The following is a 57,671-nucleotide window of genomic DNA, read 5'->3' as shown; positions in this document are numbered from 1 at the left end:
TTTTCGTCTATTTTTAATGGATTTAATCCGTGCTTTATCCTTTCACCATTTATATAACGTAACATTTCATCTTCATTTGGGGTGGCTTTATAGGAATCTTCATCTAATACTATCTTTTCTATATGTGCTTTTGCAATAGATTTATCTATTACACCAATGTTGTGATTATGAAGTTCTACTAGATAATAATCTTTAGTTTCACCTATTACACTATAGATAGTATCTTTATCAGGGGTATCTAAAAAAGAAAAGGATAGATTTTTTTTAAAATTAGATTCTTTTACTATTTTAACCTTTTCTATTTTTCCCTTATTGTATATGGAAGAAGTCATTGGCTTTAATTGGGCCTTTTCCTTTGTATTACATGATGTAATAAGGAAAAGTGATATTATAATAAAAATGAACTTACGCATGTTTTTCACCTCAAATATATTTTTACCATTAGACTGTTAAAAAATTAAAATTTTTTATATTTATGAGAATGTATTTTAGGCATATGAAAGAAATAAATTAGTCATTTCACTGGTTATTTGAATTATTTTCTTCGTTATGGAATCGCTTACATATGTTCAATATGTTCGCTCACCATGCCTTGAAAATAATCCAAATCCCTCAGAGAACTGACTAGTTTATTTCTTTCATATGCCTTAGGAAAAAAAATCATTTTATGAGTATAAAAATATTTTATATGGCCACAATATTAACACAGGATAATATTGTTTAAAAGTTCATATGGACTTTTAAACACACCTTATTCCCACCCACAACTCATCATGGGAAAGGGGCAGCGAAAGCTGCCCCTTTTCTATGTTAGGTATATTCCAAAAATAAATTAGTCAGTTCACTGGTTATTGGAATTATTTTCTTCCTTATGGAGTCCTTTAAATATGTTTAATGTACTCCATCATCATGCCTTGAAAATAATCTAAATTTCTCAGAGTCTTGACTAGTTTATTTTTCATATGCCTTAAAAAATAAAGGAGAAGACATGAATATATTGGTGTAAATAATTACAAAGTTAAGAGTACATGATTACATAAAAAATATTCTACTAGTAAAATTTTACTTAGGCAAGAAAAGATGTTAAAATATGTTAAGAGTGTAGTAAATTGTAGAATTATAAAATATCATGCATAAAAAACTCAATATTGCATACTTTTGTGAAGGAAAACTTATCAAGGTTAAGGACCTAAAGTCATGTGCCTAAGGGATGTGTACTCTAAGATTAGCAGATTGCCAAAGGATTATTAAGAACAATAAGTTATGAGTTTATGAAGTGCTGTATGGCTTAATGTTGGATAAATTAAAAAAGGCATCTATGGAATCGTAGATGCCTTTTTTAATTTATAGATTGGAGGCGATATTATAAAAAAAATAAAGTTTATAAATAAGATTCGAGTACAAATAACATGTGCCATGATTTGTTGTGCACTAATTATGGGAGTATTAGTAAGTAGCATTAGTTTATTCACAAATTTTAACCTTTTAAAAAAAGAAGTTATTAGGAAATTGACCCTACTTCCACAGACTTATTCCAATGACTTTAATTCTGATTTTCAAATGATTGAAAGTTCTGTAAATACGCTACATCATTATGTTGCTGCAACTTATGATTTGGAAAAGATGAATAGAAATCCTAAAGCTTATATAAAGGAATATGAATCAATGATGGATGCTGTTATAAAAAAGGTTGCAGAAGAAGCAAATACAGAACAGGGATTATATACAACCAATCAAATAGAAGCTGTATATTTTACGTTTAATCCACAATTGACAAAAGATGTACATGAGATTTGGTATGTGGATATGTCAGGAAATGGCAAAATGATTAAATTAGATCCAGATCCAGATCCGGATTCTGAAGATTCTTATATAGAATATTTTTATCCTGATAATAAGGAGATGAAGTGGTATTATGATCCTATAAAAATGAGAAAAGGTGTGTGGAGCGAACCCTATGATGAAGGTGATTTAGGTATAAAAGTAATTTCTTATACAGAACCAATATATATTGAAAATGTTGTCGTCGGTGTAGTTGGTATGGACATTAATATAGAGGTTATGAAAAATACCATCAAAAAATTAAAGATATATGATACTGGATATGCTTTTTTAATGAATAAAGAATATGAGTTTGTAATCCATCCAATCTTTAACGGCGAGGAGGATTTGAACTCAATACATAATGGAAGATTGAAATATATTAGTGAAGAAATGGATAAAAATACTTCAGGCGTTATTAATTATGAATATGACGGAAAAGTAAAAATGTTAGGTTATTCCCATTTAAATAGTGGATGGATATTAGGTTTTACAGTTCCCATAGTAGAAGTCTATTCATCACTAAGAATACAATTGATTATGACATTAATGGCATTATTCATATCCATGGGTATTACCTTTTTAATAGCCTTATATCTTGGGAAATCCATATCTGAGCCTATAGTCAAAATAACCCAATTAATTAAGAGGACAAGTCGTTTTAACTTTATGAATAACCATTGTTTAGAGCCATTAATGGGAAATAAAAATGAAATTGGTATAATGGCAAAAGAAATGTTTAACATGAGAAAAGTTCTAAAAGAAACAGGTGTACATAAAGCTGCCATATGGCAAAGACAATCATTACAAGAAAAATTCCCACTTGCTAACAGAGTAAACATGGAGACAATATATGTGCCTTCAAAAACAGTTAGTGGAGACTTTTATAGGATGCAAAAAATTGATGACAATATGGTTGTAGGAGTAATCTATGATGTAAGTGGGAAAGGTGTTACAGCTGCACTTAACACTTCTGCATTTAGTGTTTTATTCCATGAATCGGTAGTAACTAGTCAAAATCCTATCAATATAATTCATGATTTAAACAATAAAGTAGCTAACTTCTTTGATGAAACGTATATTGCAGCTTGTTGTTTTAGTTTTGATTTTAAAAGAAATATTGCAAAAATTGCTGGAGCTGGACTAAATGAATTTATATATGGCAATGAAGAATATTATGAAAAAAAATATATAAAAGGTCCATTTTTAGGTATGTTTGAAGATAGTATATTTGATCAAGAAACAATCCATTTTCAATCAAATGATAGATTTTATTTCTTTACTGATGGATTGGAATCTGTATTTGATGATGAAACAATAAAAGAAAAATATTTAAAAAAAGAATCAATAGGGGAATTTAAAAAAAATCTAAAGAATATTTTGATCAATAAGTCAACAGATATGCAGGGAATAGATGATGATTGTACACTACTTATATTTGAAATTAAATGAGGTGATAGGTATTGTGAAAATCAAAAGGGATGAATATATTTTATATGGATTAGAAAAGTACAAAGAAGTTATTGATAAAATTATTGCTGATATACAAGCTTTTCATGAGGATTTTAATATTAGAGTAATGCTTACTGAAGCTTTAACAAATGCTTTTAAGCATGGAAATAATAGTAGTTCAGATAAACCTATATATTTAAGATATATATATAACGGAAAAATTATTAAATTTGAGATAGAAGATTCTGGAACAGGAGTGGGAAATATAACCATTTTAGATGAGATGTCAGATGAAAATTTATTGAGAGATTCTGGGAGAGGATTATTTTTAATAAAGTCCATGACGGATAAAATGGAATTTGTTGGAAACACCTTGATTATACAAACAAAAATTAATACTATAAAAAATAAATGCTAGAATGGAGTATAAAATATGAAAATAAGCTTGAAAACAAAACTCATTTCAATGTTTTTAATATTTATATCAATTCCACTGATTGTCCAAGGAGTTATTTCTTATAATATGGCTTCAAGTTCAATTCAGAATATAACTGAAGAAGAGATGAAAGAAATTGCTATGGAAACAGCAAATGCTATAGATTTAACTATAGACTCAGCAAATAGGTATATTCAAGTTATAAGCTATAACGAAAATTTAGCTAGACGTGTTACTGGAGATAGTACAGTGGATTCTAAGGTATTTGAGTATCTGTCAAAAGCCCAGAAAGAAAATAGTGATCAGATAGAAATGTTAATTATTACAGATAAATCAGGTAAAGGGATTATAAGTAATAAAAATGAAAAATTGGAAGTGGATTTAAGTGATCGTGTTTATGTTAAAAAAGCTCTAAAGGGCTCTGGGTCTCAGAGTGACATAATAATATCGAAGATTACTAATGAACCTGTAATAGCTATTGCATATCCTATTATAATTGACAATAATATTGTAGGGACAATAATTGGAAGCATTAAAATTGAAAATATATATGAATATGTATCTGAAATAAAGATTGGTGAAAACGGGCATGCATATATGATTGATAAAAATGGATTATTTGTTTATCATCCTAAAGATGAAAAAATTCTAAAGGAAAATCTAAGTGATACGGACAATATTGAATTAAAAGAATTAGCACAAAAAATTAAGTCTGGTGAGCCTGGTGAAGGATATTATACAGATGAAGGCTCTTATAAATTCATAAGATTTGTTCCAGTAAATAATTGGGTTTTGGCAGTAGTAGCCAACTATGACGATTATATGTCTGGAGCAATAGAAATTAAGAAGGATACAATCATAATCACCCTATTATCTTTAGTTATTTCCATTATTTTAGCATATTTTCTAACAACAAAAAATATAATAAATCCAATAAAAGAATTGGAAAAATTAATGGTAAAAGCAGGAAATGGTGATTTAGTAGTGAGAGCTAAAATAACTACAAAGGATGAAATACAGACATTAGGGGAATTTTTTAATGATATGTTAGAACATCAATCAGATATAATAAGGCATGTTAGAAAGGGTGCAGAAGAACTAGCAGTAGCATCTGAGGAAATATCTGCCTCTTCAGAAGAAATAAGTTTATCAACAGAAGAAATTGCTACAAGTATTCAAGATGTTGCAAATAATGCAGAGAGGCAAAATAATTCAATCATTGAAACTTCTGAAGTTTTAGTGGAGCTTTCGAGTTTAATTCAGATAGCCAAAAATAAAGCTATTAAGGCAAAAAATAACGCTGAACATACTATGGATGTTGCAAAATTAGGAAGAGTAAGAGTAAACAGAACAGCTGAGGCTATTAAAAATATTAATAAAGTATCAAATGAAACAGCAGATATACTAAAGATAGTAAATGAACTTTCAGTAAAGGTAAGTGGAATCATTAGCACTATTAATGAAATTTCAGCACAAACTAATTTATTAGCATTAAATGCTGCAATTGAGGCAGCACGTGCAGGTGAGCATGGAAAAGGGTTTACGGTGGTAGCTGATGAAGTTCGAAAGCTTTCAGATCAAACCAATGTTGGTGCAAATGAGATAGGGTCATTAGTAAATGAAATGGTAGCACAAATAGATAAAGCTGTAGACTCAATGGAGTTAGGTAAGCAGGTAGTAGAAAATGGAGTAAGTGTGGCAAATGAAACGGATGAAGCATTTATTAGTATAATAAATGCAGTAGAACAAATAGGAAAAGATATAAATCAAATAGTAGATGTTACAAAAGATGAAGTGGCAAGCTCTGATGAAATCATCAAGTTGATTGATTCTGTGGCAACTGTTACTGAAAGTACAACAGCCAATAGTCAGGATGTTGCTGCAGGAGCCGAAGAGCAAGCTTCCATGATACAAAATCTTGCGGCTACTTCAGAAGAAACAAGTGCTATGGCAAATAGTTTAAATAGCCTTGTAGAAAAATTTAAAATTTGAGGTGAAAATCAATGAGTGAGACAAATGTATTGATACCAAAAAATTTTGAAGTAGAAGAAGCTTCTGAGTTTAGAGAAATATTGAATGATTTAATGAGGAAAGGTGAAAAAAAGTTTTATTTACAATTTTCAACTAGGAATGTGGTTGGGATGTTTTGTTATACATAAAAAAATAATGAAATATATGAAGGGATTTGAAATAAAACGTCAAATTATATAAGAGTAAAGTTAAATGTTTGTAAATAAGAAAGTTAATATGTTTACAAAGTATGAATAAATCGCTAGAATGTGGATGGCATACGATTTTTACAAAAGGAGTAGGTTATGGAACAAAAAAGCAAAATTATAAGTATATTAATAATATTTCTCTTTGTAAATATGGGAGGAGTATTAGGCCTATTTCTAGGCAATTCATTATTATTTAATGACTCTAATGCTCAAGAAGAAATTGTGGAAATAGTAGAAGATGTAGAAGAAGTTAAGGTAGAAGAAAAAATACAAGAAAAAATACAAGAAGAAATACAAGAAGAAGTAGTAGTCATAAGAGAAGAAGACGTGATAAAAGATAGAAAAAGAACTACGGTTGAAGGTGCTTTTGGAAACTGGAAGAATATAATTGAATATGTTAATAGTAAGAGCATATCCTTTGATGAAGGAGCAAAATACATAGGTGAAATAGCATCAGATAGGTATTTGAGTTTTCTTCCAGATGGTTATACAATACTTAGGCTGAATCATATTAAAAAGAATCCTAAAAAGGGAATATTAAAAGAAGTAAAATATGAAAATATAAATTATAGGGACGAAAAGGTAGCCTATGTAAATGTAGTAGAAGGATATGATAGCCTAAGTTATGCCTATGTACTAAAATTTGTGAAGGAAGATGGTTGGAATTTTGCAGGGCAAATAGAGCTTAAGGAAATGGCAATTGAGGAGTAATTAATGAAAAGAATTGGAATAATCGTATTAATATTTATAGTCTTAATTTCCAATGGTTTTGCCTATGGAAATGAAGATACTATTAGGATTGAAATTAAAGATGAGTATAATGAAGTAGAAAAGATAATAGGTAAAGATGTGAATTTAGATAGGATATATATTCCAATAGAAATTGAAAAGGGACAGATGGCAAAATTTAAAATAAACTTTAATAAAAGCATAGACCCTCAGAACTTATATTTTAATAAGGAAGATATGGTAGATAATCCTAATTTTTATGTACATATAAGACCAGATGAAGGTATGGTCATAATAGAGGCCTATGAAGTTGAAAAGGATTATGATTTAGTAATTGAGTATGAGGAATATTTCAAGAATAAATTAGGAAAAGAACCATTAGATGATAAAGGTCATATCCTAGAGCTTATTAAATATTATGAAGAAAAGAATTTTAAAGATTTCACAAAGAAACTAAAGGACCTACAATTAGATAGTAAAGACGAGGAAGATTTAAAATTAAAGTATATAGTAGAATATTATACTGGTAGGTTTTTTTATGAAATGAAAGATTATGAAAGGGCCATTGAAAACTTTAAAACAGGTTATATTATTGAAAATAGAAATATTTATTATAATATAATGGCTAACAAGGAACTTGGCAACATGGATAAGGTTTTAGAAGACTTTAAGAAAAGTCTTAGGGGAGATAAAAAAAGTGGCCTTTATATATGGGCTAAAAAAGAAATTAAAAATCTTCCCCAAATATATGAAGAAAAATTAATTGTTAAAGAAATAGATAAAAAACCTATGGAAAAAAAGAAATTTTCCTATAGAAGTTTTATATTAATGAATTCTGGTATATTTATATTATTTTTAGTAATTTATCATAATATAAAGAAATCTTAAAAAGCTGTGTCCTAGGACACAGCTTTTGGTGTTTAGGCAAATTCAAAATAAATTAGCCATTGTGCTGCTTAGTTGAAGTATTTTTCCATATGGCTAATAAAAGGATTTTGGTACTTATCATAATATTTGTAAAAATTGTGAAAAGATAAACGTAAAACAAAAGGAAGATAGATTATGATATAATTAAATAATCTTAATGGTTGTTGAAATTAAGGAGGCAAGCCAGTGAAAGTCAAGGATTATATAGATAAAGGAATTTGTTTAAACGAGCAAAATTTAAATGAAAATGTAATAAATATTTTTAAGGGAAGCGAAGAAGAATTTATTACTGTAACAGATGAAGAAAAGAAAGTGTTAGGTGTAATATTAAAAAATACCATATATGATATGTTAACAGATAATACACTTTCATTTGGCAGAATTGAAGATTGCATAATTTCTGATTTTAAAACTATTCAGGAAGATGATCCAGTAGAGAAAGCGATAAAGTATTTAAAAAATCCCATAATAGTAGTAGATAGATCTCAAAAGTATAGAGGGAAAATAAACACGAAAAATATTACAGAGGATTATTTAAGAACTCAACAATATTTGACTAATGAATTTAATGCCATAATAGATTCTACTTATAATGGAATATTGGCCATAAATAGGGACAAAGAAATTGTAGTTTGCAACGATTCGGCAGAAAATATACTAGGATTAGAAGGACAAAAAAATATAGGAAGAAACATACAAGAAGTACTACAAGAGTGTAGATTAGTAAAGGTTTTAGAAAGTGGAAAAGGGGCTTTAGGTAGGGAAAAGATCCTTAATGATAGGAATTTGAGTATAAACACTACTCCTGTTGTTAAGGAAGGAGTAGTTGTAGGAGCTGTTGCAATTTTTCAAGATATAAGTAATTTAAGGAAAGTTAAAAAGGCTTTAGAAGCAGAAAAGAATGCGACAGAAGTTCTTAGAAGTATTATAAATAATGCCTATGATGGTATTGTGGTAGTAAACAAGGATGGATACATTACCATGATGAATGAGCCTTATGCTCAATTTTTAGGAGTTGAGAGAAAAAAGGTAATAGGCAAACATGTTACAGATATAATAGAAGGCACCAGGGTCCATATAGTGGCAAAAACAGGTAAAGAAGAATTTGGCCAAATCCAAAAAATCAGGGATAAAAATGTGGTAGTTATGAGAACTCCTATACTAAAAGAGTCAAAGGTAATAGGTGCCATAGGAAAAATCCTTTTTAAAGATTTAAATGAGATAAATGTATTAGCCAGTAAGATCAGCCAGATAGAAAGGGAATTAAAATACTATAAAAATGCATTAAAGGAAGTTAGTGAAACAAAATATAGTTTTGACAATATTATAGGTAAAAGTAATAAGCTTACAGAAACCAAATATCTCGCCCAAAAGGCTAGCCATACCAGCTCTAATGTATTAATAAGGGGAGAAAGTGGTACGGGAAAGGAATTATTTGCCCATGCTATCCATAAATCTAGTAAGAGGAATATGGGACCTTTTATAAAAGTAAATTGTGCTGCCATACCTGATGAACTTTTAGAATCAGAGCTATTTGGATATGAGGAAGGGGCATTTACTGGAGCCAAAAAGGGTGGTAAAATAGGTAAATTCGAATTAGCCAATGGAGGAAGTATATTTTTAGATGAAATAGGAGATATGCCACAAAGTATGCAGGCTAAACTTCTTCGGGTTCTTCAAGAAAAGGAAGTGGAACGAGTTGGAGGTACTAAGAGTATTAAATTAGATGTAAGAATTGTAGCTGCAACTAATAGGGATTTAGAAGAAATGGTAAAGAATAATCAATTTAGAGAAGATTTATATTATAGGTTAAATGTTATGAGTATAAATGTTCCTCCTTTAAGGGATAGGATTGAAGATTTAGATCATCTGGTTAAATACCTTCTACTTAAATTATCTAAAAGAGTAGGAAACTATGTGTCTGGAATTTCTAATGAAGCTATGAAATGGTTAAACACATATTCTTGGCCTGGGAATGTTAGAGAATTAGAAAATGTATTAGAAAGGGCCATAAATCTAGTAGATTATGGAAAGAAGATTGGTATAGAAAATTTGCCAATGCATATTACTAATATGGATAGTGGTTCTAATATAATTAAAGATGATAAACCCCTTAGAAAGATTTTAGATGAAGCTGAAAAGGAAGCCATATTAAAGTGTCTAAAAAAAGTAGGGGGGAATAGGACTAAAGCAGCCAAAATACTGGATATAAGTAGATCGAGTCTTTATGAAAAATTATGGAGATATGGAATAAATTAGAAAAAAACATGTATAACAGAAGGAATTGGACTTTAAGTGTAGAATCTCTTTAATATGAGAAGAGAACTCCTCTTTTTAAGTTCGAATTGCAAAATTGGGCCTTCAATTGGCCCAAATTTTTTTGCTCAATAAAAGGTAGTTACAGATGGATCAATTTCATATATAACATCTTTTCTTTCAACAATTAATTTTATCTTCTTAGATAAATCCTCATCAGATTTAATATTAGTGAGTAATTCCTTTGTTGGATTTATGGCTATGGGATTACCAACCATTTTAAACATGGAATAATCTCCATTTGTATCTCCATAGGAATAACTTTTAGATAAATCTATGTTATATTTTTTGGTGAAATCTAAAATTGCATTCCTTTTATTATCCGCATCCCACATTTGATTTATTTCACCTGTGAAATTACCCTTATGATCAACTACATAGTTTGTTCCCCTATAATCTGTGGCATAATACTTTTGAGCCATTTTAGAAACTAAATATTCAGGACTTCCTGATATAAATATTATTTTATGACCTTCCTTCCTATGCCAATCAATACGAGATCTAGTATATCTATATACCCTATCTCCCTTTAACTTTATTACCTGATTAGATATAAACTCCATATGATCTTGGTTTAAACCTTTCATGGAAGTTAAGTATATATTGGCGATTTCTAGGAGATAATCATCGTAGTTTCCTTGTCTTTTATCCCAATTAGAGTAGGTTTCTTTAGCATGGGTGTGCCATAGGGAAGCATCTATTACTTCATATTTTAATAATTTTTTAAAGTGTTCTACCATTAATGAATCTCTATATAATGTGCCATCTATGTCTAAAAAAGCTCCAACATTCATAACATTCCTCCTTGTTGATTTCATTTATTCAAATAATTTAAAGATCATTTTTAAAACTATAAGAACTCATTTGGTTTAATTTCATAATATGCTATAGGGTATAAATTTAATACATTTTTTCATAAATTTATGGGAAGAAAAGGTCCTTTTATTAATGTTACCCAAAATTCACAATAATTAAATTCATTTTGTGAAAAATATATAGATTTTGTATTCATAAACTTGCTTTATTTGAGCCTACTTCAGGAAAATATATTGAAAATTTTTTCCATTGAAGTCCTTGTCACAAGCGAAAGTGTGAATCTTAGTAGATAGGTTCATGGCTCATGTTCAAATAGCATAGGATGTTGTGACGTTCCTCAATTTCAAAAATTTTCAATATATTTTCCCTTGTAGGCAAGTTACTGTATAAAGAAAACTTAGTGCTACGAAATTTATACCACTAAAATTATTTGATTATATCTATAAAATTTTTAATGATTTTAGCTGTGATTCCCCAAATTATATGTTCGTTATACTTATAGAAGTAAACAGGGTATGTGCCAACTCTCCAATTGTAATCCCTTCCTCCTGAGATGAGATGGTGGGGGAATTGTTCATCTGTGTAAACTTTTATGTGGGTATTATAAGTATCTGGATTCTTATCTAGGAAAAACTTTAATGGAACACTAAATATACTAGATACTTCATCCTTGCTATAGGAAATATGTTCAATATTTTCATTGATTTTACCACAAAATGGGTAAATAGTTAAATTATAAGGAAGAACTAATGTGTCTAACTTTCCAATTAAATCTATAGAATCCATAGGAATATTTAGTTCTTCTCTTGTTTCTCTAAGGGCACATTCCTTATAAGACTCATTTTTTTCAACCTTTCCACCAGGGAAACATATTTCATTGGGCTGTACTTTTAAGTTACTAGATCTTACTTCAAAGAGGACATGGAGCCTGTTATCCACTTCTATAAGGGGGATTAAAACAGAAAATTCCCTATGAATGCCCTCTATTTTAGGGGGGCTGTTTTCAACCCTATTAATTATTTCATTTAAATCCATATTGTCACCTTCTTCATGTATAAAAATGTCATGTTCATGTTAATAATATCATAAAAAGTGTATAGAGGAGGATAAAAATATGGACAATTTAAGTGTGCTTAGTATACATGTGGATCATCGCACAGATTCAGCACCAAGGGTACAGGAAATTTTAACTGAAAATGGAGATATGATTGTAGGTAGGTTTGGTATTCATGATCCTGAGGAGGTTAACCATGGTTTGATAACCTTAAATCTAAGGGGAGATATGAATAGAATAAATACTATGATGAATGAATTAAGTGGTTTAGATGGTATAAAAACTAATCATATGAATGTTTAATAATAAAGGGGAAGTAACTATATATAGTTACTTCCCCTTTATTATTACCTAAAAAAATTACTTATTATAATTTGCTTTTTTCCTTTATAATCCTGTAAAGGGATTCATTCAATCGTTCTTCAGATATGATTCCCTTTTCTAGGCCTTCTTTTATGGCATTTAAAGCTAAATTTTTTTTATTGATGGTATGACATACTAAAAACATATCTATGCCACTATTAAAGGATCTTACAATGGCCCTTTTATATTCATCATCATTAGAAGCATAGCCTATCATTTCCGTATCATCTGTTATGGCTATTCCACTGAAGTTAAGTTTATCTCTTAGGATATTATTAACTATAATACTAGATTGGCTTGCAGGTAAATTACTAGAATCTATATTAGGAAGACTTATATGACCAACCATTATTACATTTAATCCCTTGTCTATTAAATTTTTAAATGGAAGAATATCCTTTTTAAATAATTCCTTTTCATCATAATATACATATGGCAAATTCTTATGGGAGTCCACTAGGGTGTTTCCATGGCCTGGAAAGTGCTTTCCTACAGGGATGATACCTTCATCAATTAAACCTCTGTAAAAGGCCTCACCGTGCCTAGAAACAATAGAAGAAGAGCCTCCAAAGGTCCTATTATATAGTAATGTATTTTTAGTATTACTAACCATATCTAAAACGGGTGCAAAATCCATATTTATTCCCACTTCTTTAAGAGCAAAACCTATTTTTGATCCAGTTTTATAAGTTTCATCAGTATTATCTAGAATACCCAATTGCCTATGGGATTTAAATTTAACATTAGGAATTCTAGAAACAGTGCCACCTTCTTCATCTATGGAGAAAAAGAGGGGAAGGGTATTTGTATTAGCTTCTTTTAATATATTAACACTATTTTTTAGTTGAGTAGCAGTATCCACGTTTCTTTGGAAAAATATAATTCCCCCTATATTATCCTTTTCTACAAAGGATAATATTTCCTCACTAGGAGATAGACCATCATATCCAAATATAAATAACTGACCAATTTTTTCGTCCATAGTCATTTTATTTAATATTTCCAAGTTAGGATCTGTTTTAACATGCTCCTGTTTTTCTCGTTTATTATCTATAATAATTTTATCTTCAGATTTAAAAGTACAACTAATTAGTGCCATGCTCACTACCAATAAAAATATTATTTTTCTCATGATAAATCTCCTTTTAACATATTATCCTATTTACCAGAAGTAGGTCCATATAAATAAAAACAATAGACTAGTAGTAATAGTTTACCACTAGTCCATTGTTTTAACAATTTAAATTATTTTCTTATTCATTTGCCTCTAAAAGAGATGTCTTAGATCCTTGGCAATATAAAACAGGAACCACAAACATGAATCCAACACCAGGTTGATGGATTTGATCAAGTAAATGACTAACCTCTTTAACTGCCTTATCAAGAGTCTCCTTTTCCTTAATAACACTAATTATAGTTTTATTATAAGGTTTGTGTCCATCTACTAATTTTCTTATACTAGAAAAGATGGGAACATCAATTTCATGTTCTAATAATACCTTTCCCATGCCCACGCTATCTATTGTGGTAGCACCAACTCCCAGGTCATAAAAAATATTATGAACCTTATTTAACTTACTTACATCATTAAGTATTAAAAAAAGTGCATACATGGTAATCACCCCTTTTTCATATGTTAGCTTCTTTAGCTTTAATTATAGCATTTTTTGTGGCTAATGGTCCTATAATTTCCGTGATTATAGTAGTAGCTAATAAAATAGTTATTACTAAAGAACCCAAAGGAGAACCATCAAACTCCCTACTAACAACTATTGCAAGTCCTACTGCAACCCCAACTTGTGATAATAAACCATAACCAATATATTTTTTTACCACATTAGAAGCATTAGATAATGTACCTCCAAGGCAAGCACCACCTATTTTACCTATCATTCTAAATACTAAATAAGCTACTCCTAAGTATCCTATACTAGGAATTAAAGAAATATTAAGTCTTGCACCAGCTAAGGTGAAGAATATGGCCACTATTGGAGGAGCAAACCCTTCAATAGATTCAAAAGCACGTCTACTATTAGTAGTAATATTAGTTAGCATAATACCTAAAGACATACAAGATAGTAGTGGTGATAAATGATACCTAGTGGCAATGCCAACCATTAATAAAAGGCACCCTACAATAAATGGTAATAATTCTGTACTTCTTTTAGATATTTTAATAAGAAATGCTAAAGCTATTCCTAAAACTCCGCCCACTAGTATAGATAAGGAAATCTCCATTAGAGGGTGTACTAATACCTTGTATAGGGTTAAGGATTCATGATTAATAAATACCTTTGCCACAGATGAGGCAACGGCATAAATCATAAGACAGATGGCATCATCAATGGCTACCACTCCTAAAAGTGTACTAGTAAGTGGACCCCTTGCATTATACTCTTTAAGAACCATTACTGTGGCAGCAGGTGCTGTAGCAGATGAAACAGCTCCTAAAATTAAGGCTACAGGAATATCCCTTGTTATGAAATATGCCATACTTCCAACTAATAAAAATGCACCAAAGGCTTCGCAAAATGCTATTATAAAAATTGATTTTCCTAGCTTTTTTATTACGGATAAGTTAAGTTCACTACCGATATTAAAGGCTATAATTCCTAGAGCAAAATCACTTATGAAAGATAATTTATCTATTACTTCTCCAGTTACAATCTTAAAACCAGAAGTACCAAGTAAAAGCCCAGCAATAATATAGCCTGCTACAGCGGGAACTTTAAACTTATTCATTAGCTTACCTAATAGAATTCCAAAAATAATTGCTAAACCAGATACCATAAATAAGTTCATAATACATGCCTCCTTAATCAGATTTAAAATAACAAATACTATACTACTCCTCTTGGTAGCGTATGTAAAATGTCATTTTTCCTAATAGGAACATAAAAAAAACTAATTAAATTTGAATTTCTAAAATTTCTTCACAATTCTTACTCAATCTCACTATTTCATCATTTTGCTAACTAAAACATAATATTGAGTAAAAAAATAAAAAAAATAAGCATTAGGAAATTCCTAATGCTTATTAAATAACTAGTTTGCTTTTTTTGAAACACCCTTATTAGCGTATTTCTTTAATTTAACCTGTGGCTCCGCTGGTAATCCAAATAATGGAACAAGTCTGTCTAATCCTGTTAAAGTTAAAACAAGGATTGAAATTACAGCTACCATAGCCATGAAGTTATATCTAATAATATCTATTGGTGCAAATTCATATAATGGATAAACTGCAGATGCAATACCTACATAGAATCCAATGTATACGTGCCATGGAATTAACTGAGATCCAAATACACCAAGTGCATCTCCAAAAGTAGCATTTCTAAGTCTTAATTTGTACATATCTTCTTCACTAGCTTCAACGTTATCATCTGTTAAAGATTTTAAGATAGGTCCAATAGTTACTATTTGAGCCATTTCATCTGCTAAAGCTGCATTTCCTAAAATAGATAATATACCATTTGCAAACATAAGCTGTCTTACACTTCTTACAGATCTAGAGATTCCGTTAGATAATGGTTGGAATGCTTTGATTTTAGCCATGATACCACCAAATGCTGCTACCCACATCATCATAACAATTACCCAACTACCAGCACCTTCAAAACCTGCATACATTAAATCTAAGAATTCAGATACATTTCCTATAGTTCCAGCCATTAAACCGAATACTAAAGAAGAAATAATTCCAAGTCCTAGACAAGCAAGAGTTGGTAAACCTTTGATTGCTACTACTAAAACTAATAGTAGTGGAATGATCATATAAGTTGGAACACCATCTTGTACTTGGTTAAGTAGAGTTACTGCAGAAGCTCTCTTTTCTGCTAGTACTTCCCACACTTCTTGTGGAATTTCTTTGATTGCATCAGCTGCATTAGCTGTAGTATCAGGTAGTCCCATAGCTATACTAGCACCGAATATTAAGCATCCAGCTACTACTAAACATAATAAGGACCATACCCCTTGATGCTTGATTCTGTGGATAACTTCAACACGTTGGATACCTGAACTTACAACTGTAGTATCAGAAATAAGTCCAATATTATCACCAAAACAAGCTCCACCAGCAATAGATGCTACAGTAAGTAAAACGTTACCATCAACTATGTGGTTTAACCATAAGAAGATTGGAGCACACGCTGCGAAGGTTCCCCACGAAGTACCCGTAGCAACAGATAATATAGAAGTTACTATAAAACCAGTTACTGCTACTGTTTTTGCAGTCATACCTAAACCTAATGCAAGGTTTATGATAGAAGCACCCACACCCGTTGCCATAAATGCTTCAGCCATTGCGTAAGCTGCCATTAAAATAAAGAATACCAATTGCATCTCCTTAACATTTTCAACTGCACAGTCAACTATTTCCTCGAATTTCAATCTTTCACAAATTACTGCTATTATGGCTGCATATACTGTAGACAAAGGTGCCGCAAGTAATGCATCCATACCAGAAATCATTAATCCAGCCATAACAAAGACTGGCGAAATTTTTAATAATGCCATCATTTAAAAAAGTCCCCCTCAAAAAAATTTTTCTTTAAAAAAAGATATTTTGATTTGTTAAAAAAATGTTTAAATCTGTTAAAAAGGTGTGTTTTAAAAAGATGAAATATGTCGACTGGTATCCTTCACAACCCATTATAGCATGTTTTATTAAAATTTAAAATATATAATTCATTAATAAGTATAGACTTATTTAAATATTGTTACTAAAATCACAAAATATTAGGATGTAGGCTTTTTAAAGGTATGACTTTATCATTTGAAAGTAAATTAAAGTATATGACAAAAGAATAATAAGTCACATATGGATTTGCATATACATATATGGAGGGGAGGGGGACAAATGTTATCACCCAGTTTAGAAGATTATTTAGAAGAAATATATAATTTATCTAAAATTAATAGGTTAATTAGAGTTAGAGACATAGGAAATAGATTAAACGTATCTTCTCCATCTGTAGTAAAGGCTCTAATAAAACTTAATAAGGAAGGTTATGTGAAATATAAGAAGTATCATGAAATCCTATTGACAAAAAAAGGGGAACGATTAGGGGCCTTATTAGTTAGGAGGAATAAAATATTGCAAGAATTTTTAGAAGTTATAAATAGTAATTGTAATAAGGAAAAGGAAGCAGAATCAATGGAACACTATTTATCATCTCCTACTATTAAATCTATAGAAAACCTTGTAGAATTTATGAGAGAAGAAAGGGAGGTAACTGAAAAATTTAAAAGATATTGTGATAGTGTAGGTGAATTTCACTGGAGCGAAGAAATAGATAAAAATGCTGAAATAAAGGAATAAAATAAAAGTTGAATCATTATGATTCAACTTTTATTAGAATATGAGATGAGCAATTTGAGTTACTATGAAGCAAGTCCCTATAGCTATACTGGTAGGAATTAGGGCAGCCACCATAGTCCATTTCATACTACCGCATTCCTTTTTCATGGTCCAAAGGGTAGTGCCACAGGGGAAATGGAGTAGGGAAAATAGCATAACATTTAAGGCTGTAAGTGTAGTCCAACCATTAGATTTAAATAAATCTCCCATGGCCTTTAGACTATCTAATTCTAACATGGCTCCCTCTGACATGTAGCTCATAATAAGTATTGGAAGAACTATTTCATTGGCTGGAAGACCTAAAATAAATGCCATCAATATAAATCCATCTAGACCTATTAATTTTCCAAAGGGATCTAAATATGATGCAGATAGGGCGAGAATACTTTGGTCTCCCACATTCACATTGGCCAAAATCCAAGTTATAAAACCTGCTGGTATGGCCACAACTATAGCCCTTGATAAAACAAATATGGTTCTATCTATAATAGATGTATATACTATACGTCCTATCTTAGGTTTTCTGTAAGAGGGCAATTCTAGGGTAAAAGAAGATGGAATTCCCTTGAGCATGGTTTTAGACAAGGACCAGGATACTAAGAGGGTAATTAAAATTCCAATTACAACTAAAAAAGCTACAAAGAATGATGCAAATAGGGAACTGTAAGAACTTGAAACTAGGGCACCTATAAATATGGTAGAAATCATAATGAGTGTGGGAAATCTACCGTTGCATGGAACGAAGTTATTAGTTATCATGGCTATTAATCTTTCACGAGGTGAGTCTATTATTCTGCAAGCTATTATACCTGCTGCATTACAACCAAATCCCATACTCATGGTAAGGGCCTGTTTTCCATGGGCGCCAGCCTTTTTAAATAAACGGTCTAGGTTAAAGGCAACTCTAGGTAAATATCCCAAATCTTCTAATAGGGTAAAACAAGGGAAGAATATGGCCATTGGAGGCAACATTACAGAAATAACCCAGGCTAAGGTTCTGTATACACCTAATACTAAAATTCCATGGAGCCAACTTGGTGAATTAAAATACATAAATATACTTGTAAGTTTATCTTCTATGGAGAAAAACATATGAGCAAGCATGGAAGAAGGTACGTTAGCTCCTGCTATAGTAAGCCAGAATATTAAGCCTAATAAAATGAACATTATGGGATAACCTGTAAACTTAGAAGTAAATAAATTATCTAATCGCGTATCTAACATATATTGTTTAGAAGTGTTTTTGGATACTGCTACCTTTGATATTTCTTCTGCTTTGTGATAGATACTTTCAACCATGTCATCACGAAGATCTTCCTTATTTAAATCCATATCATTTTGAAGACACTGGAAAATCTTACATTGATTCTTACAATTTTTACACTTGAAATTATCCACTACAGCTTACCTCCTTATAATTTTCACAATGTAATAATAAAAAGTTCATAATGGAATCTAATATTTTTTTGTCTCCCTCAAGAACTTTCAAAGAAACCCAGCGTGGGTTTAACAAATCACCTACCATTTTTTGAACTTCAGGTAATAGTTCACATATGGCATCTTCCACTTCCTTAGTATAAACAACAGAAACAGGGTTAGATTTTATGGTACCCTTACAAAGGGATAATATGGTTTTTTTTAAATCACCAAGTCCCTCACCCTTTGAAGCAGTAGTAGGGACTACAGGGATGCCTAGGGATTTTTCAAGGGATTTTATATCTATGTTAATTCCCTTTCTAAAGGCTTCGTCCATTAGGTTTAAGCACAATATTACATTGTCAGTAAGTTCGTTAATTTGTAATGTTAAATTAAGATTTCTTTCTAAACAGGTGGCATCTGCCACTATTACAGTTACATCAGGTTTTCCAAAACATATGAAATCCCTTGCTATTTCTTCCTCGGCTGAATTAGACATTAAGGAGTATGTTCCTGGCAAATCCACCAGGGTAAAACTTGTATTTTCATAAGAATAGATTCCTCTAGCATTAGAAACTGTCTTTCCAGGCCAATTTCCCGTATGTTGATTAAGGCCAGTTAAAGCATTAAAAACTGTACTTTTTCCCACATTAGGATTCCCTGCTAAAGCTATTATGAAACCGTCATTATTGGAAAAATGGATATTAAATTGATCTTCTAATAAATTGTGTCCAGTAGACTCTCGAGTAAGGCCCATTTTCAACACTCCCTTCTAGTTATATTAACCTTACTAATATTTGAGAAGATTCCTCTTTTCTAAGGGCTATAATAGCACCTCTAATGTTATATGCTATGGGACCGCCTAGAGGACTTTTTCTAATGGCTTCCACATAGGAACCAGGAATAAGGCCTAAATCAAGCATTCTTCTTCTTGTAATACCCACGCATAATAGAGATACTACTTTGCATTTATTTCCAGGCTGTAACTTAGAAAGTTTTATTTCATTATTATCCATAGGATTCCTCCTTTAAAATCAATAAGATTAGATGGGGCTAACATATTAGCCTTATCTAATCTTATATTATGGGAAAAATTAAAATAAGGTTACAGTTTTTCATTGACTAAATATATTTTATCAATAAAAAACCGTAACCCTATAAAAAGAGCTAAATAGTGGTTTTATCATATGGATGTAATCTAGGATAAGCTATCCTAACTCCATTTTCGTTAAATGTTTTTAGTATATGTTCATAAGTTCTATTTCTCATGGACCATTGTTCTTCTGGGTGGACTATACCCATAACTAGGTATTTAGCGCCTCCTATGGTGCCATCTAATGAAACTATTCCATATAGATGAAACTCACAATAGGGAATATTTCCTACTTTATATAGTTTATCATTATAGGTTTCATTTACATGAGTACATACATCCTTTAAAAGGTTAGATACCTTTTCTTGATTTTCTTCAAAGGGAACTACTATTTCTAATATTACCCTAGCCTGTTCCTTATAATAATTTTTTAATGTTTTAATTTCTCCATTAGGTATGTATATTTTTTTTAAATAAAAATCCCTTATGGCCGTAGTCCTAAGACCAATATCTTCCACAGTTCCCATGTAAAGGTCATTTATATTAACCACATCTCCTATGGTCATTTGTTTTTCAAATAATATAAAAAAGCCATTTATAATATCCTTTATGAGACTTTGAGCTCCTAAACCAGCTATGACTGTTATTATACCTGCACTAGTTAATATGGTAGATTTCTGAATAATTCCAAATTCGCTTAAAATATTTAAAATGGCAATGGATAAAATAAAGTAGGCAGCTAAAGAGTCCACAATACTTTTTACTGTTTTTTCCTTTTGTTCATTGAAATTAGTTATTTTTATTAATTTTTCAGTCAAAAACATGACTAATTTTAATAATAAAAAAGAAACTACCAATATTAAAAGGGAGTTTATAAATGGTTTAATATCTGTAGTTGTATAGAATTCTTTTATAATATTTGAAATTTCCATATGAATACCTTCCTTAATTAATAGAAAACCTATTTCTTAAATATTAGGTTGTGCAACATGGTCAAATCATATTCGGTGTTTATAGAAGAAGAGTTTAGAAATTAATAAATTTTAGATATATAATGAAAAGGATGCCCTAGGGCATCCTTTTCATTATATATCTAAAATAAGTTTCTCTTATATAATAAGTATAATTCTCTTAGTTCGTCCATTTTACTTCTCATTTCTATTTGTAATTCTGATGCCGTATCAAAATCATTTCTATCTATAGAATCTCTTAATTTAGTAAATAGACATTTTTTGTTTAATCTATCCTTCATTAAGGAATATCTTAAATAATTGATTTGTTCCCAATTAACTAAATCTAAGTCTGTAGCATATTCTCCATTGTGTGTTTTAGCACACTTTCTTACAAAGGTTACATTGTGAGGAATGATCCTATTATAAAGTTCTGTAGTCCATTGGCTTAAAATGGCTTCTTTATATGAATTTAAGAGAGCTTCATTAAATACGCCTCCAGATAAAAGAACTTCTTTTTTATTTTCACAACTTTCAAATCCTTGTATGTTTTCCCAAACTGTTTTAGGAGGAATTCCAAATAACTTATTTCTTTCTTCTTCTGTGTAATCGTCAAATACATCCTTTTCACTTCTATATGCACGGCCCTTTTCAAGGTAAAAACCTTCAGCATCTGCTGGTTTTGAAAGTTCCTTTAATAATTCATCACAAGTTTTATCATTCTCTAAAGCACATTTAATACCATCTAACATGGACTGATACATGGAAGCTAATACTAAATATGTGTTACTAGTTGGGTTTGGTGCACGAAGCTCAAATCTAGTAGCTAAAGGATTAGTCATATCTCTAATTAAACCGATTAATATGGTTCTATTACGAGATGGGATTTCTGGTGTATGTCCTAGTGATGATACTATACATATTGGAGCTTCAAATCCTGGCTTTAATCTATTTAAAGCGTCGTTTGTAGCTGTGACAAAAGGATTTATTACTTCGTAATTCTTAAGGATACCCATTAGAGAACCATATCCTACTGGACTCATAAAATCAGAAGTCATATCCTTTGGCGAGAATAGGTTCTTAATAGTTCCATCCTTTAATTTTAGGGCAACACCCACATGGGTATGTTCCCCATTTCCAGCTACACCTTCAACGGGTTTTGCCATGAATGTAACATCTAAATTATTATACATAAATACATCTTTAATAATGTCTCTAGATAAAAGTTCATTATCAGCAGCTTGCATAGATGTGGAATACTTCCAATCTATTTCTAATTGCTCCATAACGTGTGAGAATCTACCGTCTCCTGTAAGTTGAGCTTTAACTCCACCCACTTCTTTATGTCCCATCTCTGCTTCTAGTCCATAGTAATCTAAGAATAATAGGGATTGTTCCATGGCAGTACGAACAGGTCCAATAGTACGTTTCCAATACTGTTCCTTTAAAACTTGAGATGTGGATAATTGTTCTACATCAGCCCTATCATCAGGAGTCTTTACCCAAAATTCTAATTCTGTGGCAGCTGTAAGTACTAGTTTATCCACCTCTTCGAAGGAAGATACACCTATGTTTTCTAAAGCATAGGGATGCTTTTTTAGTAAATCTAGTAGACTTGATTTAAAGTGTTCCATAGATTTTTCAAGGATGGAACGAGAGTCTACCCTTTGGCTGTTGTGGACTAGGAAAGATGGAATTCTAAGAGTTCCCACAGGTAGATTTGTATCAGAGTCTATGTGACTAAAATTATAATCTACAAACCAGTTAACATTTAAATCGGGAATAATATCTACTTTAGCATTGTTTAGAGTGGCAATTTCAGGTAATACAACACTAGAACCGTCCGTTTGAACACCATTTACTAGGAAGTTATCTAGATCATCTAAAAATGCAATTGCAGGAATTTTTTCGTCAGTAGCATTTCCTCCTAGATCAATTCCCATTAAAGATACGAACTTTATCTGAGGGTTAGCTTTTAATAATGTGGAAAGCTGTTCCTTTGAATGGTCCTTTGGTTCTATTAAGAATAATAGATTATTAACATTGGAAGTAATTGAATCTTTTGTCACAATATCACCTCATTTATTTATTTTGTAATCCATGAAAAGTAGTAAAATTCCCATGGTTAAGTATTAGCAAAAGTTTTATAAAATCCATAGTAATAGTTTTATTACAAGGACTTTTATATTATGCATAATTAGGTTTTAAATAGTGTATGGACACATGAACAATCATGTTGGAAATTTTAAATTTGTTCATATATTTATACAACTATATAGCGAACATTATAACATGATGTGGGAATAATGTAAATAGCAACAAAAAAGCAAGTTGAAAGCCTGAAAGTTGCAAAAAACAAAAAGGAAATCGTTATCACTACATTTATTATTAATAAAAAAATTTTAGCAATAATAAAAGTCCATGAAAAATCTATAAAACTAGAAAAAAATATGAGTTGATTAAAAATAAAAGAAGTGATATAATCTCTCACTATACAGTCAAATTGTCAGAAAAATGAATTAATTTAAAATAAAAATTTCAAAAAAGGGGAGAGGCAGAATGTGGAAATATGGATTGCCAAATAAACAGGGATTATATAATCCATATATGGAAAAAGATAGTTGTGGAGTAGGATTTATAGCTAACCTAAAGGGTCATAAAAGTTACAAAATACTGGAAGATTCCTTAGAATTATTAAAGAACTTAAAACATAGGGGAGCTGTAGGTGCAGATGAAAAAACAGGAGATGGTTCTGGAATAATGATTCAAATTCCCCATGAATTTCTTATAGAAGAGACAAAAAAGATCGGCATAGAATTACCAGAGGAAGGTAAATATGCAGTAGGAATGATATTTTTACCAAGGCAACCTAATGGGAAGTTATTTTGTGAGGGTGTATATGAAAGGGTTATAAGGGAAGAAGGGCAAGGTTTTATTGGATGGAGAGAAGTTCCCATTGATGAAGGTGTATGTGGAGAATTGGCCGTTGCTACTAGGCCTTGTATAAGGCAGATTTTTATTGAAAGGAAAGGGATAGGACAGGATGAATTTAATAGGAAGTTATTGATAATAAGAAAGCGTGTAAGAAAAATAATATTAGATTCTAAGAAAAATTATATGGAAAATTTCTATACGTGCAGTCTATCTACTAAAACCATAATATATAAGGGTCAGATTTTAGGACATAAATTGGACCAATTCTATTTAGATTTAAGGAATAAGAAAATGGCAACGGCCATGGCCATAGTTCATGAAAGATACAGTACTAATACTTTTCCTTCCTGGAAGTTGGCTCAACCCTTTAGATATTTAGCCCATAATGGTGAAATAAATACTATTAGAGGAAATATAAACCACATGAATGCTAGAGAAGGGGTACTAAAATCAAAAACATTTGGAGATGACATAGAGAAGATTTTTCCAATAATAGAAGGTGGTGGTAGTGATTCGGCTGCCCTTGACAACGCCCTTGAATTTTTCATTGCTAATAACCACCCTATTGAAGATGTGATGATGATGCTCATACCAGAAGCTTGGCAAAATGATAAAAGTATGGACTTTGGGAAAAGGGGTTTTTATGAATATTTTGCAAGGTTAATGGAAGGATGGGACGGTCCTGCCACCATATCCTTTACAGATGGAAGGAAAATAGGAATTATATTAGATAAAAATGGTCTAAGGCCAGCTAGATATATAATAACTAAAGACAATCGTATAATTATGGCATCAGAAGTGGGTGCCATAAAAGTATTAGATGAAAATGTAGAAAAAAAGGGAAGGATTGAACCTGGTAAGATATTATTACTAGACACTATAGAAGGAAGAGTTATACCTGATGAGGAGATAAAATACAAGGCAGTGAGAAATTGGTCCTATAGTAAATGGGTAAATGACAATAGGGTAAATCTACATGAAATTAAAAAGCCCTATGAAATAAAGAGAATGCGTATAGAGACCCTGTTGTTAAAACAAAATATATTCGGTTATACGAAGGAGGAAATGGATAAAGTAATAAAATATATGATTGAAAATGGCAAAGAACCTATAGGTAGCATGGCTATAGATATTCCATTGGCAGTATTGTCTAAGAAAAATCAATTATTGTTTGATTATTTTAAACAGTCCTTTGCCCAGGTAACAAATCCTCCAATAGATCCTATAAGAGAAAAGAATGTAATGTCATTAATTCAGTTTATAGGAAGTCATGGTATTTATGTGGACGAAATAGAATTAGATAAGAATTATAAGTATATTTATTTAAAAGAACCATTACTTGACAATAAATGTATGGAAGATATAAGGCATTTAAATGACCATAACTTCAGATCCATAACTATTCCAATAACCTTTGAAATAGATAAGGAAAATGGATTAAAGGAGGCCCTAGATCATCTTCGCAAGAGGGCAGAAGAAAGTGTTATAGAAGGATACAATATTATCATATTAAGTGATAGATCCATAGGTAGATTTAATGGTCCTATTCCTAGTTTATTGGCATTAGGAGCAGTACACCATCATCTACTTAAAAATAAGTTAAGAACTTCTACAGATATAATTATGGAAGTGGGAGATGCTAGAAATGTAATGGATATGGCCCTACTAATAGGATATGGGGCTAAAGCCATTAACCCATATATGGTATATGATACCATAAGAAATTTAGTTGAAAACAGTAGTGAAATAGATAATGTAGATAGCTTAGAGGAAGGATTTAAAAATTATAGTAAGGCCATATCAAAGGGCCTATTAAAGATACTATCAAGGGTAGGCATATCTACACTACAAAGTTATAATGGAGCTCAGATATTTCAGTGTGTAGGTATTAATCAAGAGGTGGTAGATGAATACTTTACTAACACACCATGGGTATTATCAGGTATAGGACTAGATAAAATAAGAGAGGATGTAGTAAAAAGGCACGTAAGGTCCTATGAGAAGTTTGGAAAGGATTATGAAGAGTTAGAAATAGGAGGAGAACTATCCTATTCTCCTGATGGTGAACATCACATGATTACTCCCATAATGGTGAAAAGGTTAAGAAGGGCATGTATAGACAATGATTACTACACATATAAGGGGTATGCCAAAGAGGTTAATGAAGAAAATGAAAAAATAGGAGCCATTCGTTCTTTGTTTAAGTTTAAAGAAACTAATTCTATTTCTATTGATGAAGTGGAAAGTGTAGATGACATAGTGAGAAGATTTACCATATCGGGTATGTCCTTTGGTTCTTTGAGTAAAAGGGCCCATGAGACCATAGGAGCAGCCATGAACAAAATAGGAGGCACTAGCAATTGTGGAGAAGGTGGAGAAGAATCAGACAGATATTATACGGATTTAAGAAGTGCTGTGAAACAAGTGTCAACGGCTAGGTTTGGAGTAACAGCCAACTATCTTTCTAATTGTGAGGAGATTCAAATTAAAATGGCACAGGGAGCTAAGCCTGGAGAAGGTGGCCATTTACCTGGAAATAAGGTCACATCACAGGTGGCAAAGGTACGTAATTGTATAAGTGGAATTGACCTAATATCTCCTCCTCCCCATCATGATATATATTCTATAGAGGATTTAGCCCAATTAATATTTGATTTAAAAAATGTAAATACCAAAGCACGTATAGGTGTAAAATTAGTATCTCAAATAGGAATAGGAACTGTGGCAGCAGGTGTTGCTAAGGCTTTTTCAGATGTAATAATGATAAGTGGAGGAGATGGTGGAACAGGAGCGTCTCCCATAAGTTCTATGAAGTATGTAGGTCTTCCATGGGAGTTAGGCCTAGCGGAGGCTCAGCAGACTTTACTATTAAATGATTTAAGGAGTAGAGTAGTTCTTCAGGTAGATGGAAAAATAAGAACTGGAAGGGATATAGTAATAGCTGCCCTTTTAGGAGCGGAGGAATATGGATTTGGAACTACTGCCCTTATAGCCATGGGATGTGTAATGTGTAGACAATGTCATTTAAATAAATGTCCAATGGGAATCGCAACCCAAGATGAGAAATTGGCACATAAATTTAAAGGGAAAGAAAAACATATAATTAATTATTTAAGATTTGTAGCTAAAGAGATTAGAGAGATAATGGCTCAGTTAGGATTTAAAAAGTTAGATCACATGATTGGGCGAGTGGATTTATTAGAAATAAGAAATGTTTCCATGGATAAAATTAAGGATTTAGATTTAACACCAATACTATATAAGCCAGAACTTCCTTCTAGAATTGTAGGAAAAAACATAATGAAGCAAAAGCATAAAATAAATGAAGTTTTAGATAAAAGGATAATAGATTTAGGAAAGGATGCCATAGGACAGGGCAAAAAGGTTGAAGGTGAATTTAATATTAAGAATACGGATAGATCTGTAGGAGCCATGCTAAGTGGTATTATTGCAAAAGAATATGGAGATAAGGGTTTAAAAGAAGATACTATTAATATTAGGTTTAAAGGGTCAGCAGGTCAAAGTTTTGGAGCCTTTGGTATGAATGGTATTACTTTCATACTAGAAGGAGATGCTAATGACTATGTGGCAAAGGGTCTATGTGGTGCCAAAATCATTATTAAACCACCAAGGAAATGCACATTTATTCCAGAGGATAATATGATTGCAGGCAATACCATATTATATGGGGCCACGTGTGGTCAGGTTTTTATAAACGGTATAGTAGGTCAAAGATTTGCCGTTAGAAATAGTGGTGCTACGGCTGTAGTTGAAGGAGTAGGGAATCATGCTTGTGAGTATATGACAGGAGGGGTTGTAGTTATATTAGGCCCTATAGGTAATAATTTTGGTGCGGGTATGAGTGGTGGTATAGCTTATGTTTTAGATGAAAATAATAATGTAGAAGATAAGTATAACGATGAAATGGTAGAGGTTAAAAATTTAAATGATAAAGATAGGGATAAATTAAAAGACCTGATAAAATTCCACCATGATTACACAAAAAGTCCTAAGGCAAAGAGTATTATGGATAATTGGGAAATTAATGTGGAAAAATTCAAGAAGATAGTATGTCCAGTATACGAAAAATTAATAGAAGAATAATTAAAATAGGAAGTAAGGCATATTCAAAAAATAAATTAGTCATTTCACTGGTTATTTGAATATGCCTAATTAATTACTTCCTATTTTATATAGGTTCACAAAAACTACAGCAATGATAGGTCCTAGAATTAAGCCTATTATGCCTAATAACTTAAGGCCCATATACATACTTATTAAAGTAATTAAAGGATATATACCCATTTGATTTCCTAAGATTTTAGGTTCTAAAAATTGCCTTATTAAAACTATAAATAAGTATAGGCATAGGATTCCAACCCCTATTTTAGTATGACCAATCAAAAAGTAATAGGTGCATAGGGGAAGATAAACGCTACCTACTCCTATTATTGGGAGAAGGTCTACTAGACATGCTAAAAAAGCTATCAAAATAAAATAATCAATTTCCATTAAAAATAGACCTATAAAACTTTCTAAAAAGGTGAGGGTTATGAGTATGAATTGGGCCTTTGTATAACCTATAAAGGCATAGATTAAAGAGTTTTTTAATTGAAGACCCTTTACTTTGTAATGGTTATTAATTTTTTTGAAGAAAAAATCTTCTAATGCTTTTTTGTCCTTACTAATAAAGAAGGTGGATATGATGGTTACTAGTAAGAATAATATGAAGTTAGGGATTTTAGATATTATTCCTAAAAATGAAGAAATGGCCTTAGTGATTACTACTGATAAATTTTTTATTATAATGTATAATCCGTTATTAATAGATTGAGAAATATTAGGAGGTAATTTGGCATAAATATTATGAATTCTTTTATTAAAATTTATAATATGATATTGGATATTTTCTCCATAAAGGGGTAGGTTCACAGATAATTTGTTTAACTCCATTATTATGATACTTCCTATTAATAAAATAATAGTAAAAGTTCCTATTAAAAAAATAAATAATATAATAAAAACTGATAAGCTTCGACGTAATCTTAAATTTCTAGACAAAAAATCTACAATTGGTTCAATGAAATAGGATAGGATAAGGGCAAAGACAAAGGGGAGGATGCACGAAATAAGTGATGCTGAAAAAAAATAAAGTATCATGCCTATTCCAAGGGTTAAAAGTATTTTAACTCCATAAGTAAAGTATTTATTATTAAAATATTCCATATTACTCCCTCCAGATGAAGATAGATAAATATATGTAATTATATGTAGACAATGATGAAAATAATACAAACAATTAAATCTGTACATGGCCTTTAACTGTGATATAATATAAATGGGAATATTTATAAAATACTGAATATTAAAAAAGAAAGGAGAGTACGTTCAAAAAATATTATAGGGGGGTTATCTTATGGAAGGTGGATTTGGTATATTGACTTTAGTGCCACCATTGGTAGCTATAGTATTATGCTTTCTAACTAAAAGGGTATTAGTATCTTTATTCATGGGAATTTTGGCAGGTGGAATCATTATGAAGGGGGGGAATCCATTTACTGGAATAGAGTATTCCCTAGATGCAATCGTTGGTTCCATAACTGATGATTGGAATGCAAGATTATTATTATTTAACTTACTTATGGGTTCAGGGGTAGCATTTATTTGGAAACTTGGAGGTAGCAGGGCTTTAACTAAATGGGCTAAAGAAAGAATTAAGTCTAGAAAGGCAGCAGGTGTAGGAGCATGGGCTCTTGGAGTTATAGTATTTTTTAATGATTATGTAAATGCTGCTATGGTTGGTGGCGTATTTAGAGATATATGTGATGAAAACAGAATCTCTTCAGAGAGATTATCTTACATACTGGATTCAACGGCAGCACCAGTGGCTACCCTATTTTTATCTGACTGGATTGCTTTTCAGATATCTATGGTACAATCAGGTTTAGATGCTGCTAGTATAACTGATGCTTCAGCTTTTTCCGTATACATTGGAAGTATACCTTATAATATCTATTGCATATTGTCAGTATTCTTTGTTCTCATATTAATATTAACAGGAAAAGATTATGGACCTATGCTTAAAGCAGAACATAGAACCATGTCAACGGGTAAATTAGTTAGAGATGGTGGAGCTCCTATGATGGACGTAAGTTATGAACTAGGAGAACCTAAAGAAAATCCTAAGGCAACACTTAGTACTTTCTTTGTTCCGCTAATAGCTTTAGTTGGTGTTACTTTGTTTGGATTTTGGTGGACTGGAAGACCAGGTGAAAGCTTAATGGAGATACTAGGAAATACAGATGCTGCTAAAGCCCTTTTATGGGGAGCTTTTGCTATGACTTTAACGGGTATATTCATGTCACTTAGTAGTAAGCTTATGGATTTGAAGGAAACTATGGATACTTTCTTAGATGGATTTAAGTTAATGTTATTAGCTTGTGGAATATTAGTCCTTGCCTGGTCTTTAGGATCTGTAACTGGAGATATGAAACTAGCTGATTATATAATAACCTTAATAGGTGGAAATATGCCTTTATGGTTATTACCAATAGTTATATTCGCCTTTGGTATGGTAATTTCTTTTGCAACAGGAACTTCTTGGGGAACTATGACCATATTAACTCCTATAGCAGTACCACTTGCATACAAGATGACAGGAGATATAACAATTGTTTCTGCCATGGCGGGAGTAGTATTCTCAGGAGCAATATTTGGAGATCATTGTTCACCAATTTCAGATACAACTGTACTTGCCTCCATATTCTCAGGGGCAGACCATATAGACCATGTTACAACTCAGATACCATATGCCATAACAGTGGCAGCCGTTTCAGTAGTAATGTATTTATTATATGGAATAGTTGGAATAGGTCCTGTCATATTATTACCACTTGGCATGGTTATTCTATACTTTGTAATGAACATATTATCTAATTATTCAAGTAAAAAGTATGGTATTGATTCAATAACTAAGAAAGCTTTATAAATTAATTGAGGAGTGGCTAAGGCTACTCCTTTTAATATGCCTAAATGACTAGATTATATCTACGCATTTTTTTCTTTCTATAATCATATATATGATTAGGCATTCTAATGGGCATATGGAAAATTTAGATAGAATGGGTGGTCTTATGTTGAAGAAAAAAAAACACGAAAATATTTCTTTTAGTAGCATTTTTCAATACTTCTTAATATTTTTATCTTCTTTTTTTCTTTTTATAATTTCTGAATATATTTTTAGAGGAAGTATAAACAAAACCTTAATATGGTTAGGTTCCAATCCTAGTTCATTTTTCATGAATATATCCATAATTTTTTTAGTTGTACTTTTATTTACTGGTTTATTTAATAATTATCGCATAAGTATTTCCCTTGTTAGCACCTTAATAATACTTTTTTCTGTGATAAACCGTATAAAAATTAACTTTAGAGGAATACCCCTTATTCCTAGTGATTTATATTTAAACGATGAAATATTGACTATTTTGAATGTGGTCTTAACTCCCCAAATTATTAAGTTGATCATCTTATCTATCATGAGTGTATCATTTATAATATTCCTAATAATAAACCTTCCAAAATTAAAATTGAAGATGAAAGAAAGGTTAATATTAGCTATATTTTCAATAGTTCTCTTATTTGGAATTATAAATATTAATCTCATAGAAGGGATTTCTTTAGATAGACAAAATATTAATTGTGAAAAAGATGGCTTTATTTTTTCTTTTGTATCTAGTATGAATAATAAGCCTATAAATAGATCATTACAATATATAGTAAGCAATATGAAAGATTTAGAAGATGATAATAGGGATTATTCTGTTAATAAAGGTATTAAGCCTAATATAATTGTTATAATGAGTGAAGCCTTTTGGGACCCTAGTGTAATGAAAGAAATAAAATTTAGTATATCACCCACTGGGAATATGGATAAATTAAAAAAAACTAGTATATACGGATATTTAGAATCACCAACCTTTGGTGGTGGTACTGCAAATAGTGAATTTGAACTACTTACAGGTCATTCTATTCATTATTTTAAACCAGGTTACATGGTATACCCTAATGAAATAAAAGAGCCCATAATGGCTTTGCCTAGTATATTAAAAAGTCAAGGTTACAAGTGTAAGGCTATCCATACTTTCAAAGGGTGGTATTGGAATAGACGAGAGGTTTACAAACACATGGGATTTGATGAATATTTAAGTGAAGAATATTTTATAGATCCAATAAAAAAGGGATTTTTTATTTCTGATGAATATGTTACGGATACAATTATTAAAGAATTAGAAGGACAAGAGGAACCCATGTTCATCTTTGCAGTAACCATGCAAAATCATGGTCCCTTTAATGACAATAGATATAAAGATTATACTAAAGATATTAGGGTATCTGGTAATGTTAGTAGGGAGTCATTGCAGATACTAAAAACATACGCTCAAGGGGCCTATGATGCAGATAAGGCCTTAGGAAAGTTAACTGATTATTGTAGTAACCTATCAAAACCTACAATAGTACTATTTTTTGGAGATCATTTACCATTTCTAGGCCCAAATTATAAAGTTTATAGGGAAGCTAATTATCTTTCAAAGGATAATATTAATCATGAAAATGACATTAAATTAAGCTCTGTACCATTTTTATTATGGTCAAACTATAAAAATGATTCAAAGGATCTAAGGTTACTAAATACTTCATTTATGGGACCCTACCTATTAGATTATGCCCAGCTAAATATGCCTAATTACTTCAAGTTTCTACGAGGATTTTCAAGGGAAATTCCTGTGATAAATAGGAAATATATAATAGATGAAGAAAAAAATATTATTAATTCAGATAATGAAAAATATGTGGCATACAACAATGATTATCTATTAGTTCAGGAAAATATGTTTTACGGAGATAAATCCTTTGAGAACAAGTATAGTCAGTGGATAGTAAATGAAAATCCAGATTATAATTCAAAGTTAAATGAAATATCCATTAAAGAAGTTAAAATTGAAGGAAACTTGGCCATAGTTAAAGGTGATAATTTTTATCCAAGTTCTTTATTATTTATAAATAATAATTCTTGTAAGTATAAATATATAAATAAAAATGAAATTCAGATTAAAAAAAATCTATTAAAAGCTGACTCTAATATTCAGATTAAACTATTTGATTCTAAAAAGAATCTATTAACGGAGTCAAATACTTATAATTATGGAAACTAATAGATGAGGTCTTTTTCATAGCTGAATAAGCACTTATCATTCATTCATCTTGGGGTAAAATAAGGGAGTAGAGGAAATGAATTTCCTCTACTCCCTAAATTAATATTATCAAATCATAGAAAAATCATAGTCATTTTAATAGAAATTTTCATTGGGGAATTAGGCTAATTTTAGATTATAACAAATAAATTTTTGTATGTTTAGGTAAAGAGTTAAGTAAAATGGGAAGAAAGAGAAATACTATTGACTTATATTGTTATAGATGCTAGTCTTATAGAAATTAAAATGATGGGGAGATGAGATAAATATTTATAATATAAGGGTTAAAAGAAAAAAATTATATTTAAGATAAATCGATTTTTAGGTTCATAAAGATATAAATGCTACTGAAATAGGTTTTACTTAAAAAAGGAGAAAGAAAATGAGAAAGATTATAATTGGAGTAATAGGGATAAGTTTATTAGTTCAAACATTCCCAGGTTGTGTTGCTAAAGCTATTAATGAGGAAAAGGTTAAAGAAAAGAGTTTAAAACTTGAATTAAATGAAGGGTCTTTTAAAGGCATTGATTCTTTTGAGGATAAGAAGGAATTATCATATTGGAATCCTAAAAATGGAGGTATGATTGAAGTATCACCTAACCATTTTAAACATGGCACTCATTCTATGAAATGGACATGGGAAAAGGGATCTACTTTAATAAGAAAACTTACAAAAGCTGAAATAGATAAAATAAATAAAGCAAAATCCTCAGGCATTAAGATTTGGATATACAACGAAAAGGCAATAGATGATGTTTTAACCTTTAACTATGGAACAAAAAATCAAATTAGGAAGAATAATTCCCAATATACAAATGATTTTAATTTAAACTTTAAAGGGTGGAGAGGATTTTGGATTAATTATAAACAGGATGCTTTAAGAGGAGGAATGAATAAAGATACTTCAGATCAAAATATTAAAATAATGGAAATTGTCCCACCAGACTCTTCAATAGAGGGGAATATATTTTTAGATGTAGTAGAAGTTGCTGCTAACGTGCCAGAATATGGCGATGAGGATTTTCAGATAAAAATTAACCGCAATGATTTAGGGGGAACTTGGAATCGAACGCTTTATCATTGGAATAAAAAACCAAATATTTCTATGCCAAGTACAATTACAGAAAACCAAAAGGCTGATTTTGAAAAAATTGCAAATAAATATGATGAATGGGTTTTAGGGAAAGATTTAGATCTTACGAATCTTACTGAAGAAGCTTTGAAAATACGCAATGAAAGCTTGCAAAATGATATCAAAAAAGCTAAAAAAACTTTTGAAATGTTAAATATTGTTCGCCATGAAGATGGGACGATTACAGGTATGCCTTTATTTGCAGAGCGTTCTCTACATAAGCCTAAATTTTCAAATATAAATAGTAATGTTTTTTTGCCCCTTGCTTTAGATTATAAATTAAATGGAAATCAAAAGAGTATGAAAAAACTACAATTACTATTTGATTATTATACAGACCAAGGTTGGGCAGCAGGTAGTGCTTTAGGAACTCTTTATCATCAAGGGAACAATATAGCAGGATATATTCATGCTTTATATCTTGTAAGAAAAGATTTAGTGCCAGAAACCTTTCAAAAACATAGAGATGCAGTTAAGTGGTATATAAATTTTGGTAAAGCCTTTGACATCAAAGATGATGAATTTCAAGAAACAACAGCTGATGAAGTACGGACAAAAATGTTTTTCTCTTTACTTTATGTATTAATGATGGAGAACAATCCTCAAAAGGTTCAATATATGCAAAGCTTGTTAAAATGGTATGATGGAGCTCTTAGTATTGCTCCAGGTTATGCAGATCTCATTAAGCCAGATTATTCAGGTTTTCATCATAATGGTGTTTATATGAGTGCTTATGCACCCTATGCATTGCATGTATCGGCTATTGTTACTTATTTATTAAGTGAAACTGACTTTAGTATGCCAAAACAGGCCCATGAAAATTTAAAAAATGCTTTGATGACTCAATATATTGCTGCCAATAAATATACGGTTCCGTTTGCTACTTCGGGACGATTGCTTGGAGGAGGAGCGAGCGTTAATAAAAGTATTATACCTGCCTATATGTATATGGCTAAAGCAGGAAAACCGGGTGAAAATGGTGGTATAGATGAGGAAATGGCAGGTGTATTCTTAGATTTGTGGAAGCCAGAGACTTCGTATTTGAAAAAAACCTTATTAAGAGAGTCAAAGGCAGGTATTATGTATAGAGCAACTATGGGAGATATGCAATTGATGTTAGCTTTTGCAGCCAATGATAATATAAAAGTAACTCCTATACCACAAGGGTATTGGATGAAGCCTTATAGTGGTTTGTCTATATATCGTGGTGATCATTGGATGGTAGCTACAAAAGGTTGGAGTCAATATGTATGGGATTATGAATGTGGCTATACGAAGGAAGTAAATCCAGATAAAAAAGCTGCAAATGCTTTTGGACGTTATCTTAGCTATGGTTCTATACAATTATTTACAAGTGGCGATCCTATTAGTAATGAGGGGAGTGGCTACAATATAAAACAAGGTTGGAATTGGAATAGATGGTCTGGAACAACAGCTATTAATTTGCCTCTTGAAAAATTACACTATTTTAATGGTGGGAAAAAGGATCGTAATTTTTCTGATGAAATTTTTTTAGGTGGTGTAAGTATAGAAGGTAAAAATGGATTATTTGGTATGAAGCTCCATGATACGGCATTTAATCCAAGTTTTAGGGCTAATAAATCTGTATTCTACTTTAATAATGAAATAATTGTTTTAGGTTCAGATATAAAAAATGACGATACAAAGCATCATACAGAGACAACTTTATTCCAAAATTTCATGATAGATGGAAATATGCCCATTTACTATAATTCGAAAGCTATTACTAAATTCCCTTATAAAAAAGAGGGAAAGGAAGATGAATCAGCATGGTTGATGGATGCTTATGGAAATGGTTATATTATACCTAATGCTAAAGGATTACACATTAAGAGAAGTAAACAAGAATCAAGACTTCATTCTACAACACATGTAGATATGGATAACTCTAAATTTATAACTAAAGGTGATTATTCAACAGCATGGATAGATCATGGTACAAATCCTTCAGGAGAAGACTATGAATATGTGATTTTAGTACAACCATCTCTAGAGGAAGTAGAAAAACATGCGAAAGCACCTGATTATGAAATATTACAAAAGGATAGTAAGGCTCATATCATCAACCATAAACCTTCAAACACAATGGGATATGTCATTTTCGATAAAAATATAGATATACCTTATGGTATTGTAAAAGGAGTTAGTGTACCATCTATGTTGATGGTTAAGAATAAAGGAAATGAAAAAATTCTTAGTGTAACAGATCCAGATCTTAGATTAGTGAAAAACCCTAAAAATAATGGAAAAAGTGACATTGAACCTAGTAAAATGAAAAAAATGTATGTAACTATTAGGGGGAAATGGAGTATAAAGGATAGTGTAGAAGGTGTAAATATTATACAAAAGGATAGTTCTTTTACTGTTATTGAGTATAATGCTGTGGATGGGAAGAATTTTGAAGTTGTGCTTAGTGAGGATATAGGTGCATAATAGGTTTTTAGATTTTTTAAATTAGATGAAATTAGTAGAAGTATAAAAAAGAAAGTGTTTCTATAAAAAATCCCCTATCTAGTGATGAGTTTCAGACACAATCATTAGAATAGGAGATTTTTTATTTAAGTTCAGATGGTTCTATACTATTTAATGGTTTTGTTCTTGAAGATTTTCAGCATTGATTATAGGAAAGGTAACTTCTTTGTTGAAGTCATAATATTTATATTTACCAGTAGATGTTGTTTGTATATGGATTTTGTCCGTATTCATATCTATTATTTGTGAAATATCCATGAATTCATACATTTTAGTTTCTTTATTGATATAGTATTTATAGGTAACATTCATGTTCATTTTAGAAAACATTTCTTGCATTTGTTTTTTTAATGTTTCTTTATCCATTTCTGGTTGTTCTGATTTTGTTTGGGTTGATTCTGTTTTAGCTTCCGTTTTTTCAGTTTCTTCCATTATTTTTTCAAATTGGTCAAATATTTTATCCATTGCTTTGCTAGTTATTTCTTTTAAAGCAGTACTATCCATATTTACATTGATAACATAATATTCTTTACCATCAATTACTGTATTTTCATCATAAGAAGCATACATGCCAAATAGTTCCATTTGTTCTTTGGTCATCCCCATATTTGTTCCATCATTACCCATGATTTTTTTCATTTCTTGCATCATAGGATTTATATCAAGCTTTAGCCATTTTGTATTTTCCCCTATTCGCATATACATAACTCCTTGGTCCATAAGGACTTCAGAAGATTGAGTTTTTTGTTCTTCAGGCATATTTTTCACAGAAGTTGTAGTTTTTACATATACTTTTTCAGGCTTTTCAAATATTCCTTCTTGACTCATAGTCATGTCTACATTTTCATCTACTTTTTCTTCTTCTTCAACGAATTGACCTTCATTGTTTGGATCGGTTTTTTTTATCATCATAGAACCTGTAGTTTTTGTATTCATGTTCGTTGTACCCTTAAATTTTAAAGTGGTGTATTGGTTGTTGAATGTATCATTTGACTTAATTAGCACTTCTGACGCAGTCAAACCGTCCTTTGTGATTTCTTCTTGTGCCATAGCTGTCACTGTCATAGATACTATAAATATAAGTATCATAAGTAAAGAAATTTTTTTGTTTTTCATTCATATCCCTCCAATATAATATTTAAAAAGTTGATTAGTCTTATTAAAGCATTTTTCATCAATTTAATCAACAAATATTACCAATAATTGAAACAAATAACACTACAATCTTTGAATATATGAGTCCTACTAGGTAAGTTACAGTTCATAAAAGGTGTAAAGTGTTTAGTGATATTTATATATTTTCCTGAAGTAGGATCAAATAACTTTCCTTTTCATTAAATACAAAATAAGAGTAGGATTAAAATTAATCCTACTCTTATTTTGTATCAAGTTCATCTAGATCAAAATTTTTAAAATCTATTTTAACATTAGCTTCACCAAATATGGAATTTATCATATTTATGAAGTTTTCCGATAAGTCACTGGCGTAGAATATATTTTCATAACTTGGATTATTTGCCAGTAAATTTTCTTTTATCAAAGTTGATTTTACACTCTTAATTATTTCAAAGGATGGATTTACTATCTTTAAATTAGAATAAATCTTTTTTATAGTTTTTCTTACTAGGGGATAATGGGTACATCCTAATACTAAAGTGTCTATATGATTTCCATTTATAAAGTCATCTAAATAGTACTTCACTGATAATTCCATTATTTCATTGTCAATTATGCCCTCTTCAATAAGTGGAACGAAGATGGGACAAGATTTATCATATAAGCTTAATTTAGGGTTGTATCTGTGAATAGATTCTATGTATGTTCTTTCACGGGTAGTTACCTTTGTTGCTATTATACCTATATTATTTTCCACATGGCTTATTTGGGCAACCTTTTGAGCAGCAGGTTCTATTATACCTATAAAAGGAATATGTGGATATAATTCCTGTAAATAATCTAAACAAGTGGATGTGATAGTATTACAAGCTATTACTATCATTTTAACATCCTTACTAATTAAGAAATCTACTATTTGCCTTGTAAAGTGTTTTATTGTAGTCTTTGCCTTAGAACCATAAGGGGTTCTTGCCGTATCTCCAAAATATATTAATCTCTCATTTGGAAGTTCTTTTAGTATGTGGGGAATTGCTGTAAGTCCTCCTACACCAGAATCAAAGACCCCTATAGGACGATTATTCATATATACTACCTCCAATTATAATAACTTAAAAACTATATAGTTAATAGTAACCTATGAAGATTTATTTAGCAATATGCTCTTAAATAAATCTTTTTAAATAATAATAGACAAATAAAGTTATGAAGCATATGCCTCATAGCTTTATTTGTCTATATACTATTCGTATCCTGAATTTTTAAATTCTTCATCCTCAGCAGAGTTATCTTCCCCATTGAGAACCATGTGGTGTTTCTTTAAGAAACAATTTACCTTATCTCTAAACAAAACCATACAATCATCTAAGTCAGAATAACCTAATACTATATCTTCTGCCAATGCACGACAAGAAGGGGAACCACAGGCTCCACAATCTAGATTAGGTAAGAGTTTATAGATCATATCAATTTGCTCCATTTTTTTCATGGCTTTTAATATATTATCATCTAGCTTTCTAACGTTCTCAGGAACGATTTCCTTACTATATAAAAATTCATCTACCCTTTGTTTTAATTTGATTTCTTTTTGTACATCATATTCATTAGAAATTTTTCTGATTTTATTCCTAGCAATAAAAGGATTCTCCACAGTTAAGGGTCCACCAACACAACCATTTACACAGGCCAGACATTCTACAAAATCAATATCCTTTAAATTTTCATTTTCTATGGCATCTAACACTTTAATCACATGATCTATACCATCTACACAGAGGTAGTTTTCAATATTTAAAGAGAAAGTTTCTCCACCAGATCTAGCCCATCCAATGGCTTTGCCAGAATCATAAAATTCAGGAATATCATCCGATACTTCATCTAATTTTTCCTTTATAAGGGGATATATATTTTCTATGGAAATAACATTATTCACATTGGATTTTAAAAGACCTAGGGGATTTTTTACTGCACTAACCTTTGCAGGACATGGACTAATAAAAAATACACCTATATCTTCATCAGAAAGGCCAGTTTCTTCTTTTGCCTTTTGTCGAGCCAATTTTGCAGCCACCTCCATAGGTGATTCTATAGGTATAAGGTTGTCAATTAAGCTAGGGAATCTTATTCTTATGAGTCTTACAATGGCTGGACAGGATGATGAAATCAAAGGTGTTATATTGGCATTTTTAATGTATTCCCTTGTGAAATTAGAGACCACATCTGCACCTCTAGATACTTCGTATACATGATCGAAACCTATTAATTTTAAAGCTCCTAGTATTTGCCTAGGAGTGACTGTGTTGTCAAATTGGGCCAGTAAAGTTGGTGCTGGAAGTGCTATTTTATATTTATAATTATGAATACAAGATATGGGATCAGAAATACTTTTTTTAGCTCGTTGTGGACAAATTCTAATACATTCTCCACAGTCAATACATCGATTTTTTATGATTTTAGCTTTTCCATCCTTAACTCGAATCGCTTCTGTAGGACATTTTTTTATACAATTAGTACAACCAATACATTCATCCTTATCTAATATAACTGAATGTGTGTGTATATCCATGAGCAACCCTCCTTACAAAAGCTCTATAAAATAATTATACTATAAAAGTATATTATCTACACATAAGTTTATTATTTAACGAAAACAGGTAAAATAACATATGGTTACAATAAAAATTTTACATATATATCATAATAAATAGGATAAATAATTATAATAAATTATATATAATTTATTATATGATATTTATTATGTATAATGTAAGTAATAATATTACATATTTTGTCAATGATTTGAGAGTCTATATAATTTATTAACAATAAGAGGAGGGGTACAATTTGAAATCAAATAATGGAGGGACTATTCCAAAGAGAAGTGAAATTGAGGATATATATAAGTGGAATTTAGAAAATATGTATTCTAGTAAAGATGAATGGGAAAAGGACATAGATATTATAAGAAAAAAGGCCCAAGAAATTACAAAATATATGGGTAGATTAGGAGAGAGTTCAGATATTTTATATGAGGTTCTTCACTTAGATGATGAAATATCTAAAAAACTAGAAAATGTATTTGTATATGCAAGGATGAAGAAGGATGAGGATAATAGGGTAACACAGTATCAAGCCATGAGTGATAAGGCCCAGTCTGTAGTAGTTGAAGTACAAAGCAAACTATCCTTCATAACTCCAGAATTAACCCAAATTTCTGAAGAAACTGTTAAAAAATATATGAAGGAAGATAAAAGACTTTCTGTATACAATTTCTTCTTTGAAGAGTTATTTAGACAAAAGGAACATATCTTATCTGAGAAGGAAGAGAATTTGTTAGCACAAATGGGAGAAGTAGCATCTGCTCCTAAGAGTATATTTTCCATGATAAATAATGCGGATATTAAATTTGGCACCATAAAGGATGAAGAGGGTAAAGAAGTGGAGGTTACCCATGGCCGATATATAAGCTTACTTAAAAGTACTGACAGAAGGGTTAGGAAGGATGCCTTTGAAGCCCTATATAAGTCCTATGAATCTCAAAAGAATACTATTGCATCAACCTTAGGCTATAGTGTTAAAAAGGATGTTTTTTATGCCAAAGCTAGGAAATACAAATCTGCATTAGATGGATCTTTGAGTAATGACAATATACCCATGTCCGTTTATGATAATTTAATAGATACGGTAGAATCCCATCTGCCAAGTATGTATAAGTATATGGAAATTAGAAAAAAGGCTTTAAAGTTAGACGAACTTCATATGTATGATCTATATACTCCCATAGTAAAGGAAATGAAGTCAAAAATTCCATTTGAAGAAGGAAAAGAGTTAGTTAAAAATGGTTTAGCTCCTTTGGGAAAAGACTATCTAGATATATTGCAAAGGGGATTTGATGAAGGTTGGATAGATGTATATGAAAATGAAGGAAAGACTAGTGGAGCCTATTCCTTTGGTAGCTATGAAAGTGAACCATATGTACTCTTAAACTATCAAGATAATATAAATGATGTATTTACCCTAGCCCATGAGATGGGCCATTCCCTACATTCTTACTATACAAGAAGTACTCAACCATATGTGTATGGAAGTTATAAAATATTTGTGGCTGAGGTGGCATCCACAGTGAATGAGTCCCTTTTAATGAACCATTTACTTAAAACTACTACAGATAGGGAAAAGAGAAAATATCTTTTAAACCATTATCTAGAGCAATTTAGGGGAACTATATATAGACAGACCATGTTTGCTAAGTTTGAAAAGATGACCCATGAAATGGTAGAAAATGGTCAGGCACTAACGGCTGATACATTATGTGACATGTATAGACACTTGAATAAGAAGTATTTTGGAGATAATATAGTCATAGATGATTTGATTAAAATGGAATGGGCAAGGATACCTCATTTTTATAATGCCTTTTATGTGTATAAGTATGCCACAGGTTTTTCTGCTGCCATATCCCTATCTAATCAAATATTAAATGAGGGTAAAGATGCCGTTGATAGGTATATTAATTTCTTAAAGAGTGGTGGTAGTGATTACCCAATTAACCAGCTTAAAAAGGCTGGAGTGGACATGACTAAGACAGAACCAATAGACAGTGCCCTTAGGACCTTTGGTAAATTAGTGGATGAAATGGAAGGGTTAATATAGAAATTATGAAAATCCCAAATTTAGTTATAACTAAATTTGGGATTTTTCTCATATGTCTTCCCTATTGGAAAATAGGATTAGATGTGCTATGGTATAGAAAAAGAAGAGAAGAGGAATTGACCATGAGAATAAATAGGGAAATGGTAATAGAAGATTTAAAAAAATTACCCAGTCTATTTATAGGATTCCTTTTATGTGCCTATGGAATTGCTCAAATGAAGGGTGCAAATATAGGAATGAATAGCTGGGGAACTCTTAACTTGGGTACAGCTAATAAGTTTAATATTGAATTTGGCCAAGCGTCTCAAATAATAGGTATACTAATACTATTATTTTCATTAACTTTAAAAATATATCCAGGTGTGGGAACCATATTAAATATGATATTTATAGGAATGTTTATAGACATGATAGATAAGGTTCATATAATATGGAGACCAGAAACTTATCTATTAAAAGTTTTGAGCTTATTTTTAGGTCTTTTAGTATTTAGTTACGGTGCATATTTTTATATTAAACAGGAATTAGGAGCAGGGCCTAGGGATGGATTAATGGTAGGTCTCATAAAAATAACAGGACTTAGTGCCACATATATAAAACCAGGGATTGAGATTACTGTATTAGTCATAGGTTATATCCTTGGGGGATTAGTGGGAATAGGTACTGTTTTAGTAACCCTTTGTGGAGGATATATACTTAACAAAATATTTTTATTAAAGGGCTTTGATCCTAAAGAAACCAATCAAAGGAAAATATATGACTACTTTGTTGAAGTAAGGGAAGGTGTTCGTAGATAATGATTATGGAGGATCATATATATTTTCAAATTAAAGGCAAATATATATGATCCTCCTTTTATGTTAATCCATATGCATAGTATTAGTTCTTATAAACCTAGTATGCCAACTTAGGGCTTCATCTAGGCTGTGGGGAGTATGCTGAGATTTATTTTTTAAAGCATGGTTATAGTAATCCCTAAGAAGTGGCCTAAAGTCTGGATGTGAACAATTTTCTATTATAGATTTTCCACGTTCTTTAGGACTAAGACCCCTAAGGTCTGCTACACCTTGTTCTGTTATTATGACCATAACATCATGTTCCGTGTGATCATGATGGGATACCATAGGTACTATGGAAGATATGTCACCATTTTTAGCCACAGATGGAGTGGTAAATATGGATAAATAAGCATTTCTAGTGAAATCACCTGAACCACCTATACCATTCATCATTTTTGAACCCATAATGTGAGTAGAGTTGACATTTCCATAGATATCCACTTCTATGGCCGTATTTAAAGCTATTATTCCAAGTCTTCTAATAACCTCTGGATGATTACTTATTTCTTGTGGTCGTAAAATGATTTTTTCCTTATAATAATTTATATTTTCATTAAATCTCTCCAAACCTTCACTAGATGGTGTTATGGATGTGCCTGATGCAAATAAAACCTTACCACTATCTAATAAATCTAGCATTGAATCCTGTATAACCTCTGTGTAACATACTAGATTTTTAAAGCTAGAATTATTTAAGCCTCCTAAAACGGCGTTTGCCACACTACCTACTCCTGACTGAAGGGGAAGTAATTCGTTTGTTAATCTTCCTGACTCCACTTCCTTTTCTAAAAATTCGATTAGGTTTTGAGAAATTTTTTCAGATATGGCATCTATAGGAGCTAATGGCCTTACATTATCTTTTATATCTGTAACTACTATGGCAGCTATTTTATCAATTTCACAAGGTATAAAATGGGTTCCTATTCTATCATTAGGCATAATAATTGGGATAGGTTTTGTAAAGGGTGGTTTTTTAGGCATATATATATCGGCCATACCTTCTAGTTCTATAGATTGACTAGTATTTATTTCTACAATAACCTTATCTGCCATTTCCACATAAGTGGGGGAAGTACCTACGGAAGTTGATGGAATTATATGGCCTTCCTCTGTTATGGCAACGGCTTCTATAATTGCCACATTAATTTTTCCTAAGAATCCTAACTTAGTGTAATGGGGAACATGACTTAGATGCATATCTAAGTATTGGCAATCACCATTATTTATGGAGTCTCTTAAACTACCGTTAGTTTGGTAAGGAAGCCTTTTGTTTAGTAAATTATTTTTAGCCCATATACCATCTAATTCTTCACCTACAGAGGCACCTGTATATAGGTTAATTTTAATATTTTCACCAGTTTCTTTTACCAGCTCTGCTAATGCCATAGGAACTGCTTTAGGATACCCAGAAGGAGTAAAACCACTTGTGGCTACATTCATTCCATCCTCAATTAATCTAGCAGCTTCCTTGGGGGAACAGACCCTATCTAATAAAGATTTATTTCTAATTCTATCTAAGCACATAACATATCCTCCTAAAATTTTGATAAGACATATTTTATATAACAGTTCGTTGTAATAAGATAGTGAATACTATCATTCCAAATAAAGCAAAGGGATAGCTAGCCCCATAACCTGTTGCCACATAATCACTATTAGATGAATCAATGGCTGCTCCAAGGCCAGGAGTACTTGTCATTCCTCCACAGATTGCACCTGATAACATGATCCAATTTATCTTAAGAACATATCTTCCTATTAAAAAACCTATAAGAACTGCAAATAAAGAGCATACAAGGGCAACAAATAGTAAAATAAATCCCTCACCCTTAATATTAGTTAAAGTAGAATAACCATATCTAAGTCCTACAATAGATAAAAATATGGATAGGGTTAGATCTCTTAGGGCACTTAGTATTTTAGCATTCATTCTAAAATTCATGAAACCAAGTTGTCCTATATGGCCTAGTATTAGGGCAGAGACCAATACTCCACCTGTAGAACCTAAACTAAAATAATTGATTGTAGGGCCTAAATAAATTTTTATTTGACCTATAAAAAAACCTACTATACATACAAATAAAAAGGGCAATATTTCAAAATTAAGATTTTCTAAATCTACCTTTTTCTTTTTGTTATCCATTTCATGAATGAAGGAAATCTTTTCTTTTTCAATGTCAATTTTAAATATTATAGGTAAAAGTTGCATAGCGAATATGACTACTATTACTCCTGGTATATATCCAATTGCATATCCAAGACCTACCATGGATTCTGTACCTTTTCCTAATGATGAAACAGATTCAAGGGCGGCAGCTAATCCAGGAGAACTTGTTAATGCACCCACATAAACACCAGATAGTGCAAAAATGTTTATATCTTTATTTAAAAGGGAAATAGCATAACAGCTTAGGGCTCCCGTAAGGGTAATTAGTAAGCCTAGTAGCATAAATTTAAAACCATATTTTTTTATTACTGTGCCTATATCTGTGGAAGCTAAAAGGCCAACAGAGGCAATAAAACAGATCAAGGTGAATAAAAATAACTCTTTTGGTACTAATCCATTTGAAAGTATTTTTTCCACATAAGTAGGCATTGATGAATCGTTAGTATATGGAATCACATACTTCTTGTAGGTAAACCATCCAATAAAAAGGCCTGTAAATAATCCTCCTGAGTTTCCTAACTTGATTCTTTTGTATTGAAATTTACCTATAATTAGACCTGATATGACAGACATAAATATTAGTACAAATGGGTCTGTGACGAATTTCACATAATCAAAATTCATAAAATATATCCTCCTTAAAAAATTAAATTAAAAAATCTCCCTTATCACAAGAGAGACTAGTTACAAATAGGTATTTAAAATAGACATGACTATTTTACATAGGACCTTATCATAACACCTCCTCATCCTCGTGAGTAATTAGGGCGTTTACCCTTATGGCAGGTCTCCTGACTTAAGATCATCATAAACCTATACCTTCCCATTTGAAAATATAACAGTGGTATAAAATAGGTTTACTTCTTGTTACAGTGGCGGGACCGTGTTGGATTTTCACCAAGCTTCCCTTTTAAATTTTTAGTCTATAATTTAAAACTAAAAATACCATAAAGTTCCGTATTCAATTGTTTAAGGTGATTGTATAATAAGGAATATGAAAAAGTCAATGAACATTCAATATTTGTAATATTCTTTCTTATGGGACAAAACTTAAGTTTTGTGTTAATCTGCTGTAGCGTAGTAAATAGAAGTTATAAGACGTTTTATGTAAAATTTAAAGACCTAAAAAGTTAGATAATTATCAAACATAAAGTAGAAGATTTTATATGATATTGCACTTTTTCATAGGTTGAGGGTTCCATAGGTAGGCCGTACATCATATATATGTATTAACCAGTAAGGAGAGTGTGTACATGTATTATGATTTTACAGTAGATACAAAGGACAGAAAGAATTATTTTTATCTATATAAAGAGGATTCTATTAGAAAAGGCATATATCTAGATCCAGTAATTGGACAAGGGTATGTGGGAGAAATATATGTGGAATTTCATAAAGTTAGAGTTAAAGATAAAGTTAATGGAGAACTTTATTATTTAACATTAGATTGTTCAGATAAACTTGTAGATAAATATTTGTTTAGTAGCCCTAATGAAAATAATATATTTAATATGGGACATAAAGTTAAAGTTAATCTTAAAGTTAATGATAATGTTGAAATATACCTTTATTCTCAAGATGGACTTAGAGTAAAAGAGCATATAGTTAAAGTTCAATTTAAAGTTGAACATGAAGATGAGAAGTTTTCCTTAAAATATAATTTTTATCCTAATGCCTGCCAGTAGCTTAAATAGAGCTTGGGTGGGTATTATTTTGTACAAAAGAGGAAAAATAAGAAAAAATTAGAATATAGAAAGTAACTATATAAAATAGAGGTGAAGGTATGAGACTAGATGAAAGAATTACTGATCTTAAAGAAGACATAATTAAAAGTACCCAAGAAATAATTAGGATTAAAAGCGTAAAGGAAGATTTTGAGGGGCATATGCCCTTTGGAAAAGGAGTAAATGATTGTTTAAATTACGCCCTTAATTTATGTGATGGTTTTGGATTTAAAACTAAAAACGTGGACAATTATGCAGGTTATGGAGAAATTGGTGAAGGTAGTGAAATGATAGGAATATTAGTTCACTTAGATGTGGTACCAGAAGGAGACAATTGGACATATGGTCCCTATGAAGGAGAAATTCATGATGAGAAAATCTATGGACGTGGAACTATAGATGATAAGGGTCCTGCCATAAGTGCCATATATGCCATGAAAGCTATTAAAGATAGTGGTATTTTGCTGAATAAAAGAATTAGAATAATATTTGGTACAGATGAAGAAAGTGGATGGGAAGGAATTAACTATTACTTAGAGAGGGAAGAAGTTCCTACTATGGCTTTCACACCAGATGCTGATTTTCCTGCTATTCATGGGGAAAAGGGCATATTAATGTTTGATTTAGTTAAGAAAATAAATAAGGAATCTAGAGTAATTAAAATAAAGGGCGGTAATAGACCTAATATGGTTTCTGATTATGCACAAGCTCACATTAAGGATTTTGACTTAAGCCTATTATATGAATATGGAAAAAATAATAGTATTAAAGTAGATGGAGAAAAAGAAGGAGATACTACTATAATTAAGTTCTATGGAGTATCAGCCCATGGAAGTTTACCAGAGAGTGGTGACAATGCCATATCCAAATTAATGGTATTTTTAGATACTTTAAATATGGATGATGAGGTGGGTAAATTTATCAGATTTTATAAGGAAAAAATTGGTATGGAATACTATGGCCAATCTATAGGTTGTGGATTTGAAGACAAGGAATCAGGTAAATTAATATTTAATGTGGGAGTAATAGATTTTAGTGGTGATGAAATTAAAGTAGCTGTAAATGTCAGATATCCTGTTACATATGAAAAGGACGCCATATATGATGGCATAAAATCCGTTACTGATTCCGATGGTGTGAAAGTAGTTGAGACAGACTACATGGGACCTATATACATGCCAAAGGACCATCCCTTAATAGAAAGATTGATGAAGGTCTATAGGGAAGAGACGGGAGATAATAGGGAACCCATAACTATAGGTGGAGGAACCTATGCTAGAAGTATGGAAAATGCAGTGGCCTTTGGTCCATTATTTCCTGGGCAAGAAGAACTTGCCCATCAAAAGGACGAATATATAGGGATAGATCATTTGATGAAAATGACTATTATATATGCAAAGGCCTTGAGAGAATTATTAAAATAGAGTTTGGGAACAACGTGTGGCTATTATAGAGCTACACGTTGTTTTTTTAGAATTATAGATTTCGTATTTGAGTATGTAAATAATTTTGTGCTTTTGAAAAGATAATATTCCTGCTTGATAATAAATAACTTTATTTAACGAGCCATATATTATTTGTATTTAGTTATATCTTTGCCCAATTTATATAAAAGTATACATATTTTTGTATAAATTGGGCCATAATTTATCATAATGGGTAGATTTTGTCCAAATCCATATATGAAAAGTCCTCTTACATAAGATATTTCTAATAGTTCTCAAAAATATCTCTATATCCCTTACACTATGAAATATACTGTGTAAATCTTTCTTCATATATTATAGATAGCTGATTAAGTATCAAATCCCAATCTCCATACCTTCGGCTCCATACCTTCGGCTCCATACCTTCGGCTCCATTTCTTTGATATGTCCATAGTAGCTAGATACAACATCTTTTCCAAGGATTCATCTGAAGGAAATACAGTTTTTGTCTTAGTTACTTTTCTATACTGTCTATTAAGAGATTCTATTATATTGGTAGTATAGATTATTTTTCTAATAGGGGCAGCATATTTAAAGAAAGTGCTTAAGGTATCCCAGTTATTTTCCCAACTGTTTATAGCATTAGGGTACTTATTACTCCATGTTTCTTTTACCTCTTGTAAAGCTTCATATCCAGATTTCTCATCTACGGCAGTATATATGGATTTTAAATCATTAGCAAAAGCTTTCCTATCCTTATATGGGACATATTTAAGTGTACCCCTTATCTGATGAATTATGCATCTTTGCATTTCTGAATTAGGAAAAGTAGCTTCTAAAGCCTGTTTGAAGCCATTAAGGCCATCTACACAAAATATCATAACATCTTGTAAACCTCTATTTTTCAAGTGGTTTAAAACTCCTAACCAAAACTTTGAAGTTTCATTGTGACCTATCCATATGCCTAATACTTCTTTAAATCCATCTTGGTTTATTCCTAAAACAACATAAGCAGCCTTAGATACTATCACATTATTTTCTCTAACTTTAAAATGGATGGCATCGAGGAATACAAAAGGATACATAGGATCTAAAGGTCTATTTTGCCATTCTTTTACATGAGGAATTACTTTATCAGTTATTTTACTTACCATCTCGGCAGATAAATCTATACCATAAATACTATGCATTTGCTTGTTGATATCTCTAGTGGACATACCATCGGCATATAGGGATATAACCGTTTCCTCTATGCCTGATATGTCTCTCTTGCCCTTAGGAACAATGATTGGTTCAAACTCTCCGTCACGATCTCTAGGTACAGCAATATCCATTTGACCAAATTGAGACTTTATATTTTTAGTAGAGTGACCATTTCTGCGGTTAGTAGTAGATTTATTCTTTTTGTCTCCTTTTGAATATCCTAGATTAACTTCAAGCTCCGCCTCTAATGCCTCTTGAATTAAATCTTTAAACATATCCTTTAAATATGAATGTAAATTACTTGCAGTTTTAATGTTACCTTCTTCTAAAACATTTCTCAAAATATTCTTTGGTAGTGTACTCATAAAAAAATCTCCTTCCTGGCTTTAATCATATTGTTAATTATTGCCAAGAAGGAGTTGGATTTTTCATAAAAGCACAGTTTTTCTGACATTCCCTCGTATTATTTATTATTTATAAACTTGCTTTATGTGAGCCTACTTCAGGAAAATATATTGGAAATTTTTTTCATTAAAGTTCTTGTCACAAGCCAAAGTGTGAATCTTCGTAGATAGGTTCATGAGTCATGTTGAGGTAGCGTAGGAAGTTGTGACGTTCCTCAATTTAAAAAATTTCCAATATATTTTCCCTTGTAGGCAAGTTACTGTATAAAACAATCTTAAAACCACGAAATCTATATTGTATTTTTTATTTCAGATAACCTAGATCAGAAATATTATTGCTAAAAATAGAAGTTTCAATTATAAATTCAGGCATTCCCATATAACCTGCTGCTATCTCATATTCATTGAAAACTATTACAAGCTTACCTTCTTCCCTTATATAAAAATTAGTATTCTCATCTATTGTTCTAAATTCCTCTATAAAATATGCTTCATCTTCTTTTTGGATTGCTTCCTTCATTTTACTTATTATTTCATTGTTTATAACACTTATATAATCATAATTTTCCTTAAATAAATCATTTATGTTCAGTAATTTGCAATTTTTAAGATCAACATTGTAAAAGTTAGCCCTTTCATACCCACTTGCCTTTATTTCTGTTGTCACAACTTTAAAAGACAATACCTCATTATCATTTCTAATTAAAGTATAATTTTGACTTACCAATTCGGGCATAGATGTTAAAAATCCTGCTTTCTCTGACTCATCCTTTATCTTCTCTGCGTTTTCAAGAGCCTTATCATATACTGCTATACCACGTTCTTTTAAAATATTATTTATTTCTTCCTGAGTTTTAGTATTTTCAAGTCCCTCAAGTACAGGTATTTCTATATTTATTTCCCTATACTTATCATAAAGTTCTAGTTTGTCAATTGTCACAAAGTTTGTTATAGTTCCTATTACAGGAATATCAAGTAACTGTGCAGCAAATGTAGTATTTGTATTGACCAACCCTACAAAAGAAACACATACACAAGCTGCTGTGGCTAAAGATCTTAAAATTATTTTCTTTAAATTATTTTTTTTGTTCATTGTTTTCTCCTTAAACTTGTTTTTTATATTATCTAAGTTTTCATTTGTGAATTCTGGAAGTTCCTTTGCAATCATATCTAAGTTTTCTTGGTCAAAATCTGATATGAGACTATTATATTTTTTCATAAAAATCCTCCTATTTTCTTACATGAGTGAGTAAAGACTTTTTACTATAGTAAAGCTTATTACTTACTTCTTTAACAGTAATGTTTAATTTAGCGGCAATTTCTCTAGGCTTTAACTGATAAAAGTATCTAAGTATAAAAGCTTCACGGTCTAATTGTTTAAGATTTTGGGCAAATTCATAAACCTCATTAATAATTTCCTTATTTATCAACAGTTCTCCTATATCATCAGTTTCTATATTTAGCTCATCATCATAAGTTAGGGTCTTGGTTCTATTTATTTTTCTAACCTTATCTATCGCCTTACTTTTAGTGATGAGGCATGAATATGTCTTGATACTTCCTCTTTTTTCATCATATTTTTCTGGATGTTCCCACAGATATGCAAAGCTTTCTGCTACGCAATCTTCCATATCTTCCTGACTTCCAATACCTTTAAGTACACCAGAAGCAACAACCCAAAGTAATTTACTGTATTCATCAATTAGAATTTCGTAAGCTCTAGGACTCTGATTTCGTATTCCATGTTTTAATTCTTCATCTAGCATTTAGCTATTACCTCCCATCCTCCATATTGATTATAATGGATTACATTAAATAGTACGAACAATAGATTGTTTTGACTTAAAAAAAGACATCATTAAGAATAAGTATTAAAATTGTTACCTAGGGGGGTAAATACTTTTTGCTATGATGTAGTGAGTAAAAGGTATAGTAAAGACTTAGGCATATGAAAAAAATATATATGAACATATAGATGTGGATGATTATAGATAGCAAAGATATAATGGAAATTCATGCATTAGATAAAAAAATAAAGAATTTTGATAAAGATATGTGGTCTAAACAGCAATATAGATGTGCATTACAAGGTAATTACTATAAATTTGCTCAAGATAGCCATTTAAGACAAGCTCTTCTAAGCACAGGAGATAAAGCTATTGTATATGCTAATCCTAATGATAGAACATGGGGAATAGGCAGCTCGATAGAAGAAGCTAATATAAATAACCCTTTTAAATGGAAAGGAGACAATTTATTAGGCTATGCATTAATGGAAGTGAGAGATGAAATAAGAAGAGTCTTTAAGAATTATGAAGAGGAAGGGAAGATACAGATGGTAGATAAAACAGATAAGTATTATAAAGTAAATGATTTAATGGTAAAAATGGATAAGTGGCATGAGGCAGGTGAGTACCACAAAATTATATTCGCTATACTTAATTATTTACCAGAGGAAGAATATACTGATGAAATAATGGGCTATTTGGCTGTGGCATATAATAACACTGGACAGTATAAAAAAGCTGTTGAAACTTTAGAGAAGTTACGCCCCAGTCAAGAAGATACGTCTATGTGGCAATATAGATTAGGCTATGCCCTCTATTATTCTAGGGAGTATACTAAGGCAAGAGAAGCTTTCAACAAAGCTCTATTATTAGAACCACGGAAGGATATAGAGGAAGATTGTCATTTGTTTTTAAGTTGGATTGAAGATGTAGAAGAAGAAAGAGTTACTTATTATGATGATGAATTAGGGGAATTTAGACTATATGGAAAAACAGGTTTATACGCTGCTACTATAAATTGGTGTGATAATGAAAGTACCTTAAATATATATACTGAAGATAAATCAGAGCTCAAGAAGTTCATAAACCAGTATAAAAAGTCTTTTTTAAATCATACTGAATGGGATGCAAAAGTTAAAGCATATGCCTGTGATGAGCTACTAACCTTAAAAAATAATGTTTGGCTTGATGAGGAAGAAGGTGAGGTAAAACTTACTGAACTTGAATTTAAAGAACGAATGAGTTTAGATATTTTAGAGTTACATGATGATAATAGATACACACTTTGGTATGACGATGGCGATATGTTTTTTGGACATGTTATTGTCATTGAGGGTGATTTTGAGAATGGATTTACCAGTGTGCAGATTGAAGGGTAAATGGTTATTGTTGGTAATCTGTTTAGGCGGTTATGTATGAAGGTTTATGCAATTGCAGGGAGGAAGATAAGCATTATGAGACAAAAAAATTTATCTAATGATGAATTACAAGATAGAGTAGATGTGTTTATAAAAGCGATTGAAGATGATGGTTTAGATCACGATGAATTTATGGAGTTATTTGCAAGTCATAGATTTAATACAAGGAATATTGCGAAGGCAGCTTTTGTAGCAAAAAACTACTTCCCACCAGAGATGTATATAGATGCGGATACAGATGTTCGTGATGGATTGATAAAGATATTATCTAATCCGGAGTGTGGAAACAGAACTATAGTTGACAATGTTTTGTTATGCCTTGCTATTATTGGTGATGATGTTGTTAAAAAGCAGTTTTGGGAATGGGAAAAAAATCCTATGCCGTGGAGAAAATCTTTATATGTAGGCTCAGAGTTTTACGCACAGAAAGGTGGATATACTTTTGATGAAGAGGGTAATGAGATAAAGTTAGTCTATGATAAATGTCATGAACTAAGGAAAGGGGATTATAAAATTTCACCAATTAAAATAGGAAAAGTTAGAGAAGCGGATTGTCCGATGTGTGAAATGAAACTAGTAGATATCGTAACGATAAATGGTAATGATAAAAGGTTAAAACATATTGGTATTAATGGAACTGTAACTTCTACAATTTGTGTTAACTGTGTGAGTTTTTATGACATGTATTCTAAATATGAGCTTGATGGTAGCGCTAATCTAATTGGAGAGTATGAAGCGAAAGAAGAATGCTATGTAAAACCAGAAGAACTAGAAGTGCTAGCGAACAATACATATTCTTTAGGTGAAGAAGTTCACCCACATTATGGAATACATAACAATGCCAATACTATTGGTGGATTTCCTCATTTTGTACAAGATTTAAAATATCTTGATTGTCCTACTTGCGGTAAAAAAATGAAATATCTTACTCAACTACATTGGGATACTATTATTGAAGATATGGAAGGAATGCTTTATATAGATATCTGTCTAGATTGTAATGTGACAGGGGCTTTTCATCAGCAGACTTAATACAATAAGAATAAGAGATGGGTAAACAAAATGAGATAAAAGAGTTTATTTATGTATTGGTAAGGTGTTATTAAAATGAATTTATTTGAACAAAAATAGTTGAATTAACCAATTTATTATATTCTATTATATCCAGAAGTACAAGTAACCTTCCGTATGATAGACAATGGAGATATTCTATGATGAAGACTACAAGTAAGAAAAGTAATGAACGTAGATAATGGAGGATTTTAATGAGCGTAACAAAAGAATGGCTATCTAAATGGGAACTTAAAAGAAAGAAATTAAGTTCGCCAGTGGATTACAATGAATACTATACATCGTCTAATATTGCTGGTAGAGAAATAGATATATTAAGTATAGGATACTGCTCTATTCCATCAGGTGAGATTTTAGTCCGTGAGCCACTATGTTTCTCAGCTAGTACACACGAAAAGCCGTATTTTCAAACAGCACCTAAAGGTGAATTTTTAGTTGAGCTGTGTGTAGTAAAACCAACTAAGGACGACTGTGCAAGATGTGCAACTGCTAGAATACGTTTTACAGGGGCTGAAGCAGTACGATTTGAAGAAGCACTTATTGACTATGAAGATTTAGATGACTTAGGTGAAGATGATTACTATGGTTTTAATGTAGATGCAGGACTAGCCTGTATATGTGATAAAACAGTACATAGAGCCTACTGTGATTTTTATGAAAAATGGCATATAGAACATGAAAATGATGAAGGTAATATATACCTCGATTATTTTGCTGATTTGTTTGAAAAGAGTTATAAAATAAGTCCTAAATACCAATGCAGTGATGGAGACTGGATCAATTGGAAAATACCAGAGACAGATTATCATATGCCTATTTTTAGCTCAGGTTTTGGTGATGGAACATATCCAGTCTACTGGGGATATGATAAAGATGGGGTAATTTGTCAGATGATTGTGGAGTTTATAGATATTAGACTCGCTTATGAAGAGGAGGAAAAGGAAAATGGATAGGTCTATATATGAAGAAAAGGATAAGTTGATGGAAAGAATAAGTAAGTGGCATGAAGAAGAGCAATATCAAAGAATTGTAGATACCATTGTAAAACTTGCATATCTTGATTTACTACCAGAAGATTACAGCGATGAATTTATGGAAGAGTTAGCTGTAGCATACAATAATATGAAACAGTATGAAAAAGCTATTCAAGTATTAGAGAATACTAGTCCTACTAGACAAGATACTCCAAAGTGGCATTATAGATTAGGTTATGCTCTTTACCGCTTGGGCAAGTACGACAGGGCAAAAAAATCCTTTAAGCGTTCATTATCACTAAATCCAACAGAAGAAATTAAGGATGAATGTGATATGTTTTTATATGCTATACACCAAGAAATTGAAGAAAGAGATAATATGATTAAACCTTTCTTTTGGGTAGAGCATAGTAATACAGCTTCTGTTTGTTTGAATGTAGGTGAATATCTTCAAGATGTTTTTGATACACGTGCTAATGAGGGTTTTGAGGGCGGTGGATATGACTGGGAGAGTTTGGCACGTGTCTTTTTAGATGAGTGTCGTTCAGATTTAAAAGGCACTATCCAAATGGATTCCGAGGGCAGTATGTTTGTAGCTTATTCCGAGGATAAGCTTGCTTTACGTGATTTTATACTAAGTTTCAAAGATACATGTGAAAATAAAACGTTAATTATGGATTTGTTTAGTCGTGCGGAACTAGACTAAATAAGTGAAGAGGGTGTGAATTAAGATGAAAAAAATTTACCAACATTTAAATATCACCTAGACCCAATTAGAACAGGTGTTATCAAAGAAGAAAAAGCTAAATGTGAGGTATGCGGTAAAGAAGTTAACTATATTTATAATAGGCCATTTTATACTAGGTCAAATGTAAGAAAAATATGTCCGTGGTGTATAAAAAATGGAAAAGCAGCAGAAAAGTACAATGGTCAATTCCAAGACGATTATAATTGTGATGAAGTTACCGATGTAAAATTGTTAGATGAGTTAATGTATAGAACACCAGGATATAGATCTTGGCAAGGAGCGTATTGGCTAAGTCATTGTGATGACTATTGTACTTTTATTGGATATGTTGGTTATGAAGAGATAAAAGACTTTATCAATGAATTGGAAGATGATATTGAGAAGTTTGGTTCTACTTGTGAAGATATTAAATACCATATGAGAAATAATGGAAGTCTACAAGGCTACTTATTTAAGTGTTTAAAATGTGGAAAAAGAAGATTGTATTTTGATTGGGATTAGTAAAAATAGAAATAAAGATTGGAGTGATAAAAATGAGTGATTTAACAAGATTACTAAACGAAGGTTATCAAGCCATAGATAATGGCGAATTTCAACGCGCCCATGATTTGTTTTATGAGGGCGCTAGATATCATCATAATAATGTCCAGTGTGTAAAAGGACTTGCCTTATGTGATTTTTATAGGGGGAAGTATGAAGAAGCGATTAGGAGATTTAAAGAGGTTCTAAAAATACAGCCTCACGATTTTAATGTACTTAGTTGTTATCAAAAGGCATATGATTTGATGCAAATAGACCTACTAAAAAAATCTATATTAACATCAGAAGAAAAGAAACTTCTTGCAAGCTGCTACAAAGTAAAAGAGCAGTATGAAAATGCCTTTAAAGTACTTAAAGAGATAAGCAGTACTTTAAGTGCGGAGGAAAGCCTAGATTTAGCAGAACTAACAACAGAAGTTTTCCCAGAACATTTTCAGTTACGGAAACAGTATATAGAAAGAGCAATTAAGGCTTATGAAAGAGAAGGCTTAAATGCCTATATGGCCTATCATATGTTAGGACGAGCTTATTATGACGCTTATTCAGTGGATGAGTTAATAGAACATGGTCCTGAAGTTATTGCTATTTTTGAAAAGAGTATAGCATTAAATAAGGACTACGGACATAACTATTATCTAGTGGGAAGTATTCTGAAGTTAAATGACCAATATGAGGAAAGCTTGCCTTATTATGAATTGGCTATAGAAAAGACAGAAGGTTTAAGAAATAATTATCTTTTAGGCAAAATAAAGAGCTTATATTTTACACGCAGATACCATGAATGCTTGGAGACTATTTTCTACTTAAATAAGTATGATTATCAAGGTGGTAACTTT

General features: G+C 31.2%; 42 protein-coding genes, 2 pseudogenes and 2 riboswitches (1 of these 46 running past the window's edge). Of the genes and pseudogenes, 23 read left to right on the top strand and 21 right to left on the bottom strand.

Annotated features, from left to right (window positions below):
- On the bottom strand, nt 1-413 hold the 5' portion of the coding sequence (locus N4A57_RS14695) for a CAP domain-containing protein (RefSeq protein ID WP_293658752.1). The gene continues 298 nt to the left of window position 1, outside the view; only the first 413 of its 711 coding nucleotides appear in the window; it begins with the start codon at nt 411-413; the stop codon falls past the left edge of the window.
- 743 nt (nt 414-1,156) lie between these two features.
- Nucleotides 1,157-1,241: riboswitch (cyclic di-GMP riboswitch) on the top strand.
- A gap of 196 nt (nt 1,242-1,437) precedes the next feature.
- Between N4A57_RS14695 and N4A57_RS14690 the strand changes: the two genes are divergently transcribed.
- The 7 genes from N4A57_RS14690 (at nt 1,438) to N4A57_RS14660 (ending at nt 9,843) form a co-directional block, all read left to right on the top strand.
- Nucleotides 1,438-3,273, top strand: coding sequence for a SpoIIE family protein phosphatase (locus N4A57_RS14690; RefSeq protein ID WP_293658751.1), 1,836 nt, complete (start codon nt 1,438-1,440; stop codon nt 3,271-3,273).
- A gap of 13 nt (nt 3,274-3,286) precedes the next feature.
- A complete protein-coding gene (locus N4A57_RS14685; RefSeq protein ID WP_293658750.1) occupies nt 3,287-3,691 on the top strand; it encodes an ATP-binding protein in 405 nt (134 codons plus the stop codon).
- A 15-nt stretch (nt 3,692-3,706) separates the two neighbouring features.
- Nucleotides 3,707-5,701, top strand: coding sequence for a methyl-accepting chemotaxis protein (locus tag N4A57_RS14680; RefSeq protein WP_293658749.1), 1,995 nt, complete (start codon nt 3,707-3,709; stop codon nt 5,699-5,701).
- An 11-nt stretch (nt 5,702-5,712) separates the two neighbouring features.
- A complete protein-coding gene (locus N4A57_RS14675) occupies nt 5,713-5,868 on the top strand; it encodes a hypothetical protein (RefSeq protein ID WP_293658748.1) in 156 nt (51 codons plus the stop codon).
- Nucleotides 5,869-6,024: 156 nt separating this feature from the next.
- Nucleotides 6,025-6,639 carry a hypothetical protein gene (locus tag N4A57_RS14670; protein ID WP_293658747.1) on the top strand — a complete coding sequence of 205 codons (615 nt, stop codon included), beginning with the start codon at nt 6,025-6,027 and terminating at the stop codon, nt 6,637-6,639.
- 3 nt (nt 6,640-6,642) lie between these two features.
- Entirely contained in the window at nt 6,643-7,545 is a 903-nt protein-coding gene (locus tag N4A57_RS14665; protein WP_293658746.1) for a hypothetical protein, read from the top strand.
- Nucleotides 7,546-7,770: 225 nt separating this feature from the next.
- Complete coding sequence (locus tag N4A57_RS14660) at nt 7,771-9,843, top strand: sigma 54-interacting transcriptional regulator (RefSeq protein WP_293658745.1); 2,073 nt, start codon at nt 7,771-7,773, stop codon at nt 9,841-9,843.
- A 125-nt stretch (nt 9,844-9,968) separates the two neighbouring features.
- Here the strand turns inward: N4A57_RS14660 and N4A57_RS14655 are convergent, their stop codons facing one another.
- Complete coding sequence (locus tag N4A57_RS14655) at nt 9,969-10,694, bottom strand: HAD family hydrolase (RefSeq protein ID WP_293658744.1); 726 nt, start codon at nt 10,692-10,694, stop codon at nt 9,969-9,971.
- Nucleotides 10,695-11,142: 448 nt separating this feature from the next.
- On the bottom strand, nt 11,143-11,751 hold the full coding sequence (locus N4A57_RS14650; protein WP_293658743.1) for an NUDIX hydrolase: 609 nt from the start codon (nt 11,749-11,751) through the stop codon (nt 11,143-11,145).
- 79 nt (nt 11,752-11,830) lie between these two features.
- Here N4A57_RS14650 and N4A57_RS14645 point away from each other — a divergent pair, with 79 nt between their 5' ends.
- Nucleotides 11,831-12,073, top strand: coding sequence for a hypothetical protein (locus N4A57_RS14645; RefSeq protein ID WP_293658742.1), 243 nt, complete (start codon nt 11,831-11,833; stop codon nt 12,071-12,073).
- A gap of 64 nt (nt 12,074-12,137) precedes the next feature.
- Here N4A57_RS14645 and N4A57_RS14640 read toward each other — a convergent pair whose 3' ends face one another.
- The 4 genes from N4A57_RS14640 to N4A57_RS14625 all read right to left on the bottom strand — a co-directional run bounded on the left by N4A57_RS14640 (nt 12,138) and on the right by N4A57_RS14625 (nt 16,654).
- Nucleotides 12,138-13,265 carry a glycoside hydrolase family 3 N-terminal domain-containing protein gene (locus N4A57_RS14640; protein ID WP_293658741.1) on the bottom strand — a complete coding sequence of 376 codons (1,128 nt, stop codon included), beginning with the start codon at nt 13,263-13,265 and terminating at the stop codon, nt 12,138-12,140.
- Nucleotides 13,266-13,386: 121 nt separating this feature from the next.
- Nucleotides 13,387-13,746, bottom strand: coding sequence for a hypothetical protein (locus tag N4A57_RS14635; protein ID WP_293658740.1), 360 nt, complete (start codon nt 13,744-13,746; stop codon nt 13,387-13,389).
- Nucleotides 13,747-13,762: 16 nt separating this feature from the next.
- Nucleotides 13,763-14,935 (bottom strand): cation:proton antiporter, encoded by a 1,173-nt coding sequence (locus N4A57_RS14630; RefSeq protein WP_293658739.1) that lies wholly within the window; start codon nt 14,933-14,935, stop codon nt 13,763-13,765.
- 243 nt (nt 14,936-15,178) lie between these two features.
- Nucleotides 15,179-16,654 (bottom strand): Na+/H+ antiporter NhaC family protein, encoded by a 1,476-nt coding sequence (locus N4A57_RS14625; protein ID WP_293658738.1) that lies wholly within the window; start codon nt 16,652-16,654, stop codon nt 15,179-15,181.
- Nucleotides 16,655-16,994: 340 nt separating this feature from the next.
- On the opposite strand from N4A57_RS14625, the gene N4A57_RS14620 reads away from it, so the two are divergent.
- The gene (locus N4A57_RS14620) at nt 16,995-17,456 is read left to right on the top strand and encodes a metal-dependent transcriptional regulator (protein ID WP_293658737.1); all 462 of its coding nucleotides are present in this window, start codon (nt 16,995-16,997) and stop codon (nt 17,454-17,456) included.
- 33 nt (nt 17,457-17,489) lie between these two features.
- Here the strand turns inward: N4A57_RS14620 and N4A57_RS18530 are convergent, their stop codons facing one another.
- From N4A57_RS18530 to N4A57_RS14600, 5 genes are all read right to left on the bottom strand, one after another.
- The gene (locus N4A57_RS18530; RefSeq protein WP_442863863.1) at nt 17,490-18,893 is read right to left on the bottom strand and encodes a nucleoside recognition domain-containing protein; all 1,404 of its coding nucleotides are present in this window, start codon (nt 18,891-18,893) and stop codon (nt 17,490-17,492) included.
- The gene (locus N4A57_RS18525; protein ID WP_330671530.1) at nt 18,886-19,668 is read right to left on the bottom strand and encodes a FeoB small GTPase domain-containing protein; all 783 of its coding nucleotides are present in this window, start codon (nt 19,666-19,668) and stop codon (nt 18,886-18,888) included. Before N4A57_RS18525 ends, N4A57_RS18530 begins: the two co-directional genes overlap by 8 nt.
- A 19-nt stretch (nt 19,669-19,687) precedes the next feature.
- Entirely contained in the window at nt 19,688-19,927 is a 240-nt protein-coding gene (locus tag N4A57_RS14610; RefSeq protein ID WP_293658736.1) for a FeoA family protein, read from the bottom strand.
- 151 nt (nt 19,928-20,078) lie between these two features.
- Complete coding sequence (locus N4A57_RS14605; RefSeq protein WP_293658735.1) at nt 20,079-20,936, bottom strand: mechanosensitive ion channel family protein; 858 nt, start codon at nt 20,934-20,936, stop codon at nt 20,079-20,081.
- Between the two features lie 161 nt (nt 20,937-21,097).
- Nucleotides 21,098-23,023: a glutamine synthetase gene (locus N4A57_RS14600; protein ID WP_293658734.1), complete on the bottom strand. Its 1,926-nt coding sequence runs from the start codon at nt 23,021-23,023 to the stop codon at nt 21,098-21,100.
- A gap of 490 nt (nt 23,024-23,513) precedes the next feature.
- Here N4A57_RS14600 and gltB point away from each other — a divergent pair, with 490 nt between their 5' ends.
- On the top strand, nt 23,514-27,992 hold the full coding sequence (gltB, locus tag N4A57_RS14595) for a glutamate synthase large subunit (protein WP_293658733.1): 4,479 nt from the start codon (nt 23,514-23,516) through the stop codon (nt 27,990-27,992).
- Nucleotides 27,993-28,061: 69 nt separating this feature from the next.
- On the opposite strand, the gene ytvI is transcribed toward gltB, so the two are convergent.
- Nucleotides 28,062-29,114, bottom strand: coding sequence for a sporulation integral membrane protein YtvI (gene ytvI / locus N4A57_RS14590; protein ID WP_293658732.1), 1,053 nt, complete (start codon nt 29,112-29,114; stop codon nt 28,062-28,064).
- 190 nt (nt 29,115-29,304) lie between these two features.
- Here ytvI and N4A57_RS14585 point away from each other — a divergent pair, with 190 nt between their 5' ends.
- From N4A57_RS14585 to N4A57_RS14575, 3 genes are all read left to right on the top strand, one after another.
- Nucleotides 29,305-30,876: a Na+/H+ antiporter NhaC family protein gene (locus tag N4A57_RS14585; protein ID WP_293658731.1), complete on the top strand. Its 1,572-nt coding sequence runs from the start codon at nt 29,305-29,307 to the stop codon at nt 30,874-30,876.
- Nucleotides 30,877-31,291: 415 nt separating this feature from the next.
- Entirely contained in the window at nt 31,292-33,103 is a 1,812-nt protein-coding gene (locus N4A57_RS14580; protein WP_293658730.1) for an LTA synthase family protein, read from the top strand.
- 421 nt (nt 33,104-33,524) lie between these two features.
- Complete coding sequence (locus N4A57_RS14575) at nt 33,525-36,728, top strand: chondroitinase family polysaccharide lyase (RefSeq protein ID WP_293658729.1); 3,204 nt, start codon at nt 33,525-33,527, stop codon at nt 36,726-36,728.
- Nucleotides 36,729-36,878: 150 nt separating this feature from the next.
- On the opposite strand, the gene N4A57_RS14570 is transcribed toward N4A57_RS14575, so the two are convergent.
- The 3 genes from N4A57_RS14570 to N4A57_RS14560 form a co-directional block, all read right to left on the bottom strand.
- A complete protein-coding gene (locus N4A57_RS14570; protein WP_293658728.1) occupies nt 36,879-37,883 on the bottom strand; it encodes a hypothetical protein in 1,005 nt (334 codons plus the stop codon).
- Between the two features lie 259 nt (nt 37,884-38,142).
- A complete protein-coding gene (gene murI, locus N4A57_RS14565) occupies nt 38,143-38,967 on the bottom strand; it encodes a glutamate racemase (RefSeq protein WP_293658727.1) in 825 nt (274 codons plus the stop codon).
- A gap of 156 nt (nt 38,968-39,123) precedes the next feature.
- Complete coding sequence (locus N4A57_RS14560) at nt 39,124-40,446, bottom strand: [Fe-Fe] hydrogenase large subunit C-terminal domain-containing protein (RefSeq protein ID WP_293658726.1); 1,323 nt, start codon at nt 40,444-40,446, stop codon at nt 39,124-39,126.
- Nucleotides 40,447-40,724: 278 nt separating this feature from the next.
- On the opposite strand from N4A57_RS14560, the gene pepF reads away from it, so the two are divergent.
- Nucleotides 40,725-42,533 carry an oligoendopeptidase F gene (gene pepF / locus N4A57_RS14555; RefSeq protein WP_293658725.1) on the top strand — a complete coding sequence of 603 codons (1,809 nt, stop codon included), beginning with the start codon at nt 40,725-40,727 and terminating at the stop codon, nt 42,531-42,533.
- A 5-nt stretch (nt 42,534-42,538) separates the two neighbouring features.
- Nucleotides 42,539-43,330, top strand: coding sequence for a YczE/YyaS/YitT family protein (locus N4A57_RS14550; protein ID WP_293658724.1), 792 nt, complete (start codon nt 42,539-42,541; stop codon nt 43,328-43,330).
- Nucleotides 43,331-43,393: 63 nt separating this feature from the next.
- On the opposite strand, the gene N4A57_RS14545 is transcribed toward N4A57_RS14550, so the two are convergent.
- Together N4A57_RS14545 and N4A57_RS14540 are read right to left on the bottom strand one after the other, a co-directional pair.
- The gene (locus N4A57_RS14545) at nt 43,394-44,896 is read right to left on the bottom strand and encodes an acetyl-CoA hydrolase/transferase family protein (RefSeq protein WP_293658723.1); all 1,503 of its coding nucleotides are present in this window, start codon (nt 44,894-44,896) and stop codon (nt 43,394-43,396) included.
- A gap of 34 nt (nt 44,897-44,930) precedes the next feature.
- The gene (locus N4A57_RS14540) at nt 44,931-46,163 is read right to left on the bottom strand and encodes a hypothetical protein (RefSeq protein WP_293658722.1); all 1,233 of its coding nucleotides are present in this window, start codon (nt 46,161-46,163) and stop codon (nt 44,931-44,933) included.
- Between the two features lie 140 nt (nt 46,164-46,303).
- Nucleotides 46,304-46,504, bottom strand: a riboswitch (cobalamin riboswitch).
- Nucleotides 46,505-46,792: 288 nt separating this feature from the next.
- Here N4A57_RS14540 and N4A57_RS14535 point away from each other — a divergent pair.
- Together N4A57_RS14535 and pepV are read left to right on the top strand one after the other, a co-directional pair.
- On the top strand, nt 46,793-47,224 hold the full coding sequence (locus N4A57_RS14535; protein ID WP_293658721.1) for a hypothetical protein: 432 nt from the start codon (nt 46,793-46,795) through the stop codon (nt 47,222-47,224).
- A 98-nt stretch (nt 47,225-47,322) separates the two neighbouring features.
- On the top strand, nt 47,323-48,687 hold the full coding sequence (pepV, locus tag N4A57_RS14530; RefSeq protein ID WP_293658720.1) for a dipeptidase PepV: 1,365 nt from the start codon (nt 47,323-47,325) through the stop codon (nt 48,685-48,687).
- A gap of 322 nt (nt 48,688-49,009) precedes the next feature.
- Here pepV and N4A57_RS14525 read toward each other — a convergent pair.
- The 3 genes and pseudogenes from N4A57_RS14525 to N4A57_RS14515 all read right to left on the bottom strand — a co-directional run bounded on the left by N4A57_RS14525 (nt 49,010) and on the right by N4A57_RS14515 (nt 52,063).
- Nucleotides 49,010-50,258 (bottom strand): annotated as a pseudogene (locus N4A57_RS14525) (IS256 family transposase).
- A gap of 343 nt (nt 50,259-50,601) precedes the next feature.
- Nucleotides 50,602-51,516, bottom strand: a complete 915-nt coding sequence (locus tag N4A57_RS14520) for a DUF3298 and DUF4163 domain-containing protein (RefSeq protein ID WP_293658719.1) — start codon at nt 51,514-51,516, stop codon at nt 50,602-50,604.
- Between the two features lie 10 nt (nt 51,517-51,526).
- On the bottom strand, nt 51,527-52,063 hold the full coding sequence (locus tag N4A57_RS14515; protein WP_293658718.1) for a sigma-70 family RNA polymerase sigma factor: 537 nt from the start codon (nt 52,061-52,063) through the stop codon (nt 51,527-51,529).
- A 215-nt stretch (nt 52,064-52,278) separates the two neighbouring features.
- Here N4A57_RS14515 and N4A57_RS14510 point away from each other — a divergent pair, with 215 nt between their 5' ends.
- The 6 genes and pseudogenes from N4A57_RS14510 to N4A57_RS14485 all read left to right on the top strand — a co-directional run.
- Entirely contained in the window at nt 52,279-53,463 is a 1,185-nt protein-coding gene (locus N4A57_RS14510) for an NADAR domain-containing protein (RefSeq protein ID WP_293658717.1), read from the top strand.
- Nucleotides 53,464-53,499: 36 nt separating this feature from the next.
- Entirely contained in the window at nt 53,500-54,534 is a 1,035-nt protein-coding gene (locus N4A57_RS14505; RefSeq protein ID WP_293658716.1) for a hypothetical protein, read from the top strand.
- A 233-nt stretch (nt 54,535-54,767) separates the two neighbouring features.
- Nucleotides 54,768-55,526, top strand: coding sequence for a DUF4241 domain-containing protein (locus N4A57_RS14500; protein WP_293658715.1), 759 nt, complete (start codon nt 54,768-54,770; stop codon nt 55,524-55,526).
- Entirely contained in the window at nt 55,519-56,253 is a 735-nt protein-coding gene (locus N4A57_RS14495) for an Imm51 family immunity protein (RefSeq protein WP_293658714.1), read from the top strand. The genes N4A57_RS14500 and N4A57_RS14495 overlap by 8 nt, the downstream gene beginning before the upstream one ends.
- Before the next feature lie 48 nt (nt 56,254-56,301).
- Nucleotides 56,302-56,796 (top strand): annotated as a pseudogene (locus tag N4A57_RS14490) (CbrC family protein); the annotation flags it as partial.
- A gap of 32 nt (nt 56,797-56,828) precedes the next feature.
- Nucleotides 56,829-57,671: tetratricopeptide repeat protein (locus N4A57_RS14485; RefSeq protein WP_293658713.1), on the top strand; the 843-nt coding region annotated here is incomplete at its 3' end.

The organism is Anaeromicrobium sp. (assembly GCF_025210435.1).
In the GTDB taxonomy this organism is placed as follows: Bacteria; Bacillota; Clostridia; order Peptostreptococcales; family Thermotaleaceae; genus Anaeromicrobium.
The sequence above is the reverse complement of the archived record's forward strand: the minus strand, read 5'-3'. Positions and strand labels throughout refer to the sequence as shown.

Coding starts and splice junctions, on each gene's coding strand:
- N4A57_RS14690 (WP_293658751.1), top strand. CDS start 1,438: ATGGGAGTATTAGTAAGTAGCATTAGTTTATTCACAAATTTTAACCTT.
- N4A57_RS14680 (WP_293658749.1), top strand. CDS start 3,707: ATGAAAATAAGCTTGAAAACAAAACTCATTTCAATGTTTTTAATATTT.
- N4A57_RS14675 (WP_293658748.1), top strand. CDS start 5,713: ATGAGTGAGACAAATGTATTGATACCAAAAAATTTTGAAGTAGAAGAA.
- N4A57_RS14670 (WP_293658747.1), top strand. CDS start 6,025: ATGGAACAAAAAAGCAAAATTATAAGTATATTAATAATATTTCTCTTT.
- N4A57_RS14665 (WP_293658746.1), top strand. CDS start 6,643: ATGAAAAGAATTGGAATAATCGTATTAATATTTATAGTCTTAATTTCC.
- N4A57_RS14655 (WP_293658744.1), bottom strand. CDS start 10,694: ATGAATGTTGGAGCTTTTTTAGACATAGATGGCACATTATATAGAGAT.
- N4A57_RS14650 (WP_293658743.1), bottom strand. CDS start 11,751: ATGGATTTAAATGAAATAATTAATAGGGTTGAAAACAGCCCCCCTAAA.
- N4A57_RS14645 (WP_293658742.1), top strand. CDS start 11,831: ATGGACAATTTAAGTGTGCTTAGTATACATGTGGATCATCGCACAGAT.
- N4A57_RS14640 (WP_293658741.1), bottom strand. CDS start 13,265: ATGAGAAAAATAATATTTTTATTGGTAGTGAGCATGGCACTAATTAGT.
- N4A57_RS14635 (WP_293658740.1), bottom strand. CDS start 13,746: ATGTATGCACTTTTTTTAATACTTAATGATGTAAGTAAGTTAAATAAG.
- N4A57_RS14630 (WP_293658739.1), bottom strand. CDS start 14,935: ATGAACTTATTTATGGTATCTGGTTTAGCAATTATTTTTGGAATTCTA.
- N4A57_RS14625 (WP_293658738.1), bottom strand. CDS start 16,654: ATGATGGCATTATTAAAAATTTCGCCAGTCTTTGTTATGGCTGGATTA.
- N4A57_RS14620 (WP_293658737.1), top strand. CDS start 16,995: ATGTTATCACCCAGTTTAGAAGATTATTTAGAAGAAATATATAATTTA.
- N4A57_RS18525 (WP_330671530.1), bottom strand. CDS start 19,668: ATGGGCCTTACTCGAGAGTCTACTGGACACAATTTATTAGAAGATCAA.
- N4A57_RS14610 (WP_293658736.1), bottom strand. CDS start 19,927: ATGGATAATAATGAAATAAAACTTTCTAAGTTACAGCCTGGAAATAAA.
- N4A57_RS14605 (WP_293658735.1), bottom strand. CDS start 20,936: ATGGAAATTTCAAATATTATAAAAGAATTCTATACAACTACAGATATT.
- gltB (WP_293658733.1), top strand. CDS start 23,514: ATGTGGAAATATGGATTGCCAAATAAACAGGGATTATATAATCCATAT.
- ytvI (WP_293658732.1), bottom strand. CDS start 29,114: ATGGAATATTTTAATAATAAATACTTTACTTATGGAGTTAAAATACTT.
- N4A57_RS14585 (WP_293658731.1), top strand. CDS start 29,305: ATGGAAGGTGGATTTGGTATATTGACTTTAGTGCCACCATTGGTAGCT.
- N4A57_RS14575 (WP_293658729.1), top strand. CDS start 33,525: ATGAGAAAGATTATAATTGGAGTAATAGGGATAAGTTTATTAGTTCAA.
- N4A57_RS14570 (WP_293658728.1), bottom strand. CDS start 37,883: ATGAAAAACAAAAAAATTTCTTTACTTATGATACTTATATTTATAGTA.
- murI (WP_293658727.1), bottom strand. CDS start 38,967: ATGAATAATCGTCCTATAGGGGTCTTTGATTCTGGTGTAGGAGGACTT.
- N4A57_RS14560 (WP_293658726.1), bottom strand. CDS start 40,446: ATGGATATACACACACATTCAGTTATATTAGATAAGGATGAATGTATT.
- N4A57_RS14550 (WP_293658724.1), top strand. CDS start 42,539: ATGAAAATCCCAAATTTAGTTATAACTAAATTTGGGATTTTTCTCATA.
- N4A57_RS14545 (WP_293658723.1), bottom strand. CDS start 44,896: ATGTGCTTAGATAGAATTAGAAATAAATCTTTATTAGATAGGGTCTGT.
- N4A57_RS14540 (WP_293658722.1), bottom strand. CDS start 46,163: ATGAATTTTGATTATGTGAAATTCGTCACAGACCCATTTGTACTAATA.
- N4A57_RS14535 (WP_293658721.1), top strand. CDS start 46,793: ATGTATTATGATTTTACAGTAGATACAAAGGACAGAAAGAATTATTTT.
- pepV (WP_293658720.1), top strand. CDS start 47,323: ATGAGACTAGATGAAAGAATTACTGATCTTAAAGAAGACATAATTAAA.
- N4A57_RS14520 (WP_293658719.1), bottom strand. CDS start 51,516: ATGAAAAAATATAATAGTCTCATATCAGATTTTGACCAAGAAAACTTA.
- N4A57_RS14515 (WP_293658718.1), bottom strand. CDS start 52,063: ATGCTAGATGAAGAATTAAAACATGGAATACGAAATCAGAGTCCTAGA.
- N4A57_RS14510 (WP_293658717.1), top strand. CDS start 52,279: ATGATTATAGATAGCAAAGATATAATGGAAATTCATGCATTAGATAAA.
- N4A57_RS14505 (WP_293658716.1), top strand. CDS start 53,500: ATGAAGGTTTATGCAATTGCAGGGAGGAAGATAAGCATTATGAGACAA.
- N4A57_RS14500 (WP_293658715.1), top strand. CDS start 54,768: ATGAGCGTAACAAAAGAATGGCTATCTAAATGGGAACTTAAAAGAAAG.
- N4A57_RS14495 (WP_293658714.1), top strand. CDS start 55,519: ATGGATAGGTCTATATATGAAGAAAAGGATAAGTTGATGGAAAGAATA.